The organism is Legionella rubrilucens, assembly GCF_001468125.1.
GTDB lineage: Bacteria > Pseudomonadota > Gammaproteobacteria > Legionellales > Legionellaceae > Legionella_C > Legionella_C rubrilucens.
On the sequence record NZ_LNYT01000020.1, the window covers coordinates 803171 to 859478 of the forward strand.

Here is a 56308-nt window from a genome sequence, read left to right on the forward strand (position 1 = left end):
CAAGAAGGCGCTGTTCTATTCATCGATGAAATTCATACCATCATTGGTGCTGGTGCTGCCTCAGGCGGCGTAATGGATGCCTCAAACCTCATTAAACCCCTGCTGGCCAATGGCGAGCTGAAATGCATCGGTTCAACCACGTACCAGGAATACCGCGGTATTTTTGAAAAAGATCGCGCCCTGGCTCGGCGTTTCCAAAAAATTGACATCACAGAACCGTCTGTGGAAGAAACCTTTGAAATTCTTAAGGGCTTAAAAGGACGTCTTGAAGAGCATCATGGGGTTAAATTCTCCATTCCAGCCTTGAAAGCGGCGGCTGAACTGTCGGCAAAATACATCAATGATCGTTTCTTACCGGATAAGGCCATTGATGTGGTGGATGAGGCCGGCGCGTATCAAAACCTGTTGACGGCCAATAAACGCCGTAAAATCATCAGCGTGACAGAGATTGAAAGCGTGGTAGCTAAAATAGCCCGCATCCCGGTTAAAAAAGTGTCTGCGCGGGATAAAGACACCCTGCGTAACCTGGAGCGTGACCTTAAACTACTGGTTTATGGTCAAGACATTGCCATCACTGCCTTAGCCTCCGCCATTAAACTGGCCCGCTCCGGTCTGCGTGAACCGCAAAAACCGGTCGGATGCTTCCTGTTTGCCGGCCCCACCGGGGTAGGTAAAACGGAAGTCACACGCCAGTTAGCGAATGTCCTGGGTATTGAATTGCTGCGTTTTGATATGTCGGAGTACATGGAGAAGCACACCGTATCCCGTTTGATCGGGGCCCCTCCAGGGTATGTGGGTTATGATCAGGGCGGTTTGCTGACCGAAGCGGTCACCAAAAACCCCCATTCCGTTCTACTGCTTGATGAAATTGAAAAAGCGCATCCGGACGTCTTTAACCTGCTTCTGCAAATCATGGACCACGGTACTTTAACCGATACCAATGGCCGTCAGGCGGATTTCCGTCATGTTATTTTGGTCATGACCAGCAATGCCGGCGCCAGTGAAATCAGCCGAAATTCGATTGGCTTCTCACTCCAGGACAACAGCAATGACGGCTTGGAAGTGATTAAGCGTCAATTCAGTCCCGAATTTAGAAACAGACTGGATGCCATCATCAATTTCGCACCGCTGGACAACGTGACGATTGGCCTGGTTGTTGATAAGTTCATCATGGAACTTGATGAGCAATTGAGCAATAAAGGGGTCACGTTTAAAGTGGATAAAGCCGCGCGGGAATGGCTGATTGAACATGGCTACGATAAAGCCATGGGGGCAAGACCAATGGCTCGCCTCATTCAGGAAAACATTAAAAAACCCCTGGCCGATGAGTTGCTGTTTGGAAAATTATCCAATGGTGGCCACGTCACCTTGAAAGTGAAGGACGGTAAACTGCATTTTGACAGCCATGATTACCGTGAGGGTGTGTGCTAAAGTCATTCCTACTGGAAGCCAGTTATCAAAATATCCACAGTCATGTGGATATTTTTTTATATTAAACGGTTACCGAAACCAACAGTTGAATCGGAGTAATTGGATTTTATGTTAAGTGTGATTATTATTGCTAAAAATGAGGCAGCCAATATCCAGCGATGCCTGGAGTCGGTTAAGTGGGCTGATGAAATCATTGTTCTGGATTCAGGAAGTACAGATCAGACGGTGGAAATTGCCAAAAAGTACACCGATAACATTTATCTGACCGATTGGCAGGGTTATGGTATACAAAAGCAACGTGCTTTGTCGGTGGCGACAGGTGATTGGGTCCTTAACCTCGATGCGGACGAGTCAGTCAGTGAGGGCTTAAAATTTGCCATTCAGCAAGTCATGGATTTAAACGAAGCTGATGCCTACCGTATTCCCATTTACATGAATTTTTATGGCAAGCCCATGCGTTATTCTTCAAGCCCCAAACGCCACATTCGCTTGTTCAAGCGGGAAGGGGCGCGTTACAGCGATGACATTGTTCATGAAAAAGTGTTGTTGCCGTCTGAAGCGAAAGTCGAAAAATTAAAACAAAGCATACTGCATCATTCCTACCAGGATTTAAGTCATGCCATTGCCAAAATGAACCGGTATTCTTCTTACACGGCCAGAACCCGCCGCAAAGAAGGCAAGCCGCCTTCCTTTATCAGCATCCTGTTTTCGGCTGGCTGGATGTTTTTCCGCTGCCTGATTTTACAGCGCGGATTTCTAGACGGAAAAGAGGGTTATATTCTGGCTGTCCTTAACGCCGAAGGCTCGTTTTATCGAGGTGTCAAACAACTCTATCCCGATCGCCGCATTAGCGATTTGCCGGATGTCAAAGAGAGTAAAAAAGAAGAGAATGACTAAGTCTTTCTCTTCCGTTCAGTGGGAAAGGCAGGAGAGCACAACTAAAAAGCCAGCTTCAATTGTTCCCAATAGCTGTTGTAAAGTGCCAGCGTTTCCTCCCCGACATCCCGCTGAAAATGGGCTCGTTTCATTGTTTCCGCATCCGGGTATACCAGGCGGTTATCACGAATGGCAGCGGGTAATTTAAGCCAGGCTTCCCTGTTGGTAATGGCATGACCTTCCTTCAGGGCAATTTGCTCGCTCACCCCAGGTTGCAGCAGATAATCAATAAAGGCATACGCCTCCGTGGGATGCGGCGGATTGACAGGAATGGCCAGGCAATCAACCCAAACCACAAACCCATCGAGAGGGTAGGAAAAACCAATCGCTTTGTTCTCCGCCTGGGCTTTAAAGGCATCGCCATTCCACGCGGAACCTAGAGAAGCGTCTTCATCAATCATAATGGCTTGAATGCTGTCGCTGGCAAACAGTTTAATGTTGGGAACCAATTGCAGTAAATGCTGGTAAGCCGCTTCAATGTGTTTGGGATCACGATCGTTTGGATCAAAACCAAGGCTCATGAGGGCAATGGCAAAAACTTCACGGGAATCATCCAGCAGCATTAACTGATTGCGCCATTGCGGCTGCCACAGTTCACGCCAGTAGACTGGCGGATGAATCACCCGCTGTTGATTAAAGAATATTCCCGTTGCTCCCCAAACCAGGGGAACGCTGAAATGATTACCCTTATCGTAATCATTATGCGAAAATTTTTCATCCACGTGGTTTAAATTGGGTAAGCGTTCAGGATCAAGCCGAGTCAGCATGTTAAGTTTGCGCATGCGTTCGACATAATAGGCTGAAGGCAGAATGACATCGTAAATGCTGCTGTTGCTGGCTTTTAATTTGGCAAAGAGCGTCTCATTGCTGTCATAAGTTGAAAAATTAACTTTAATGCCGGTGTCATGTTCAAATTGCTGAACGACCTTCTTCGGGATTTCACCGCCCCAGACATACACATTGACGACTTGCTCCCCAAACACTGCGGAGGTAAAAAAAACACTCAGAAATAGCAAAACACGTTTCATATTTTTTTACTCGCCAGTCGATGAGCCACAATGACTAACATCATGGACAGTGCAAAGGTAAAGGAGCATAAGGCATTTAACTCCGGGGTGACGCCGGCTCGTACCAGAGAATAAATCGTCAGAGGCAGGATATTGAAATCAGGACCAGCGACAAAATAACTGATAATGACATCGTCGAACGATAAGGTAAAACACAAAAGAAAGCCGCTTAATATCCCTGGCCATAACAGGGGAAGCAGAATTTTAGTCAAGGCTACGTACCGGCTGGCTCCCAAATCAAGGGCACTGAAATAAATGTTGGGATTCAATGTGCTGATGCGGGTATTAATGGTAATCATGACAAAGGGAATACAGAAGGTAATGTGAGCAATCAACAGGCTGGTGAAACCTAAAGGAATCTGCGACACATTAAAGAAAATCAGCAAGGCGACGCCTAAAACCAAATCAGGGATAATAATGAGCAGCAACAACAGGGTATAAAGAAACGTGTGATGACGGGTTTTAAAAAGGAACAATTGCACGCAGGCGAGAAGGCTTATGACGGTGGCGGCTGCGGCAGCGCACAAACCTAAAATCACGGAGTTGCTGAATGCAGCCCACAAGCCGCGATCATGAAACAGTTCGGTATACCATCGCAGAGAAAAACCATGCCATTGCAGTGAGAATTTGGCGTTGTTGAATGAATAAATCACCAACACCAGAATCGGAATGTAGAGCATGGCATAGACGCAAAATAAAAAAGCTTGACGGGCAAGTGACTTCAATGGGTAACCTCCTTATTCAGGCCTCGATAGAAAACCAGGAGTAAAACCAGAAGCAAAGTCAGCACAACGCTGGTGGCCGAGCCCTGCGGCCAGTTCTCTACCACCAGAAATTGGTTCTGGATTAAATTGCCAAGCAGGATGGAACGCGCGCCGCCTAAGACATTGGGTATATAAAAGAGTGTCATTGCCGGTAAAAACACCAACAGGCTGCCTGACACAATGCCGCTTGCTGTATTGGGTAAAAATACCCGCGAAAATATAGCCCATCGGTTGGCGCCTAAATCTTTTGCAGCTTCAATCAGACGGAAATCAAAGCGCTCCATGTTGGTAAATAGTGGAAGCACCATAAAAGGAAAGAGGTTATACACCAGGCCGGATATCACTGCAAAGTTGGAGTAAAGCAGCGACAGAGGTGTATCAATCAGGTGCAGTTTAAGCAGGATAGCGTTTAATACGCCCTTGAATTTAAGTATGGCAATCAAGGAATAGGTACGGACCAGCGAGCTGGTCCAGAATGGGATGATAATAAGAAGCAACAGCAGGGATTGATGCCTGGATTTAATCATTAAGTAACTGAATGGGTAGGCAATCAGCAGGCAGAGTACAGTTGTAATCAAAGCAATACCGACGGAGCGCAGGAAAATTTTAGCAAACACCGGATCGATTAAGGCCGTGTAGTTATCCAGAGTAAAAGGCAAGGTGACCAGATGAACACTGTCCCTGGATAAAAAACTCGCGATCACCACCAGCGAAAGTGGAAGAAAACTAAACAGTAACAGCCAGCCATAAAAAAGCGTCAATGACAGGGATTTAGTTTTCATAAGGCAACAGGACCTCCCAACCTGGCAGCCATTCCACCCAGACCGTTTCATGAAGGGCATATTCCAGCTTGTCATCATCTTCATCAAAAAATTCCGAGGCATTGATCACGGCACCTGACGGGAGGGCAACTTTCAAATCCACCGTGGAACCTTTGTAGATAATGTCTAAAATTTTACCAGGCAGCATGCCGCGTGACTCCGTGACCTCAGACAGACTCCAGACCCGAATGTCTTCCGGCCGCACAATCACATGCACCTTATCCCCAACCCGATAATGACCGGTGTTTTTGCATTGAATGCGAATGTCTTCGATGGTGGTGGTTAATTCGTCAGTATCCGCTGCGATGACTTCGGCATTAAAAATATTGGCCTCACCGATAAAGCTCGCCACGTGCAGGTTGGCCGGGGTTTCATACACCTCACGCGGGGTGCCGACCTGTTCGATGTGGCCCAGATTAAACACCACGATGCGATCCGACATGGACAGGGCTTCTTCCTGATCATGGGTCACAAAAATAAAGGTCATGTTCAACGTTTTCTGGATTTGCTTTAATTCGTACTGCATGGCTTTTCGCAGGCGGTAGTCGAGCGAACTTAAGGGTTCATCGAGCAACAGCACCTGCGGGCGGTTAATGATCGCCCGGGCAATGGCCACTCGCTGCTGCTGGCCGCCGCTTAACTGCCTGATATTGCGATTGGAAAAAGACTCAAGCTGCACCAGACGCAGGGCCTCAAGAACACGGGTCCTTATTTCGTCTTCGGCAATGCGTTTGCATCGCAGTGCAAAAGCGACATTTTCAAACACGGATAAATGCGGAAACAGCGCATAGCTTTGAAAAACGGTATGCACATCGCGTTTTTGCGGGGGCAGGGCATTGACGCATTGCCCATTGATGTAAATTTCACCTTCGCTGGGTTGCTCAAAGCCGGAAATTAAACGCAGCAGCGTGGTTTTACCACACCCTGAGGGGCCAAGCAGGGTAAGAAATTCCCCGTTATAAACCGTGAGATTTAAGCGATCAAGAATGAGGGTATTGCCATACGATTTACTCACATCCTTGATTTCTATCAGCGAGGTGGTCATGAATAATGTCAAATAAAATCCGCAATTATGAGGTTTCCTGCCGCGATTGTCCAGGGTTTTAGACCGCGCGGCAGGGTTAGCATTTTACCAAGGCGTCACTGAAACAGTGGGGGTTGTGTTGGGTTGTAATGAACAGAGTTCGGAAATACTGCCGTCGTTACAAAGCACCACGCCCAGTTCATTGACGGTAAACACGCCGCCTTGCCAGAGGCAGCAGCCGGGAAGCAATTGCAGATCCATCACCGCATGACGGGTACAATAGCAAGACGAATAATAACCATTGTTGCAAACGTAGCGGCCAGCCGAGGAGTCGCAGTAACTGATGCCTCCCATTTGTGCACAGCAGACATCAACGTTGCAATTACGCGGGCACTGATCCTGACACACTGCCTGGGCATTGGGTGCGCATGAGCCGGCGAAAACAGGTGAAAAGCTCGCAGTGAGCAGGCAAAAAAAGAATATCGAACTGAATAAGCGCATTGCGTTTCCCCAGGTTATCATCTGTTGAGCATATCATAAGTTTCTGATGAAAAAGAAGTTATTCGCAGGCGTTTATTCGTCGGTAAAATCATCCTGCCGACAGCATCATCCAGCGATTGGTACCGAGATGAATGACTAGGACTCCATCTCTTCCAGGGTCTGCGGCAGGACCCGTGCGTCTGAATCCAGATCAACCGCCTCAATTTTTTGAAAACGCTGGGCGATTTTACGCGCAGACGTCGTGACTTCGCCAACGTCATGGTGGGCGAGATCAATGTGCTTGGACAGTTTATCCATGCGCTTTTCGAAACGTTGAAAATCATCGGCCAGTGCATGTAAATGGTTTTGAATAATATGAACCTGAGTTCGTGTGGCATCGTCTTTTAACACGGCGCGCGCCGTGGTTAATACGGCCATCAGGGTGCTCGGCGAGACGAGCCAGACTTTCAGGCGTTGCGAAAGGGCGATCACCTCGGGGTAATTCGCATGTATTTCGGCAAAAATGGCCTCAGCCGGAATGAACATCATGGCGCTGTCCGTGGTTTCTCCGCGAATAATGTATTTCTCGGCGATGTCTTTAATGTGTTTTTGCAAATCCTGGCGAAACTGTTGTTGCAAGGGTTTGCGCTCAGTCAACGGCAAGGCATTGTTCATCAGTTTCTGATAGGTTTCGAGCGGAAATTTGGCATCAATGACAATGTGTCCGGTAGGCTCTGGCAAAAACAGGATGCAATCGGCCCGCCTTTGATTGGACAAGGTGTGCTGCATGCGGTAATGGTTAGCAGGAATCATGTTGTCTATCAGCGCGGCCAGTTGCACTTCGCCAAAAGCACCGCGTGCGCGTTTGTCCACCAGAACATCCTGCAGGCTGACAACATGGGAAGACAGTTCGGTTATTTTTTTCTGCGCTTCGTCAATGATGGTTAAGCGCCGAACCACATCGGTAAACGTGGTGGAGGTTTTTTCAAATCCTTCCGTCAGTTTATGATTGACCTGCTGGGTGAGCGAGTGCAGGTGGTTGCGTATTTCCTCCGTCAGCGATTGCAGATGCGAGGTCAGTGAGCCGGCATGCTGTTTAAAACTATGGCCAATCTGCTCACGGACATCGGTCATGTGGCGTTGGACTGTTTCACTGATAAGACGCTGACTGTTTAATTGGCCCTGAGTGATGCGCTCAACAAGCGGTGTCTGGCTGGCGTGCAATTGCTCATTGAGAGACAGGTGAAGTTTGTGTAATTCATCAACCAGCAGCAGCTGGGTTTTTTCCTGGCTCTGATGGCATTGATGACGCAACTGCGCCAGTTTTCTAAACAGCCAGAGGATTAAAAAAAAGTGCAGGGCTGCGGCGATGGCCACACCCTGCAAGACAGTGAACTGTTGAAAAAAACTCATTCCTGTCCTATCTGTTGAAGCGGGATTAACTGGCTGTACTCATAGACCGCTTTTAACTGACCGTAATCCGTCAATTGCAGGGCTCCCAGATAATAGGGGGCTTTGTAGGTCGTGCTTTCTTCGGGGTGAAAACTGAAATTCAATTCATTAAAGCCCGTAGCGAACCAGGCGGCGGATTGAACCGTATCAACAGGAATCACTTTACCCTGGTCGTCGGTCGCAAACAAAACAGCCTGCAGCGCATAACGGCTGCCGGTAGCGACTTCGACCTGGGCTTTGAATTGAAACGGTTCAGCCGGATTATCCCGCTTGATGCTTCGTACTGCCGCTGAAGGAATGGTATAGGAAAAGGCGGTGTGAGCCTGGCGCTTGACATTGCGGCCGCCGACATCGGTATCCACCTGCGCTTCAATGTACCAGTTTTCACCGTGAAACCCTTTTTCAGAACGCAGCATCACCTTGGCCTGGTAAACATCCCAGGAGACTTTTTCAAGCGTCAGCGCCCGTTGATTGCCGTCTGGAGTGACCAGACTGGCGGTAATGACATCGATGGGGTAACCCACGGCGTCGTCCCGCAAACTGAAGGTTGCAATCAACTCATCCCCATAATGATAACGCGCCTTATCGGTGGCCACTGTCAGGTAAGCATTGGAACCCTGATCAAAAACATGAATCACATAGGCATCCTGCTCATGACCTTTCACCGGATCACTTTTCAGGATGAACCGGCCAGAACCAAGCTCGGGTTTCAATTGCATGGCCATGAGGCTTTCACCGCCAAAGGCGGATTCTTTCAGTCCCTCCTCGTCGGCGAACAGGGAAGACGCTTCTTTCAGAGGAAGCACCTGATGTTTCTCTGTCTCCAGAATAAAATTCAGCTTAAGGCGGGAATTCGCTGCCGCGGGGCTGATACGGATGATTGCACCCGGGGCAAGCGTCTGCAGTGCGACCCCCTGACTTAATTGTTGAAGGGTGGTTCGCAGGCTGTATTTGTTGCTTTTCTGGGCATGCATGGTTTCATGGCCAAGCGGCAGATGATTCGTCGGCCAATCGCTGCTTAAATTGTCATGTGACAACGATTCGCAATGATCGCACTCATAGGGATGCACGGCTTCCTCGGGCAAAGTGAATGCCAGGCTTTGGCCTGCCCATAAGACAGATACCATCAGTAAATAAGTTGCTCTCACTTTCTAACTCCTTGTAACAAGAGATCATCGCGTAATATGTGTTCCAGACCAAAGCAGGAATGGCGGCTTTGATTATGGCTTAAAGGGATGCTGTCCTGAGTTCTGTTGATGTCAATAAACCAGAGATCACCGGCCAGTTGTTGAGACACGCAATTTAAAAAGCCGTCTGAACACTTGTCCAGATAAATTTTGGTGATTTTTAACCCGGCATTGAGGAAGTAACCATTGCAATAGCTGGCGGAAGAGAAGGGGGAGGCGGTGACGTCAGTGCCAATCACGATGCGGAAAGAAACCGGCAGAGACAACCGTCCCGGCGTACCGAGCAGCAATTCATCGTTGAACAGAGCCATGTCGCCTACGCGTTGTTGACGGACTGAGTCATTGCGATAGCCAAGCAGCCAACCCAGGGAGGATTCAAAAATATTGCCGTCCATCACCTCGTCCGCTAATGGTGTACCGCCGCTGGAGGGGGCAATGGCAATCACCTCCGAAATTCGGCGGCTTAATTTGTAATACCGCTTATCGTAAGTGGGATTGGACAGAATCCAGCGCAGCACATTGGCGCCGTTGGAGTGAGTGTAGACAACCAGTTTGCCTATTTTTTTAGCCTTGATGAACGCGAGCAGTTGATCGGCAGTGCATCCGGCGGCGTCTTCGTGCCACATGTACTGACTGTAATCGCAGGCCACAACCCAATAATTGTCAGGGTTTGGCAAAGACTCCGCCATGTAGGCAATGAAGTCTTTTTTCCAGTACCCGCCATCGGCATCGGCACGATGATCATTGGTACCGTGAATGAAAGCAATACCCAGGTTATTGGAAGACGAGGCGGAAAAGCTGACGCTGGAAAAAACAAAGAACAACAAACAGAAAAAAAATCGTGGTAAGTCCATTTCTTAAAAGCCCTGTTTAAAAGCCAAGCGGTATCTATACCATAATCCAGAGTTTGACGGCAAGAAAAAGAGGAATAAATCGCTCCTTGCCGCGCCTTAGAATTGGGTAAGTAAAAAAAGCTTAAGCGGCAGGTGCTTTACTGTGTCTTGCCTATAATTATGCTAGACTTTGTTTTTTATTTTCGATGACTAACCTCCATGACAGAGACGGTAAAAACTCAGGACGAGATTGTTCAAACCCTGGATGCGCTTCGCGAGAAAATCAGACAATATGATTATCATTATTACGTGCTTGATAATCCCCTGGTGCCGGACAGTGAATACGACCGTTGCTTTAAAAATTTACAACAATTGGAAAAACAGTACCCTCAACTGGTCACGTCGGATTCACCAACCCAACGCATAGGCGGTCATGCCGCTATTGCCTTTGAACCGGTTGCCCATCGTGTCCCGATGTTATCCTTGGGCAACGTGTTTACCGACGACGAATTGCGTGCCTTTTTCAAACGGGTAGCCGATCGTCTTGAGTGTGATCCGGCGAGTCTGGTTTTTACCTGTGAATTGAAGCTCGACGGTCTGGCGGTCAATCTGACCTATGAGCACGGCCTGTTGATGTCCGCCGCAACACGCGGCGACGGCGCCGTGGGTGAAAACATCACCAATAACATTAAAACCATTGCCGCAGTCCCCCTGAAACTGCACAGCCCCAATCCGCCTGCGTTCGTGGAAATTCGCGGGGAAGTGTACATGCCCAAAGCCGGCTTTGAAGCGATGAATGACAAGGCGAGGCAGGCGGGAGAAAAAACCTTCGCCAACCCGCGCAATGCGGCGGCAGGGAGTCTGCGCCAGCTTAACCCGGCCATTACCGCAAGCCGTCCACTGGAGATTTATTGCTACGGCATCGGCGAATGCGAGGGCGCTTCATTACCAGATACCCATTTTGAGCAGTTGCAATGGCTTAAAAGCATGGGTTTTCGCGTGTCGCCAGAGAGCCAGCGAGTTATTGGCATTGACGGTTGCCTTGACTATTACCATGCCATGGCCAGACGACGGGATGCCTTGCCTTATGAAATCGATGGTGTGGTTTATAAGCTTGACAGTATCCCCTTACAGAAAAAACTCGGCTTTGTGGCGCGTGCGCCGCGCTTTGCCTGCGCTCACAAGTACCCGGCGCAGGAGGAGATGACCCAGCTCATCGCCGTGGATTTTCAGGTCGGCCGCACCGGCGCCCTGACGCCGGTGGCGCGCTTGAAACCCGTGACCGTTTCGGGCGTGACCGTCAGCAATGCCACCCTGCATAACATGGATGAAATCACGCGCAAGGACATCCATCTTGGCGATACGGTGATCATTCGCCGCGCCGGTGATGTGATTCCGGAAGTGGTTTCCGTAGTGATGGAAAAACGCCCTGACGACATCAAACCCATTGAACTGCCGGCCCATTGCCCGGTTTGCGGGGCCGATGTGGTCCGGGAAGAGGGTGAGGCTGTGGCACGCTGCACGGGAGGATTGTTCTGCGGGGCACAGTTAAAACGAATGATTTGGCATTTCGCGTCGCGGCGTGCCATGGGCATTGATGGGCTTGGGCGCGTGATCATTGATCAATTGGTGGAAGAGAAATTAATCCTGGATGTGGGTGATCTCTACACGCTCGATTTGAAGCAGGTTGCCGCTTTGCCGCGCATGGGGCTTAAATCCGCAGAGAATTTATTGCAATCCCTGGAAAAAAGCAAAACCACGACGTTTCGTCGTTTTCTGTATGCGCTGGGGATTCGTGAAATTGGTGAAGTCAGCGCCCAGGTTCTGGCGGATGAGTTTCAAACGATTGACAACCTCAAAGCCGCCACCATGGACCAATTGCTCGCGCTCAGGGACATTGGACCGGTGGTGGCTTACCATGTGGTGCAGTTTTTTGCCCAGCCCCATAATGTTTTGGTGATTGACAAATTATTAGCTGCAGGCATTCACTGGCCGATTGTCAGTGCGAAAACCGTGGACAATAGGCATCCTTTCTTTGGTAAAACAGTTGTCTTGACCGGCACGCTAAGCAGCATGAGTCGTGAGGATGCCAAAGCCAGGCTTCATGCTGTGGGTGCCAAAGTGACAGGCAGCGTGTCGGCGAAAACCGATTACGTCATTGCCGGCGTTGAGGCAGGCTCCAAACTCGATAAAGCCATGGATCTTGGGGTTACCGTACTTAATGAGCAGGAATTTCTTAACCGGCTGTCTTGACTAAAGCAGCCGGTGCTCCCATCATAGTATCGGATAATCAGGCATTTAAGGAAAGGATTCATCATTTGAACATACTACGCAAAAGCAGCTTACTTTTGTCATGTATCTTCCTGTTGTTGACGCCATCTGCCTGGTGCTTAGTCCTTAATGACCCTTACCCTGAAAGTGAATCTCAGGAAAAAATTTATTACTCTTCGTTTGCAGAGCAGCCGAAAACCCTTGATCCCGCACGCTCCTACTCCAGTAATGAATACCAATTCATTGGGCAGATTTATGAGCCGCCGCTTAAATACGATTACCTGAAACGCCCCTATGAATTAATACCGCGTAGTGCGGCGGGTATGCCTGTTGTCCGTTACCTCGATAAAAACCATAATCCTTTGCCGGAGGCAGACAGCAGGACCGCCTACAGTGTGTATACCATTCAGATTAAGCGCGGAATTTTCTATCAACCGCATCCTGCCCTGGCCAAAGACAAGAGCGGGCAGCCCTTGTATCTTGAGCTGCCGGCAGACTACCTTGAAGACAACGACATCAGCAAATTGTCGGATTTCCCACAGACCGGAACGCGTGAACTGGTGGCCGATGATTTTATTTATGAAATTAAACGGCTGGCCTCGCCCGCCGTGAGTTCGTCCATTTACGGGTTGATGAGTGAACACATCGTCGGCTTTAAAGCGTTTGCTGCCTCGCTGCCGCCAGCCAGGCGCGGGGTGTTTCTTGATTTGCGAAAGTACCCGCTTGAAGGCGTTAAAAAAATCGATGATTACACCTTTGAAATGACGCTAAAAGGGCAATACCCGCAATTTGTATTCTGGTTGGCCATGCCCTTTTTTTCACCCATCCCCTGGGAGGCGGATCAATTCTACAGTCAACCCGACATGGATGATAAAAATCTGACGTTTGACTGGTATCCCATTGGTACCGGTCCATTCATGCTGATCGAAAACAATCCCAACCGGCAGATGGTCCTGCAGAAAAATCCCCACTATGCCCAGGAGATTTTTAGCGGTGAGGGCAATGAGGAGGACAGGAAAGCGGGCTACCTTAAGCATGTGGGTCAACCGCTGCCCCTGATTGACAAGGCCATTTACACCCTGGAAAAGGAAACCATCCCGCGTTGGAATAAATTCCTGCAGGGCTATTATGATTTATCCGGTATTTCCGCTGACAGTTTTGATCAGGCCATTCAGATTGGTGATTCCGGCGAACCGTCGTTGACTGAAAGCATGAAAGACAAACGGATTCGTCTCACCCAAACCATCGATCCCACCATTTATTATCTGGGCTTTAACATGCTGGATCCCGTGGTCGGCGGGTCTGGCGAAAGGGCCAGGAAATTGCGGTTGGCCATTTCCATTGCGGTTAATTTTGATGAAAACATTGCCATCTTCTTTAATGGCCGCGGCCAGGCGGCACAAGGACCGATCCCACCTGGAATATTCGGTTACCGTCAGGGCAAGGAAGGCATCAACCCCTATGTTTACACCTGGGATGGCAAGGCTCCGCAACGCCGTACTATAGAAGAAGCCCGCGCGTTGATGCGTCAGGCAGGCTACCCAGACGGGATTAATCCTGAAACCGGACGGCATTTAATTCTTCATTATGATGTGCCGGTCGCCGGAGGACCTGACGACAAGGCGGTGCTCGACTGGATGATTAAGCAATTCGCTAAAATTGGCATTGATTTAAACATTCGAGGGACACAATACAATCGTTTTCAGGAAAAAATGCGTGATGGGAATGCTCAGATTTTCAGTTGGGGATGGAATGCCGATTACCCCGATCCGGAGAATTTTTTATTCATGCTTTATGGTCGTAACGGCAAGGTGAAGTATGGTGGAGAAAATGCGGCGAATTATGAGAATAAAGAGTATGATCGTTTGTTTGATGAGATGAAAAACAGACCCAGTGATGACGCGCGCATGAAACTCATTGATCGCATGGTGGACATCGTCCGGCATGACGCGCCCTGGGCTTTCGGCATTAACAGCGAAACCATGACCTTGTCGCATCAGTGGATTTCGCCAACCAAGCCTGGTGCCTTTAATGTGGATGTGCTGAAGTATTTGTCCGTGAATGTGGCTGAGCGTAATCAATACCGGCAGGAATGGAATCAACCGATATTCTGGCCTCTGGGTGTAGCGTTCATTGTTCTATTGCTGGTGTTTTTGCCCCTGCTTGCGGCTTACCGCAGAAAAGAGCAGCAAATGGCTAAGAGGATGCGGGGATGATTGCCTACTTATTCAGACGCCTTGTTTACACAATTCCTATTTTACTGGGGATTAATCTGATTACCTTCGCGCTTTTTTTCATGGTCAATTCACCCGATGACATGGCCCGAATGCACCTTGGCCAGAAACACATCAAGAAGGAGGCTATTCAGCAATGGAAAGTCCAGCACGGTTACGATTTGCCTCTCTTTTACAATGACCAAAAGGATGGCATTAAGCAGTTGACCGACACGCTTTTTTTTGAAAAATCGTTACGGCTTTTTTCATTTGATTTTGGCGTTTCCGATGAGGGCAGGGATATCAGTTACGACATATCGCATCGCATGTGGCCAAGCCTTGCCATTGCCTTGCCGGTTCTGTTGATTGGCATGCTGGTTGACATTGTGTTTGCCATGGCCATGGCCTTTTTCCGCTCCACCTACCTCGATATCAGCGGCGTGGTGCTTTGCATTATTCTCATGTCCATTTCGAGCCTTTTTTACATCATTGGCGGGCAGTATCTTTTTGGCAAACTGTTAAAATGGGTGCCGATTTCAGGTTATGACGGCGGCGTTGAAAGCATCAAATTCATCGCCTTGCCTGTGATTGTCGCGGTGATTGGGGGCCTGGGTGCTGGAGCGCGCTGGTATCGGACTTTGTTTTTGGAAGAAATGAATCGCGACTATGTCAAGACGGCGCGGGCTAAAGGCCTGTCGGAAATTCGGGTCCTGTTTCGCCATGTATTAAAAAATGCGATGCTGCCGATTCTCACTGGCGTGGTGGTGATTATCCCTTCGCTGTTTATGGGAAGCCTGGTGCTTGAATCGTTTTTTGGTGTGCCGGGGTTGGGCAGTTACATCATTGATGCAATCCAGCAGCAGGATTTTGCCATCGTCAGGGCCATGGTATTCTTAGGATCGATTTTGTACATTGTTGGTCTCATTTTGACCGATATTTCCTACACTCTGGTCGATCCGCGTGTGAGGTTAGGCTGATGATAACATTCTTATGGACTGATCAATGCTTTCTTGGCGTACTGATGATGGGTTTGCTGCTCACGGTATACAGCCTGCGCCGGGAACACAACCGCCGTGCATTTAAACAATTATTCAGGAAACCTCTCTCAGTCAGCGCCGGTATCGTTTTAGGTTTTTTCCTGGTGATTGGCATCCTTGATTCCATTCACTTGAAAGACAAAACAGACAAGGTGTCAAGCGACAACGCCAAGGCCAGTACGCTTTTAGAGCGGCTATTGGCCCCCCTTGGGCAAACGTATGAAAAAACCTATTCTGCACCGCTCGCTTTGAATTTATACAGCACGGAAACCGTGTTGGTCGATGACAAAGCCCGGCAGATTTATCCGCGGCTTCAGTACCCGGCCGCAACAATCCATAATCAGCAGGAAAAAGAACAGTTCTTAACAAGCGTTCTGCTTAAAGCCGCAGGCACAGCCATGCTGATAACCGCGTTGGTCTGGGCTGCTTTTCTCGGTCTTCCGTTTAAGTCAGCCGCGCGGCCATGGTTGCCTCAGAGTCGGCATGCCTTACCGCTGCTGGTACTCTTTTTATGCCTGTTCGTGGCATTGGCCAGTTACTGGATTTCACGGCATCTGCATTTGTTTGGCACCGGCAAAATTGGTCAGGATATTTTTTATTACACCATTAAAAGCATACGCACCGGTTTGGTCATCGGGATACTGACGACCTTGTTTATGCTGCCTTTGGCGCTGCTTTTAGGTATTGCCGCCGGCTATTTTGGCGGGGTTATCGATGATGTGATTCAGTACATTTATACCACCTTAAGCTCAATTCCAGGTGTCTTGCTGATTACGGCCTCTGTGCTGTCGATGCAAACCTACATTGCCAATCATCCCGAGCAATTTGCCACCCTGCATGAAAGTGCGGATGCCCGTTTATTTGCTCTGTGCCTCATCCTTGGGGTAACCAGCTGGACAAGCCTTTGCCGACTGTTACGGGCTGAGGCCCTGAAACTGCGTGAAATTGATTATATCATGGCCGCCCGCGCCTTAGGCAGCAGCTCTTTCCGTATTCTTCGTAAACACCTGCTGCCCAATGTCATGCACATCGTGGTCATTACCCTGGTGCTTGATTTCAGTTTTCTGGTGCTGGCAGAAGCCGTTTTGTCCTATGTGGGTGTTGGGGTGTCGCCGATGACCATCAGTTGGGGAAATATGATCAATGGCGCGCGTCTTGAACTGGCACGAGAACCGGTGGTGTGGTGGCCGATGCTCGCCGCTTTTGTCTTTATGTTCACCCTGGTTTTAGCGAGCAATCTCTTTGCTGATGCGGTCAGGGATGCCTTTGATCCGCATCAGGCTCATTCCTGACAACCCTGTACGAGGAAGCCGAATACCGTGTATAATGGCGCGTTTTTATTTTTTGTGAAAGGGACATTATGCTGCGTTTTTTCACGCCAAAGCCTGAAACGGCCATGACGCTGGTCAATTTAGGTCTGCAAAGCCTGGTTCTGGGTTATTTTGCCAGCCACTCGGTCAACAAGACCAAAGAGCCGGTACGCGACAACACCCCCGCTCAGGAGGAATGTTTGCCCCAGCATGGTCAACCTCGCTGAGCAGCAGTAGCCTTCCCTGGCCTGCCTGGTTTGCTTCGCTACGCTTATTTGGGTTTTGAGGGCGTTGGCGACTCGTTGCCCGTTTCTTCGATTGCGGGTGCGATGGCCTTGGGTTCGTTTTTAATCGCTGGTGTAAAAAATGAACCCTGTTGACTGACGCTGGATGTAGGCTGACGCGGGAAGAGGTGGCTATTCATGAATTCAGCTACCCCATTGATCACTCCAAAGGCGACCATATTATACAATCCCCCCATGCCGGCGCCGCGAACCAGCCGTCGCACGCCGCCTTGCTGCCACAAATGCACAAACATCTCAGTTATTGGCGGCGTTTTTAAAGTACTCTTATTGACCTGCCGAATTTTTTCCTGATAAACATTGTCCAATACACTGGCGAATGGCGAGATGGCAAATCCGGAAATGACGGAGGTGGCTGCGGTATGGGCGAAAACTTGATCTTTAGGAATCAAAGGATTAATGAATTCGCTGACGGTGGTTGTCGCCCCAATGCAGGCTAAGGTGGTGACAAAATTGCGTCCGCCGCGAGTCAGCATGCCTTCTTTCGCAAACTGAAATTTTTGACCTAAAGAGAGTTCGATTTTGTCCCCTAAGGCATCAAGAATCCGTTTATTGGCAAAATATTGGGTAAAAATGGTATCGATTCCCCCGACAATGACCGTGGTGACCAGCATCTCGCTGTATTTTTTAAACGCCTTATTCTCCTGTTCACCGATCATTTCCCCAACGTGATCATTCACCTTTTCCTTGTTGGCAATAACCATGTTTTTAAGCGCAGCCTGTTTTTGCGTCGTTAAAAACCCGGTAAACAATTTCGAAAAGAACTGGTGATTGGCCATCATGGGCGCATAGCCTTGTGAGCGAAAACGGGTCATCAACACATCCATGGGATGCAGAATAGTGGCGACAGCGACGCTGGTGCCAAAAACCCGAATGACACCCTCCACATAAGGGTTACGTAACAGGTCGTATTGAGTGAGCGGAAGAAATTGAAACGAGGATTTTTGCTTCGTTGCGCCGTCTTTTTTTATCTGGTTACCCACGTCGTTTTGATTGGTACTCATAATAAGCCCTCCAGGTTATACGGCAATCCTTTGGCCTATTTGTAGTAATTATGTATTTCCAGTAAGCACCATGGTAGTCTTAAAGTCTTAATTCATCCTTAAGCTGAAAATCAAAATTGTGTAAATATTCTTACGATTTATTACAAAAATTGTAAAAAGAGGGCTTTTTCTTTCTCAAAGGCAGATGTGCTAGAATGGCGTGCTTCCATTACACAAGGTTTTGCAATGAATAAATGGTTTACTGTACTACTGGCGGTGACGCTCTCATTTGGCGTGGCCATCAATGACGCTGCGGCGAAACGCTTTGGCGGACGCTTCATGGGCATGGGCCGTTCTAAAACTTCCTTTTCTTCCCTGTTTACAAAAAAAAGTCCCCAGAATTTAAAAAGCAAGGCAATCGGCACGAAGCAACGCGGTTTTTTACGCGGTTTGCTCATTGGCGGCGTGTTAGCCAGCCTGTTCATGGGGCATGGCTTACCCATTGCTCTGTTATCCTGGATGATGATAGCCGGTTTGATTCTTGTGATGATGAATCGTTATCGACGCAAACAGCCAATCCACCGCAGGTAGGTTAAATCGCCTCTCCCAACATCCCGGCGGGAGAGGTGTGCTGCGCGGCCAATCGTTTCGTGCCGCTCGAACATGGATGGTTTTTATTAACACTTAACCGTTTAAGACTTGCCCTGCCTGAATGAGTTCGGTAGAGTTTCCTGATTCCATTTAAAAAGAAAAACAAGCATGCAATCGCGATTCGTCCATCTGCGCGTCCATACCGAATTTTCCATGATTGATGGCCTGGTGCGTATCAAGCCTTTAATGAAAGCCGTGGTTGAGCGCGGTATGAACGCCGTGGCTGTGACTGACTACTGCAATTTATTTGCTGCCGTGAAAGTTTTTACTACGGCCATCAGCCAGGGGATTAAACCCATTATCGGCAGCGATTTGCCCTGCCATGATCCAGAAAATCCCGAGCAATTGTTCTCGTTACTTCTGCTGTGTCAGAATGAAACAGGCTATCGTAACCTTACCTGCCTGGTGTCTAAGGCTTATCAGGAAGGACAATACCAGGGGCAGCCGCGGGTACAGATTAAGTGGCTTAATGAGTTTGCTGAGGGCTTAATTGCCTTGTCGGGCGGACGTGCCGGTGCCATTGGTAAAGCCTTGTTGCTGGGTGATGAAGAAGCAGCCGTTTCGCTGGCGAAAGCGTATGCCGAATGCTTCCCCAATCGCTTTTACCTTGAAATCCAGCGCACGGGCAGGCCGGATGAAGCCTTGTACAATGAACGCCTCGTCAAATTGGCTGAAACACTGAACCTGCCCCTGGTCGCCACCAATGATGTTCGTTTTTTAAATAAGGATGACTTCGAAGCCCACGAAGCGCGGGTGTGCATCCATGACGGGTTTACCTTAGCGGATCCAAGACGCCGCCAGGAATACCACGCCGATCAATACCTGCGTTCAGCCGATGAAATGGCAGACCTTTTTAAAGACTTGCCCCAGGCCATTGAAAACACCGTGCTTATCAGTCAGCGTTGTACGGTGAAGCTTGAGCTTGGGCATAATTACCTCCCTTCTTTTCCAATTCCCGCCGGCATGACCATTGAGGATTACCTGTCGCAATTATCGCGTCAGGGATTGGAGGAGCGTTTATTGCAGATTTTCAGGGGGCAACCACCGGAGGTTCTGGCCGCCTCTCGCCTGCCATATGATCAACGCCTGGAAGTGGAACTGGATGTAATTAACCGCATGGGATTTCCCGGCTATTTTCTGATTGTGGCTGATTTTATTCAGTGGGCCAAGCAGAATGGCGTACCTGTGGGGCCCGGCCGTGGCTCGGGTGCCGGATCGCTGGTGGCTTATGCATTGAAAATTACCGACCTGGATCCCTTGCTGTATGAACTGCTGTTTGAGCGGTTTTTGAATCCTGAGCGGGTATCGATGCCGGATTTTGACATTGACTTCTGCATGGAAGGCCGTGATCGGGTCATTGAGTATGTCGCCCAGAAATACGGCCGGCAAAGTGTTTCGCAGATTATTACCTTTGGCACCATGGCTGCCAAAGCCGTGGTCAGGGATGTGGGCCGGGTTTTGGGTCATCCCTATGGTTTTGTTGATAAAATAGCCAAATTAATCCCCTTTGAAATCGGCATCACCTTAAGCAAGGCGCTTGAGGATGAGGAGGAACTCCGCCGCCGTTATGAAGACGAAGAAGACGTCAGGGAATTGATTGATCTGGCCTTAAAGCTTGAGGGCATTACCCGTAATGCCGGGAAGCATGCCGGTGGGGTAGTTATCGCCCCCTCGAAATTGACGGATTTTACCGCCATTTACTGCGAACAGGGGTCAACGCAGATTGTCAGTCAGTTTGACAAGGATGATGTGGAGGCGGTGGGCCTGGTCAAGTTTGACTTCCTCGGCCTTCGCACCCTCACCATCATTGACTGGGCTCTGGCCACTGTCAATCATCAATACCAGCGCGAGGGCAAGACCGCGGTGGACATTGCCTTAATCCCCACAGACGATGCCAAAACCTTTGATTTATTAAAAGCCTGTCAGACAACGGCCGTATTCCAGTTGGAATCCCGCGGTATGAAAGAATTAATTCATCGATTGCAGCCAGACTGTTTTGAAGACATCATCGCACTCGTGGCGTTGTTTCGCCCAGGTCCCCTGCAATCGGGAATGGTGGATGATTTTATCGATCGCAAACACGGACGTGCCAAAGTCGAATACCCGCATCCTGATCTGGAATCCATCCTGAAACCGACCTATGGGGTGATTCTCTACCAGGAACAGGTGATGCAAATTGCCCAGGTACTGGCCAATTATACCCTGGGCGGCGCGGATCTCCTGCGTCGGGCCATGGGTAAGAAAAAACCGGAAGAAATGGCGAAGCAGCGCGCTATTTTTATTGAAGGCGCAACCGGTCGCGGCGTGAACGAAGACACGGCCGCTCATATTTTTGATTTGATGGAAAAATTTGCCGGCTATGGTTTTAACAAATCGCACTCGGCTGCCTATGCCCTGGTTGCTTATCAAACTGCCTGGCTTAAGACGCATTACCCTGCCGCTTTTATGGCGGCTGTCATGTCCTCGGACATGGATAACACCGACAAAGTGGTCACTTTTATTGATGAGTGCGCCCAGATGCATCTTAAGGTTTTGCCGCCTTCGATTAATCAGTCCAGTTATCCATTTACAGTGACCGATGATCGATGCATTCTTTTTGGTTTGGGGGCGATAAAAGGGGTAGGGGAATCGGCCATTACCGTCATTGTGGAAGAACGAAAGCAGGGCGGGGCTTACACCGGTTTATTTAATTTCTGCCAACGCCTCGATTTGCGCAAGGTGAACCGCCGCGTGCTTGAAGCCCTGATTAAAAGCGGCGCACTCGATGACTTTGGTGTGGAGCGTGCAGTTTTGTTTGCCTCGCTTGAAAAAGCGTTAAAAGTCGCTGAAAAAAAACAGCACAATCAAAACAGCGGGCAGACGGATTTGTTTTCATTGATGGATAATGACGAGGTTGAAGAGGATTACGTTCATTTCAAACCCTGGGCTGAATTGACTCGGCTTGAAGGAGAAAAAGAAACCCTCGGTTTTTATCTGACTGGCCATCCGGTTGATCAATACGCCGGCGAGTTCAAAGGCGTGGTCACGCCCATTGTGCAATTGAATCCATCCACCAGTAAAAAAGCCTGGATCTGTGGATTAGTCACCGGAATACGCCGCATATTGACCAGGCGCGGCAAAAAATTGACTATTCTAGCCCTTGAGGATGCCTTAAAGAAACTGGATGTCGTCGTTTTTTCTGAGGTGTACGAGGCCTTGTCCAGCGAAGTACAGAGCGGGCAAATGGTGGTGATTGAGGGAGAAATCAGTCATGATGATTACAGCGGTGGCGTAAAAATGACTGCCAATCAGGTGTTGTCAATTGACGAAGCGCGTACCCGCTTCGCCCGCAGCCTGATGCTATCGATAACAGCAGACGATAAACCGCTTGTTCCCACGCTGCAATCCCTGCTCAAAGCCAACCAGGGCCACTGCTCCGTTCAAATCCAGTACAGAAATAGCAAGGCTATGGCCACGTTAAGTCTGGCGGCCGAGTGGCAAATCAGTCCCGGCGATGCCTTGCTGAAATCATTAGGCGAGTTGCTGGGTGAAAACAGGGTATGGATGAATTATTAAAGCCCAGGCGCAGGCTAGTGATTAAAAAAATTCCCCAGTCGTTTGGCCGCTGCGCGTTGTTCAAGCCGTTCCGGCGAGGGGTTCTTTCCTGGCTTAACCGGCCTGAAGAAGGGCTCTGCTCTGGCCAATACGGTACCCAGTTCTTCTTCCAGTTTTAACTGCGGTTGAATTGTTTTATAAAACTGCGCTGAGCAATCAAGGCCATTGAGCAATGCCTGATGGAATTGAGAGATGGGGCCGCGTAATGCGGCTAAATGATCCAGCACAGGACCTATTGCGGCCCTTTTAACTAAATTTTTAAGGGTTTGCTCAAATGAATCAAGCGACATCAACATCGCTTTTTGCAGTTCACAGGCTTGTTGCAATCCCAGGTAAAATCGTTTGTAAGGGTTTTTTCCAGGTGCATGGGCATCACGATAATTTTTCTCCTGATGCTGGTAACGGCTGGCGATACGCAACAGGGAGTGCAGCAGTTCTCCCAGTAGATAAAGCAACTGGCTTAAATCATCATGGCCTAAGGCAAACGCCAGGCGCTCTAAATTGATGGTTTGCGAATAATGAGGCCCTACACCCAATAACTGCAATAAAATGGGCTCCAAGCCTAAAAGTCTGGACAGGGCATTTTGCATATCGAGGCGGTATTGCAGTGTCAATTCGAGAAGACGGCCTCGATGTTCGAGGGACTCTTGAGACAACAACGCAATCTCTTTTTCCTGCAACAACTCGTGCAGAATGCCTTGCGATGCACGGAGATTTTCATCTGCTCCCGCGAGCAGTGTGCCAAGTTCAATGGATTGCTGATGGGCCATGCTGTTTACCTTCTCTTCTCTTGCTCAGTGTATCATAAAGCACTGCCCGTGGCGGTGAGTGGAAATTTTTCTTTTTTTGCAGAGAGGCATAGGCTAACATGATCCTATCTTGTTAAGGGATTGGGATTATGATCAATTTTTGCCGAAAAATGGTTCTTTTTGCGCTTTTGCTATCGTTTGCCGGCGCGTTGTCGGCCAATGGGAACGACCAATTGTATTATCGTAATTTCTGGCATCCGGATTACCGCGGTGCACGCCTTGATTATTGCACCATGGATGGCAGCCAATGCGGTATGGCGGTAGCGAACCGTTATTGCAAAACCATGGGGTATCTTCGTGCGAATCAGGCAATAAAAGCCAATAACCTCGGTGTAACCAAATACATTGACAGCCGCGGGCGTTGTCAGGGCTGGCTGTGCAATGGTTTTAAAACCATACGCTGTGTAGGCAGCGTCTCGAAAAAACCACCCAAATTTTATCATTACAGCATGAGGCGTTTCGTCTATCCCCGTTATGATAATTTCCGCATTGACTGGTGCTACGACGGCGAAAAAGGCTGTGGACGCCGGGTAGCTCAATCGTTTTGCCGCCGTATGGGATTTTTACAGGCTAAAAAATTTACCATCGAGCGCTGCGTGCCGGCGACCAAAGCCCTTGGAAATCAAAAATTATGCTTCGGCCCTCAATGCAATGGCTTTAGCGAAATTACGTGTTCCCGTTAACGCAGAAGGTATTTTGTTTAATTTATGACACAATGAGAAATATATGTCATTTATTTGACAGGCTGCGGCATACTAACCGATACTCAACTAATAACGGTTTAGACTTAAGGATAAGTGTATGAGTGAAAATGAGACTGTCCTGGTCATTGATGATCACCCGGAGCGACGCAATAAACTGAGTGTTATTGTTGAATTTGTTGGTAAAAACGTCGCGGTGGCGGGGTATGAGGATGCCAAAACATTGGCATTGGACCATGTGCTGGCTGTCATTATTGCCGCGAGCCATACCCCGGATGCCTGCCTCGCCATCATCCATCATCTGACCAAGTCTTTCCCTCATCTTCCTTTGATCCTCATTGATTATCCGCAGGAAACCGGTGAATCCCTGCCAAGAACCATTACCGCAATGCTTGATTTCCCCTTTACTTATGCGCAGATGCTTGAAGCGTTGCACAAGTGTCAGATTATTCGCGATCGCGCCTTAGAGGATTCCACGACTAAACAGACGCATTCGCCTTTATTTCGCAGCCTCGTCGGCAACAGCGAGTCAATCCGCCAGGTCCGCAAACTCATCGAGCAGGTTGCGGGTACCGAAGCCAGCGTGCTTGTCCTGGGTGAGTCAGGAACCGGAAAAGAGGTGGTCGCGCGGAATATTCATGCCTTGTCGTCCAGAGCAGGAAAGCCCTTCATTCCTATTAATTGCGGTGCTATTCCAAGCGAGCTGTTGGAAAGCGAATTGTTTGGTCACGAAAAAGGCGCTTTTACCGGTGCCATTACCTCACGGCAAGGCCGTTTTGAGTTGGCCAATGGCGGAACCCTGTTTCTTGATGAAATCGGGGACATGCCTCTTGCCATGCAGGTGAAATTATTAAGGGTTTTGCAGGAGCGATGCTTTGAACGGGTCGGCAGTAACCGCAGCATCGATGTCAATGTCAGAATCATTGCTGCGACCCACCGCAACCTGGATGCCGCTATCCAGGAAGGCAAATTCCGTGAAGATCTTTATTATCGTCTGAACGTCTTTCCCATTGATATGCCGCCTCTGCGTGCTCGAAAAGAAGACATTCCCCTGTTGCTCAATGAGTTAATTTCTCGCGTTGAAGGCGAAAACCGTCCTGGGGTAAGGCTTTTACCTGCGGCGCTCGATACCTTAAGCCATTACCAATGGCCAGGTAATGTACGTGAACTTGCCAACCTGGTTGAGCGGTTGACCATTCTTTACCCCAACGGTATCGTTGATCGTGACGACTTGCCACGGCGCTTCAGGATGGATGAGCAGACCGAACACGGTATTCTTGGCACGGAGCGTGAAACCCTGCTCGGAATGGTTACGCAGGAGCAATCAGGCAATGACGGCATTGATTTAAAAGAACATCTGGTTAAAACGGAACTGGCCATTATCAGCCAGGCTCTGGATGAGTCGGATTGGGTTGTGGCACACGCCGCCAGTTACCTGAACATGCGCCGCACCACTCTGGTTGAAAAAATGCGTAAATACGGGTTAATCCGCCCAGAACGAGCTTCCTCATCCTGATTAAATAAGGCATCAATTCAGGCCATAAACCCGGTTATTCTCCTTTAGGCGGTTCTACAGGGTCAGCGCCTTGTGCCGGGGGCTTCGTCTTTTTAGGCGTGGGGGCAGGCGGGACGGGTTCTCCAGTAGCCGCGGGTTCAGCCGTTTTTGCCTTGCCCACCACGACCTCGTTGTCGGCAGCCGGCTTGGCCTGCTGTTCTTGAGCTGCTTCGTCTTCCTCACGCTTTTTTTTGTAATCGTCAATGATTTCGCTGACGCTTTGTTTCACGTCTTTAAATAATTTGGAAGCAATTGACGTAATTTCTTTAAAATCAGGTAACTTTGATTTGAAATCGCTCATAATCTGCTCCGTGCATGCCATTGTTATTAGTTAATTATATACCCATTTGAAAAGACAGGGTTGTTTCTCATGCAAAGGGGTGAAAAAGTTGAGCGGCAGGCCGTAAAACCCGCTCGACCAATGACGGTTTGTGGTGCGAGGCTATTTTAAAGACCTTATACTCTTCCATTTTACTCATCAGGTACTCGTCACTGGTTTTAAGGCTGTCTACCAGACGCAGATCAAATGCGTCTTTCGCCAGCCAATGCTCTCCTGTGGCTACTTTGTCAATGTCCAGTTGCTGGCGGTTTTGCAATACATAATGACGGAAGGCTTGATGAATTTCTTCCAAATCCTCCTGGAACTTCTGCCGGCCTTTTTCCGTGTTTTCACCAAACATGGTCAATGTGCGTTTGTATTCGCCGGCGGTTATCATTTCAAAATCGATGTTATGTTTTTTCAACCAGCGGTTAAAATTCGGTAATTGACCGACCACCCCTATTGAACCGATGATCGCAAAGGGGGCGGCAATGATTCGGTTGGCGACGCAGGCCATTAAATACCCGCCGCTGGCTGCGATTTTATCGATGGCTACGGTCAGTTTGATGTTATTATCGCGGATCCGCTGCAATTGCGACGCTGCAAGCCCATAGCCATTAACAACCCCGCCTGGGCTTTCCAGACGAACGAGCACTTCATCGTCTTCACCGGCAACAGTTAATACTGCATTGATGGCTTCCCGCAATGACTCGGTTTGGGATGCTTTGATATCACCATGAAAATCAAGAACAAAAAGGGTGGGCTTGTCTTTGTTGCTGAGTTTGTCTTTCTTCTTTTTCCGGGGTTTTTTCTCTTTAATGTCCCTGATTTCGTGATTCATGTGCCGCTTAAGCGCATTGAATTCTTTGTTCAGGGAGACAATCTCCAACTTGGGCCGTTTACTGCGTCCAAGGGCTAATACTCCTGCCGTAACTAATAAAATGGCAATCACCAGGGTGATGCTTTTGAGAAGAAATAAACCGTAATTGGATAGAAATTCCATCACTTACCCTTTTAATAGGATGAAAAAACTGAATTATTACTGGGGAAATGCTTCGGTGCAAGTTTGTTATAGGAATACTTGCGGCAAGACGCAATTCCCGCTAGTCTGCCGTTTTAGGTATTAAGGCTTCTTTATGCTTGACGTGATTAATCTGGCCTATGATTACGATTATCACCCTGTATTCAACGGCGTGCAATGGACGCTCGCTCAGGGGGAGTTATTGCATCTTCGCGGCGGCAATGGCGCAGGTAAAACGACACTGTTACGTCTGTTAGCAGGCCTTACCCAGCCGATAAGCGGAGAAATCCGTTTTAAAGGGTGCCCTGTCGAAGAAAATAAAGCCGCCTATCAGCAGGCCCTCTGCTACGTGGGTCACAAACCGGGTTTGAGTGCCGCGTTAACTGTCAGCGAAAATTGCCTGTTTGATCCCCATTGGCCCCGTTCCCGTGTGCCTCTTGAGGCGTTACTCGCAGAACATGGTTTGCATCATTTAGCGGATCAACCGTGCTCGCATCTGTCCGCTGGCCAGCGGCGCCGTGTCAGTCTGTTACGTCTGGCCATGACCGATGCACCGTTGTGGCTGCTTGATGAACCCCTGGTGGCCCTGGATGATGACGCCATTGAGTTGCTGGTTAATTTAATGAACACCCATTTGCAACAGGACGGAATGATTGTTCTGACCTCTCATCAGGAGTTGCCGTCTTTTCTGAAAAAGACCCGGGAGTACTGTCTGTGACAACTGGCATGCGACTTTTTAAAAAGCAATTTCACCGGGAATTGCTGGTGCATCTGCGCCAGCCGCGCACCTTGTTGCATGCCACCCTTTTCTTTCTGATGATTACCGTTTTTTTTCCCTTGACGGTGACGCCTGAACCCCTGCTTTTGCAGCAATTGGCGCCGGGGTTGATTTGGACTGCCATGTTATTGTCCTTCCTGCTCGCGTCAGAGAAATTCTTTCAGCAGGATTATGAGGATGGTGTTATCGAGCAGTGGCTAATTTCTTCTCAGGATTTACCTGTTATCGTGACCGCCAAAGTAAGTGTCCATTGGCTTCTCAATTTAATTCCCATGCTGATTTTATGCCCGTTACTGGCGATGTTGTTTTCTCTTAATCCCTCCGAAGCAGGGGTTCTTGCCTTAAGCCTGATTGCCGGTACGCCCGCGATTATTTTTCTCTGTGCGTTAGCTGCAGCGTTCAGTACGGGACTTAAGCAGAAGGGGGTATTGATTGCCCTTATTCTGTTACCATTCGCTCTTCCAGTCATGATTTTTGGCAGCGCGTCCCTGCAGGCGGCTATCCATGGCATGAACGTCAGCGGTTACCTGGCTTTACTACTGGCCTTCTCGCTTCTGGCCATTCTTTTTCTGCCCTTTGCCATCAGCGCCATTCTTCGCATTACGCTAAGCGATTAGAGCCTCGGCGTTGAAATCCACGCCTTAATACAGCCTTAAGTTTATTTTGATATAGTTCATTGACTAAAAAAATAACACCTTGATCTTATTGAGTTGGACTAGATATGTTATTGCAGCGTGTTTTGGAACGAATCAGTGAATTAGAAAAAATCAGGCAGGTCCTTAAGGAAGAGAAAAAAATACTTGACGCCCACCGTGCTCATTTATGCACGGGTAAAAATACCGTGGTATCGTTAACGGCGTTCGAAGCTCATCGTCAACAGCAAATCACTTTTCTCAAGAAAGAGTCAGCCGTCGAGCAGGAATATGCTTCCCTCTGCATTATGGGTGAGGTGTTAAATCCCACAGCCCCTGCCTTTGAGCGTGTAATCATCGGTGCGGGTGTTGCAGGAACACTGCTTTTTCAAGAATTTTCGCCTGCTTTTCGTTCCAAAAATGTCGCTCACCCTCATGTACCCAATATTCTGGTTCTTAATGATCCCGATAATCAGAATACCTGGCCCAAAGAAGGCTCGAGGGTTATGGGGCAGCCAGCCAGGGTGCAAACGCCTACCGGCTTTTCCTATCACTCGACTGATTTTGATTTAAAAAACGGGGAAGACCCGACAAATCCTTATAATTATGTGTTGGCTAATGATTTTAATCGTGCGCTGGTTGCTACCCAGGTTGAACTCGAAATGCCGATTTTGCAGGCTGAGGCCAAGGCCATTGAAAAACGGGAAGAGCATACTGCCGGATGGCTATGGAGCGATTATGAATACCGGTTGAGGGTGCTTTGTAAATTGGGAGATAAAACCCAGGAAGTGTATTTGTACACGCATTACGTTGACATTTGTGCTGGATTGGGACCCTCCCGCAAACTGACCGACTCTCAAATTTCCCCGGTGCTTTCAGAAAAACTCGTTAAGAAGCAAACCCTGATTTATGCTCAGGATGGTGATGTGAATCTGGAAGGTGAGGTGCTTTTATACGGCGGCTCAGCCATCAACGCAGCCTGGGCTACTGAAATCCTTGAGCGTTCGGAAGAAAAAGAGACAGTAAAAATCAAAAAGCTTGTTTCACGCAACCGCAAGGGTCTCAATGACATCAGCACCTTAAGCCGTTTCATCAGTGAAGCCTGCGAAAAACGCCTTGAACTTGCGGTTGGCGAATTGGCCAATGTGCGGGAATTGGATGACGGGCGTCTGGCTGTTTCATTTAACGCCAGAGAATCGGGTCCTTACAAGGGGTTAAATGAGGGTGAGGAAATTATCTGTGATAAGCTGGTCGTGGCTATTGGCCAGATCAATCCTAATATTACTGACGGTTTGAGCCAGTTTAAGCAGTGCATTTATAAATCCCATTTAGACACGCCTCCGATTCCGCTAGGAACCTATTCGCAGGATCATCGCATTTTTGTCTGGGGAGCTGCAGGAACGTTAGGTATTGGTTTGACGAATATGGAAAGGGAACGGTTTGTCAAACAGATACAGGATCATGCCAACAGTTTTCCATACGAGTCTATGGCGTTGGGCGGAATTTTTCGGGTTTCCTGGGTTATCCCCCAGATGTGCAGGCACCTTGCAAAACTCGGTTTGTTTCCCATCACGGCAGGCTATGATTCAAGACAATTCCTGTGCCCTGACATTAACCAGGCCACCCTTGACGACCTAGAAGCATTAATCGCCAGCGAGGATGTCCACATTCGCCGCAAGAGTGCCGAAGAGATCATTAAATTGCGTTGTGCGGTCATGCCAAACCACTATAAAGACGATCCCGGTATCCAAAGCATGGCGCAATTGGAAAGCATTCTTCCGTCTGCGCTGCTGGTCCATATCCGTCACGTTTACTTTCCTTTTGCCCCTGAGACTCGATTTCCAAAGCCAACGACAGGCAAAATGAAGCTGTCTGGTAATCGTCACGGCTTGTTTATCCAGCCTAAACCGCTGGTGGATGAATTCGATGAGGCTATTGCCCGATTGAATGCTGTGATGGATGAGTCAGATATTCAATTGCCAGGCATTGATTCGCTGCATAATCCGGACGGGGAGAAAGAGAAAGAAACGCTGGCCATTTTTCTGGATCAAGGCTATACGTTATTCAGTTAATCAGGAAAATGGTCGAATTGATTCCAATTAGTGAATGGATTGGGTAAATTACGTGACTCAACGTCTGCAGGAGAAGTTTTTGGATTTCACAACGCTGTCTTACGAAGACAGAACGGCTATTGCGGGATTGCAACTATTCATTAGCGAACTGGAAAGCCATACCTGTGCGGGCAGACTCATTTACACACTGAATGAGCCACAGCAAAACCGTTTACTCACGTTGATTAAAGCAATCAGTCTTGCCACGTTAATTAAGCTGGCAATCGAAGACAACAGTGTCGATACGTTGTGCAGACACCCTGCTTTGGAACGCCACTGGAACGAGCGATGGCGGTTAAGCGGCCGTAATCCGCGTGAAATGGCGATAAAAAATTATCAACCTGTTCATGAATACCTGCCACAACCCACCATTCCGACCTTCCAGCTGCTGCAGGGCATTTTTTTATACAGCCAATACAAAACCACAAGTGATGCGGCCATGCTTCATTTGTATCAGGCTGCAGAGGTTGGTTATTTTCCCGCATTGAATGTGTTGACCAATTATTGCCTGACGCAAACGGATTTACATCATAAAGCGCTGGTCTATGCCGCCTTGGCTGCTGATTATTACTGGACGCCAGGCTACCTGCTTTTAGCCGTGACGGAACTTAAACTGGAACAGTATGACAAAGCGCTGTTTCATTTGATTATTGCTGAGAAGCTGCTGCCTTATTCAGACGCCATGATTAACAATGCCTACCAGGGGCAGTCTCTGGCGGTCATTGCCCAGCCACTGATGCCGTCTCTGGATGCCCATAACTGGATGGAAGCAAAAATAAAACTTGCCGAGCTGAGTCATCTTCCCCTGAACATGGTGACCAGCCGCCTGTATGCGCAGGCGGATCGTGTGGTTGAGGAGATCAAGGCAAGCTTCAATCCAGTGCCGGAGGAGCCAGATGAAACGAAAACGGCTAGTTTCTGCAGTCCCGGTTTGAGTTAAGCGAAGGCATTGGTTGTCCCTTCTTGCCATTGCATGATAAAATCGGCCTTTTTTGAGCCCTGCTTAATCCCTTATGTGGAAATTTCTCTACCAACTGGCGTCGCCCAGAAATTTTTACCAGTTGACGCAACGCTGGCTTCCTGTATTGGGGGGGAGTGTGTTGCTGACCTTGCTGCCGGGTCTTGTCTGGGGGCTGTTTTTTGCACCGCCTGATTACCAGCAGGGGGATGCATTCCGAATCATTTATGTTCATGTTCCAGCGGCTTTCTTATCGATGTCCCTGTACGCCTGGATGGCTTTTCTCGCCGTGCTGCTTCTTGTCTGGCGGATTAAGCTTGCCGGTTTAATGCTTTCGGTGGCGGCGCAACTCGGTGCGGTGATGGCTTTTTTAGCCTTAGCCACTGGCAGCATCTGGGGAAAGCCTATGTGGGGCGCGTGGTGGGTTTGGGATGCACGATTGACTTCCGAACTTATTCTGCTGCTGCTTTATATTGCTATTCTGGCCATTCGTTCGGCTTTCAGTGATTCCGAGCGCGGTGATCGGGTGATTGCCATTCTGACGCTGGTGGGGCTTGTGGATCTGCCGATTATTCACTATTCGGTTTACTGGTGGAATACCCTGCATCAGGGATCGACCCTGTCCGTGTTTGCAAAGCCTAAAATTGCAGCGCCGATGTTATACCCCTTGCTGCTTTCGCTGCTTGGTTTTACCCTGTATGCGCTATGGATTATTCTGCATAAAGCCCGCAATGAACTGTTGCTGCGTGAACGGCGCCAGCAATGGGTTAGAGAGTTGGTGGAGGAAAGGCAATGAACTGGTTGGCAATGGGAAAGTACGCCATCTATATCTGGCCGGCTTATGGTTTGGTCTGCGGGGTTTTAGCACTGCTGCTGCTGGATATCAAACGACAGCAGAAACGAACACGCAGCAAACTGAATCAATGGTTCAGGCGGCAATGACCATGCATCCTGTCCGTCAACGAAAATTGGTTTTAATTTTAAGTCTGCTTGCTGGATTGACTCTGATAACGGCACTCATCATGTATGCCTTGCGCCAGAATATCAGCTTGTTTTATACGCCCTCACAAATGGCTGAGGGTAAAGTAACTCAGGGGCAAAGGGTACGAATTGGCGGCATGGTGGTCAAAGGCAGTATTGTGCGCGGCAGCCAGGATTTGTCAGTCCGCTTTAAACTCACTGATTTTAACAAAGAAATCGAAGTCAGCTACCGGGGTATATTGCCTGATCTGTTTCGCGAAGGGCAGGGAATCGTGGCGTTGGGGCAGGTGCTTGATGAGGGTCATTTTAATGCCGCGGAGGTACTCGCTAAACACGATGCCAATTACATGCCGCCAGAAGTCAAGGCCGCGTTGGCTGCTCAGGGGAAAAAATGACAGCAGAACTGGGTTTATTTTCGTTAGTGCTTGCTTTGTTGTTTGCTGTGTTGCTGGCAGTCATTCCAACCGTTGGCCTGCTGCGTGCCAGGAAAGACTGGATTGCGGCGGCACCTGCATTGGCAGCGGGGCAATTTATTTTTATCAGCCTGGCCTATCTTGCCTTGACCGTCTGCTTTTTGCGCGATGATTTTACGGTAATCTATGTCTTGGGCAATTCCAGTGTGAATTTACCCTGGTTCTACAAACTCTGTGCCGTTTGGGGCGGGCATGAGGGTTCCATGCTGCTTTGGGTTGCCATCCTCAGCCTGTGGATGATGGGCGTCAGTTTTTTCAGCAAGAACCTGGATGAAGCCATCCGCACCCGTGTGCTGGTTGTCCTGGGGCTCATCAGTATTGGTTTTATTTTGTTCCTGTTAAGTACGTCCAATCCGTTTGCACGCCAATTCCAGGTACTCCAGACGCAGGGACGGGATTTAAATCCCTTACTCCAGGATCCTGGCTTTCTGTTTCATCCACCCATGCTGTACATGGGTTACGTTGGCTTTTCCGTGGCGTTTGCTTTTGCCATTGCAGCCCTATGGCTTGGCCGGGTTGAATCCTCCTGGGCAAAATGGACAAGGCCCTGGACCCTGGCGGCCTGGTGTTGTTTAACCACGGGCATTACCCTCGGAAGCTGGTGGGCTTATCGCGAGTTAGGCTGGGGTGGCTGGTGGTTCTGGGATCCGGTAGAAAACGCCTCCTTCATGCCCTGGCTGGTGGGTACCGCGCTGATTCATTCCCTGGCTGTCAGTGAAAAGCGGCAGCAGTTCATGGCCTGGACGTTATTATTGTCCATCACTGCTTTTTCGCTGAGTCTCGTGGGAACATTTCTCGTTCGATCGGGTGTGTTAACATCTGTCCATGCTTTTGCCGTTGATCCACAGCGGGGCCTCTTTATTCTGTGCTTTCTGCTGACGGTTATTGGCGGATCGCTGCTGTTGTTCGCGCTTCGTGCGCCAGGACTTACGCGGCGGAATAATCCCGCCCTGGTTTCAAAAGAAAGCGCCTTGCTTTTAAACAATGTTTTTCTTGCCGTTATCATGTTGACCGTATTGATGGGAACCATTTACCCATTGCTAATTGATGGCCTTGGGCTCGGCAAGTTATCGGTGGGCGCACCGTATTTCAATACGGTATTCGTTCCTCTGATGATTCCTTTGCTGCTGCTGATGGGATTGGGCATTCATTTACGATGGCAAAAAGACAGCCTTCAAGCGATTCTAAACCGTTTGAAGAGTCTCCTTGGCCTCAGTGTCCTTATTCCTGTTGCGATCCTCCTGTTCATTAATCAGCCGATGAATGCCTACAGCCTGCTTGGTCTTATGCTGGCTATGTGGATTGTGCTGAGCACCGGCAAACTGGTTTACCTCCGGGGGCGGGAGCGAGGTTTTAAAACCTTACCCCAGGCATTTTGGGGCATGGTGCTCGCTCACGTCGGTGTGGCTGCCGCGGTTATTGGTGTCGCCATTTCCAGCGGTTATGGCATTCAGGATGATGTCAAACTGGCGCCCGGTAACGAGGCGATGCTTGCCGGCTACCGCATTCGTTTCGTCAGTGAGCAGCCTTTGCAAGGGCCTAATTATCAAGGCACTCGCGCCCGCTTTGAAATCAGCCGGGGATCGCAGGTGCATGTGATTTATCCCGAAAAACGCGTTTATACCATCGGCCAAATGGCCATGACGGAATCAGCCATCGACGTCAACCCATTCCGCGACATTTACGTGGCGCTGGGGGAGCCTGTCGGCGAAACGGCCTGGTCTGTGCGCCTGTATTTTAAACCCTTTATCCGTTGGATCTGGGGTGGGGGCTTCCTGATTTTAGCCGGTGGTTTGCTCGCTTTAGCCGATCGGCGTTATTACCGGCAGCGAAAAACCGTCCCAGCCCAGTTAGGAGTGAGTCAGTCATGACACGACTAATCAACTGGCGTCTCTTGCCCTTTTTCATTTTTGTGGTGTTGGTTTTGTTTTTCTGGCGGGGGCTCTCCCTTGATCCTCAAAAACTCCCTTCCAGCCAGCTTGGTCACCCGCTGCCTGTTTTTAAACTGCCTGTGCTGGGTCATGAAAAAAAGACCATGACATCCAATCGTTTAAAGGGGCAGATGAGCTTATTGAATGTCTGGGCCAGTTGGTGTTCTGCTTGTGTTGAAGAACAGGTTTTTTTGCTGCAGTTGGCTAAAGAGGGGATCCCGCTGTATGGCCTTAATTACAAGGACAATACCGACAATGCGTTAAAATGGCTGGCTGAATGGGGAAATCCCTATCGTCTGATAGCCGAAGACGCCAAGGGCAAAGTGGCCATCGATTTAGGAGTTTATGGCGCACCGGAAACGTTTCTTATCGATAACGAGGGTATCATCCGGTATCGCCATGCCGGCATTCTGGATGAAGCGATTTGGAAAAAAGAATTTCTGCCCCGCATTAACCAATTGAAAAGACACTCATGAAGAAATGGCTGACACACATTCTGATAATCATGTTCTGTTCTTTGGGTGTGGCCCAGGCGAGCAGCTTTTATCCTTTGGATTCTCCGCAAAAGGAAGCGCAATTTAATCACCTGTTGAAAGAGTTGCGTTGCCTTGTCTGCCAAAATCAGGATTTGGCCGATTCCAATGCTGATCTGGCCAAGGATTTACGAGAGCAGGTGTATGATCTTGTAAGGGAAGGGAAGAGCGACAGTGAAATCATTCAATACCTGACTGACCGTTATGGCGATTTTATCCTGTTTAATCCCCCGGTCAAGGCGGTCACCGTACTGTTGTGGTTTGGTCCCATTCTGTTTCTGGCATTGGGGTTACTGGTTTTTTGGCGCACAGGTTTAAAGCAGGTTGCACATGAATGAGAAATGGCTTTTATTGGCTTTTGGTGCGTTGATCCTTTCAGCCCTGCTGCTGCTTTTCTTTAGTCTGCGGCAGACAAAAGGCACGCTGATTGTCCTTGTTCCCCTTTTTATTGCAAGTGCCTGCGGCGGTTACTGGTATTGGGGAAGCTGGCAGGCTTTGAATGATTATTCACGGCAGCAGGCTCGTATGCAGGACGTGAAAAAAGTGCTCGCGACAATTAAGGATCCCCAGGATTTAATTGTCCGCTTGCGGCAGCGCTTGGATGATACGCCAGCGAGTTCGCGCGGATGGTACTTATTGGGCAGGCTTTACCTCAGTCAAAATGAATTGCAGCAGGCTAAGGTGGCCTTTAAAAAAGCCATTACCCTTGACTCTGACAATGACACGGCGAGAATCAGTTACATTCAGGTTCTGTTATTGCTCAATCATCAGCAGTTTAATGAGGAGATGACGGCGCAGTTGCATCAGTTGTTGAAAAAAAATCCGCAACAACCGGATGCCCTGGCCATGCTTGCCGCCAAAGCGTATCAGGAGAAGGCGTTCAATGAGGCGATTGTGTACTGGCAACAACTGCTGAAAATGGTTCCAGGGAATTCGGAGACAGCACAGAACCTGCGAAAAGCCATTGCCAAAGCACAACAACAGTTATAGAGTGATAGATCGCATTTTTTATTTGCGATTCGTAGTCTAGTATGTAGGGGTAATGGTTTAAGGTTTTCAAGGAGGAAACATGACAAACCGTGTTTATCAAATTGTTGAATTAGTGGGTACCTCGGAAGAAGGCATTGAGGAAGCAATCAATAATGCCATCGCTCAGGCGGCAAAAGTGCATGGCAAACTGGATTGGTACGAAGTACTTCAAACCCGCGGTTTTATCGAGGGCAGTGAAAGTAAATATTACCAGGTTCATCTGAAAATAGGCTGCCACGCGCATTAATTGACTACTCGGCAGTTGCCTCTTGAACCTCGTTCTGAGCTTACGATACTTAAACCCATGGATTCCCGCCTGCGCGGGGACAACCTTTAGACCGGCTTACGATTCCTGCTCCCTCGTAACCCGAGTATGGGGAGTGTGACCATGGATTCCTGATTTCCCCTTCATCCCCGCGCTGGCGGGGATCCGTCTGCTCAGGTGGCATGAGACCATGGAGTATTCCGCGGAAGGACGGTTTCCATGCTTATTGTCACTGCCTGTTAACGGGTGAACGAACCTCCATTTCATCCTGTTTCTCTTTTTTAATTGCCGATGAATTGATTTTAAATAAACACAGCTTGGCCAGGCGGGGTACTTTCTCTTGACTATCCAGTAATTCACGACGATAAAATTCAGTTGCCTCAATGGCTTTTTTAGCACCCTCAGGATTGCTGCCGGGGCCTGTCAAATTAAAGCGTTGAGGTGTATGGGCGCCATCCAGTAAGGTATGTCGAAAGCCTGAATCATAAGCCTTTATGTCAGGCAAAATGCCGATTTTCTTAGCCAGCGAATTTAAAAATTCGATCTCATCGCGTTTAGTCGGCGTCTCTTTGATTTCTTTAAATAGCGTTTCTTCACTGGGTAGCGGACACCTGCCGCTGAATACCCCGCACGCCAGGCGTGCCTGTAAGTCCACAATCGGAAAGACTGCACCACGCGCGCCTTCATACATCCCGATGACCGCGAGATTAGGGGATAACAGGGTGTCTTCGTAGGGATTGGGAAGGTGCCTTAAGTGTTCGGGCAGGAAGGGTAATTGACGCTGATACCCTGTGCAAAAAATCACATGATCGAATTCATGAAACGGGCCATGGGTGAGTTTTACGCCTTTCTCAGTAAAATGATCAATCTCGCCTTTGGCAAAAATGATTTTTTCTTCGCGGCATCGCTTAAAGTAGTCTTCAACAATAGTAAATTTCATCGGCGACGCATTCGTCATTTGCCACTCAGCAAAGTCCTGTTGTTCCTGACAATGTTTCTGTAAGAACTTCACTTCTTCTTCAGGCGATTTCGGCGTTTGGCTGTTGGTATAAGTTTTTAATAAGTCCCGGGGTAACCAGGGCCCTTGCTGATTGAGATCAGCAGAACGGTAACGTTTAACACACCAGTGTTCCTGGCGAAAATGATGGATTGTCAATGCGGCCACGGGCGCCAGCTCTTCGGCTATGGCTGTACCGCTGAAAGAATTGCCGACCACCAGCACTTTTTTTCCGACAAAGGGTTTGGAGTCCTGATAATCGGCACTGTGGCTCATCTTGTGTCGAACGGTCTCCAGTCCTTTAAATTGGGGGATAAACGGGTGGGCGAATTTACTGCTGGCTACGATGACGGCATCAAATACTTTTTCCTGGCATGCAAGAGAGCCTTTCTGTTGCCAGCGAACCAGCCATTGATTGTCCTTCGGTTTGATTTCGATGACCTTTGATTCAAACTGGATACAGGGTAGGAGCTTAAATTCTTTCGCATACGCTGATAAATAAGCATAATGTTGCTCAGTGGTAGGAAAATCCGGGGTAGTGGAGGGCCATGGAAAATCAGAGAACGCGCCTGTATGGCGAGAAATGTTACTCTTCATGCCAGGCCAGGCCGTGCCCTGTTGATGGGCGGCGTGTTGTGCCTCGCCCCAGACACCGCCAATCCCTCCGGACATTTCAAAGGCAGTAGGATGCAATCCTTCTGCCAGTGCTGCCTTGATGGAGGTCAGGCCGGAGGGGCCTGCGCCAATAATTGCTATTTCCTTGCCCATGTGTCCTCGAACGACCAAGAAGGAGTAGATACTTTATAAGGTTCTATTGGTTCCACCTGCGGTATTAATACCGCTGAGTCAGTGTCGGCCTCTTTTTTCGGTTTATAAAACAGGCCCTGTCTGGCATCCGACAGAGGCGACGGTGACGTAGCCTCAGCCTTGCCATTTTGGGCAGCGTGGGTTAATTGTTGCAGTCTCTCTGTTAACTGTTTAATGCGGGCAGACGATTCCACCAATTCTTTGCACACCACGGAGAAAGGGTAATAAGCATAACGGCATTTTTTACCCTCGTAGGGTGTGGGCGAGGGAATGGAGTCCCGGGTGGTGGGGATGATGGGATTTTGATTTAACCAGGTTTTAAGGGAATTGTAATCCGTTATTTTGGTTGATCCTGGAACGACCCGCCACTGATTATTGTCAAGGTATTCTTTTACCAGTAGAACAGGGCGTTCGATTTCCATCTTTTCAAATAGCTCGTCTTCAATAGGCAGGGACTCTTTGTTGTCGAGCGCCTTTTTAACATCCGATAAATTTTTAGCCAACTGGTAATGGCGTTCGAGTTCTTTCTTCAGTTTTTCTGCCTGTTCATGGAAACGCATCAGGTGCTCGGCCTGCTTCAATTGGTCTGGATCAATACCCTTAGCCGTCTCTTGAAGTAATGTGGTTGTCTTGCTGATATCCAAAGGCTCCAGTTTCAGATCGCCCTGTTCCTGTTGCAGCACATCCACATCGATGGATTGCGGGTTGTTATCGGCCGCGGGAGCACGGTTATGATGAAGGTTAAGCAACGCGAGCAGGAAGGTGCTGGTTGAGGCAAAGTAAACAATCGGCTGGGAAAAGTTGTTGCTCACGCCCTGCCACCCCTCCAGGAATGCCGAGGCAAGACCTTCAAAGAATACCTTGATCGCGTCGCCGATGGCTCTGGCCAGACCCCAAACGGCGAAGACAGGGAGCAGGCAGGCACTGAGCAACCAGACGGCAGGCGCGAGCAGAACACCAAAAATCATGGCCAATGTGGAATTTAAACCCCACGCATTCAATACGGCGCTTGCAAGAACAGGCGACAGCACAACGAAAGCGAGGGCCGCAACAACAAAACCCAAGGCGACAAAAAGTTGTACCAGGACGAACTTGAGTAATAAAACCAAGGGCCCAAGGAGTGTGGCCGTCGTGTAGTTTAGAAATTCTAAAATCTTTTCCATGATATGAACCCTTAGCCAGAATGTTACAGCAGGCCTATCCTAACCCTGAGCGGTTGGTTAAGCAAGGGCATTGCTTTCTTTCAGTACGTCCAGGAATTGAAGCCCATAGTGTTCGAGTTTGTATTGACCGACACCGGTAATATTGCGTAACTGCATTAGGGTAGATGGTTTTTTGTCCACCATTTCCTGAAGCGTCATGTCGCTGAAAATCATAAAGGGTGGTTTGTCTTCTTCCTGAGCGATGTCACGCCGCAATTGGCGTAATTTTTCAAACAGAGGATCGTTAAACGCAGGGGCTGTCGTTGCCTTTTTACCGGGTTTCGGTGCGGGTAAATCCTTAGCCGGCAAGGTCAGGGAAACCTGCTCTTCGCCTCGCAATACCGGAATGGCTTTTTGTGTAAGGCGCAGCACATTGAACTGGCTGATGTCCTGATAGCAATAGCCTTTGTGAATCAACTGCCAGGCGAGATGTTTCCAGTAATGCGCGGAACGGTCGCGGCCGATGCCATAGGTGGTCAGTTGGTCATGACGGGCTTCTTTGATTTTGTCCGATGTGCCTCCCCGCAGGACCTCAATAGTATGGCTCATACCATAACTCTGACGCAGGCGGTAAATACAGGATAACAGCTTTTGCGCTTCTTCAGTGGCGTCTTCCACGCGCGGAGGACTATCACAGACATCACAGTAATTGCAGGCCGCCGGGGTATTTTCGTCAAAGTAATTTAAAAGAATCTGCCGGCGGCAATGGGCTGCCTCGGCAAAGGCAAGCATGTGATTGAGCTTGGCTGTTTCGACGCGCTGTTGATCGTCGTTGTCTGAGGCCGCAATCCAGGCACGAAGCCGTGCGCTGTCCGCCGGATCAAACAGCAGTAAGGCTTGAGCGGGCAGGCCGTCCCGGCCGGCACGGCCGGTTTCCTGGTAATAACTTTCAATGCTTTTGGGCAGATCATAATGGATGACAAAGCGCACATTGGGTTTATCAATACCCATGCCAAAGGCGATGGTGGCTACCACGATATCTATCTCATCATGCCTGAACAGCGATTGCACCTGACGGCGTTCGTCATGACTTAAGCCCGCGTGGTAGGCACGCGCCCGCAACCCTTCGTCTTTCAGCTTTTCAGCCAGGCGTTCGACGCCATTGCGGGTACTGCAGTAAATGATACCGGCCTTTTCCGGTTGGGTATCGAGAAATTGCAGTAATTGCCGGCCGGGGTTATTCTTTAAGAGAACGCGATAATGAATGTTGGGGCGATTAAAAGAGGCCACGTAACCGGTGGGGTGGTAATTAAGTCTGGCAATGATGTCATGACGGGTCTGCTGATCGGCCGTAGCGGTCAGGGCAATAACGGGCACCTGGGGAAAATGGGTTTTCAGTAAGCCAAGCGCACGGTATTCGGGACGAAAATCATGCCCCCACTGCGAAATACAATGGGCTTCATCAATGGCAAACAGGGCGAGCTCGCACTGTTGCAGGCGCTCAAGGAAGGACGGGTGTACCAGTCGTTCCGGCGCAATGTAAAGTAAATCGAGCGCTTCGTGATGCAATTGCGACAGAACCTGTCTGGCTTCTTCCGTGGACAGGGATGAATTGTAATATGCTGCACGCACACCCTGCGCTTTAAGTGCGGCGACCTGATCCTCCATCAAGGCAATGAGGGGAGATACGACGATGGCGACACCGCGGCGAACCAGCGCGGGTATTTGATAGCATAAGGATTTGCCGCCGCCTGTCGGCATCAGTACCAGTAAATCCTTGCCCTGAATGAGGTCATCGATGATGGTTTTCTGCAAGCCTCTGAAGCTGTCGAAGCCAAAATATTTTTTTAAAGCCAGCGCAGCGTCGTCAGCCTGTGGAGCGAACTTGGGACTCGTTTCCATGTGATTTTTTTTCTTTTTTTATTTCATGAACGCTAAAAATTGGCAATAATATCATTTTTTAGAAAGGCCTCCACCATAAAAACGACGCAATGATGGCGGTTTAGGAAAGACTAAGGACGGGTTATGGATTTTCAATTGACAGACGAACATGTGGCTTTTCGTAACATGGCGGCTGAGTTTGCCCGCAACAGGTTAGCGCCCAATGCCGCCGCCTGGGATGAGCAGGACTATTTTCCGGTTGCAATCCTGCGTGAAGCGGCTGCACTGGGTATGGCCGGGATGGTTGCTGCCGAAGACATTGGCGGGGCAGGTTTAAACCGCCTGGATGCCGCCCTGATTTTTGAGCAGCTTGCCATGGGCTGTGTCACCACCAGTGCTTTTCTCTCCATCCATAACATGGTCACTACCGCCATAGACCGGTATGCGGCCGAACCGTTACGAAGCACCTGGGGTAAACGCCTGGCCGCCATGGACGTGGTGGCCAGTTACTGCCTGACGGAACCTGAATCGGGTTCCGATGCGGCGTCTTTAAAAACCCGTGCGGTTAAAGACGGCGATCATTACATTCTCAATGGCGCCAAGGCCTTTATTTCAGGCGGCAGCGTCAGCGACATTTACCTGTGCATGGTCAGAACCGGCGACTCAAGTCATCATGGTATTTCCTGCTTTTTGGTTGAAAAAGACACGCCTGGTTTAAGTTTTGGTAAGCTCGAAAAGAAAATGGGATGGCGAAGCCAGCCTACCTGCATGGTTTATTTTGAAAATTGCCGTGTTCCTGCCAGTCATCTCGTGGGTGAGGAAGGCATGGGATTTAAAATTGCGCTTAATGCCCTAAACGGCGGCCGGGTCAACATTGCCGCCTGCTCGCTGGGCGGGGCGGCTGCCTGTCTGCGGCAGACACGCAATTACATGAATGAGCGCCGGCAATTCGATAAAAAGCTGACGCAATTTCAGGCGCTGCGTTTTTATTTTGCCGACATGCTGACTGACTTTGAAGCGGCAAGGTTAATGGTGTATCGCGCCGCAGATGCACTGGATAAAAAAGAGGAACACGCACCCATGTACTGTGCCATGGCAAAACGCATGGCGACGGACGCGGCCTTCCATATCAGCGACAAGGCCATGCAGATTCATGGCGGTTATGGTTATCTGCACGACTACCAGATTGAACGCATCTTTAGGGATTTACGTGTTCACCAAATCCTCGAAGGCACCAATGAAATCATGCGGGAAATCATCGCCAAGTCCACTCTGGACGAGGACTATTCAATCGAATAACAGGAGTTATCATGAATGTAATTGAACAATCATTAGACAGCGACGGTATTCTTACCCTGACGCTTAACCGCCCGGAAAAGCTCAACGCGCTGAGCCAGGACGTGTTATTCCTGTTGTCTGACTTAGTGGCTCATGCCAAAAACAATCCGAACGTAAAAGCACTGCTGATTACCGGCAACGGCAAGGCTTTCTGTGCGGGGGCTGACATTTCGCGACTGGCTGAATGCCAGGCTGAAAGCGGTTATCAATTCGCCTGTGATGGTCAAGCTGTATTCAGGCAATTGGAAACCCTGGGCAAACCCTCGCTTGCTGCTGTCAATGGCTTTGCCTTTGGCGGCGGGTGTGAACTCGCCATTTCAGCCACTCTGCGCATTGCGTCGCCAGCGGCCAGGTTCGGCCAGCCGGAAGTGAAGCTGGGTGTTATCCCTGGTTATGGCGGTACTCAGCGGCTGGCTCGCTTAATCGGGAAGGGTCGTGCCCTCGATTTATGTCTGACCGGCCGTTTTATCGATGCCGAGACGGCGTTGCAATGGGGGCTTGTCAGTGCGGTCACAGAGCCTCACCAGTTGTTGGAAGAAGGCCGGCAAATCCTGAAGGGGATACTCGGCATGGCCCCTCTGGCCATCCGCAGCGTCATGGAGGTGATTGATCACGGCTACGATTTACCGCTCAGCGAAGCGCTGCATCTTGAGGCGGTGCATTTTTCTAAAGTGTGTGCCAGCGAGGATAAAAATGAAGGGGTTAATGCCTTTTTGAACAAACGCCAACCCGAATTCAAAGGGGAATAACATGACAGTGGATATCCTGTTTTCAAGGCAGCGTCACTTAGGGCTTATTACCTTAAACCGTCCGGAAGCGTTGAATGCCCTGACCTTGGCCATGATTAAAGCCATGCAGCACCAGTTGCTGCAATGGCAGAAGGATACATCCATTCATGCCATTGTCATTCAGGCAGCGCCTGGAAAAGCCTTTTGTGCCGGCGGCGATGTGCGTTGGCTGTATGAAGCAGGTAAAAGAAAAGATCCGGAGCAAATGCAGTTTTTCTGGCATGAGTACCGCTTAAATCATTTCATTCATCATCTGAACAAACCCTGCATTGCCCTGATGGACGGCATAACCATGGGTGGGGGAGTCGGGGTGTCCCTGCATGGCTCCCACCCGGTAGCCAGTGAACGGTTTGTCTTTGCCATGCCTGAAACCGGCATTGGCTTTTTTCCTGATATCGGAGCCAGTTATCTGCTTGCGCGCTGCCCTGGCCAATTGGGTATTTACCTTGGATTAACCGGCAACCGCCTGAATGCGGAGGAGGCATTGACCATGCAGCTGGTTAAACAGCAGGTGACCAGCGAGCAGTTTCCGGCTTTATTAAATGCCCTGGTGGAAGCGGATTTGTCAAAGGATGCTTACCGGGGCGTTGACGATTGCCTCAGCCGGTTTGCCGCGCGCAGGAGCAATGCCGAGATTGAAAACCATTTGGCGGAAATTGATCACTGTTTTCGTTACCCTCATGTTGAGGCCATCCTGGATTCGTTGCGTGAAGTCGACAGTGAGTGGACAAAAAACCTCGCGTCCAGGTTACTTGAGAAGGCGCCTTTAAGTTTAAAAATTACCTTGGAGCAAATCCACAAGGCAAAAAGCCTGTCGATGGCGGAGTGCATTAAAATGGATTATTGCCTGGTCAGTCACTTCATGAAAGATCATGATTTTTACGAAGGGGTGCGGGCGTTATTGGTGGATAAGGACAAAGCGCCCAAGTGGCAGCCGGATTGCCTCGAGCGTGTGACTTCGGCCAGAGTGGCTGATTATTTTGAATGCGAGAACGCCCTCGAACTGATTAATGAATAAGGTCAGGTAGGGCCTGATTCAGGCAATTCCGGATTCACCGGCTCATCCAGGGAGTTTAGCTTCGTTTCCTCCTGTTCAAGATTGGATGACATTCCTCTGGCAAAAAAAGCCCCGTGGGTTTCAGCCAGACTTGGGGAAAGCAACGATTTTAACCAGCGAAGCATACGGCTGAAGGGATCGTTATCACGGTGGGTGGCCAGCATGCCCTGTGCCGTCTTGACCTCTTGACAGAGCTGATTAAGTGTAGCAGCCGGTGCCTGGGGCGTAAGGAGTATGTTTATCATCCTGTTCACCACCTTGCTTTTCTGGACATACAACCCATCGAGAGGAGCCATGTTTTCTTCCTGGCCGATTTCGTCTGGTCTGTTTTCCAGTTCAAGGTGTTGTTTATAATCACAGAGGATTTGAATCGCCTTCATCAGCTTTTCTGTTTGCTGAATAATGGACGCCTGTTGTTTTTCAGAAGTGACCTTTTGAAGGGCGTCTCTCGCCTGGTACAGGACAACCAACATCAACATTTTTTCCTGCAGCGAAAACGGATTGCCCAAACAGGATTGTTCCAGGTCATCCAGTTTGGATAAATACATGAGGAACTGCTTGTGGGCTGCCAAATCCTTGTAGTGCAGGGGGATGGGGTGTGCCGGGAAAGAAAACCAGGGTCGCTCAGGGAATAAGTGCATCTGCATGGCTGACACATTCTGCTGCTCCGTATTGCCCTTCAGCTCGTTATTCAAAAAACCAAGCTTCTCGGCATGCTCGTAGAGTTTTTTCTGCAGTAAACCCTCAGGCGACAGATAGAGTTGATGAATTTCAAATAAATAGCGTTGGTTTTCATCCGTTTCGGTAAACTCATCGATTAAAATGTGTGCGGCAAGCTCAGGGGCAGCAAAGGCTAAGGCACAGCCAACGTAATGCCTGACTTTGTCAAAGTTGGAGGGTTTGTCAAGGGTTACAGCCTGACTGCCAATGATGGCATGATCACGTGATTCGCCCTCGGCCACGGATTCGAAAAAAGGGGCTTCTTCAATGACAACGGTTTGAGACGTTGTCTGCTCGCGCGCGGTATCCGGACGATTATAACAGACCAAATCCAGCATGCCGCCTTTGGCGTAATGGGGGCGCTTTTTATCCGCCACATTCAACACGTTATCGGTATGGGTTTTATAAGTCGATTCGCGAGACTCTCGATGATTGCCCAGGGGGGCCATGACCAGGCTTTGCATGGCCGGAAGGCGTCGGCCTTCCTGCCAACTGTTCGTTGAAGTGTTATTGTCCTGCAATTGATTGCGGGTATTGGCATCAAAACCGGAGATCACCGTATCAGGCAGTTTTCGATACAGTTCCTCGTAGCTTGCCGCCTGCACGCGTTGTGCCTGATGAATGTTGGCCCAATCCAGCGCCCGCGTTTCTTCTTTGGCTGAATCAAGATGGGCACTGGTTAAATCCAGGATGAATTGTTCATCATTTTTTTCCACAATCAAATGAGAGAAAACACCGCCCTTATTGTAGGCCGAGCCTGAAATCCGTGCGCCTCGGCGAATACGAACCTGATCATCCGCATTCTTTTTAATGGCAACGTCTCGTGCGTGGATGGCGAGAATCATGATGCCTGTGCGTTTATGAAGCTGGGTTTTCCCTTTGGTGTGCGTAGGCATCTTATGAATGGGGGTGATGGTTAGGTTGTCTGGCAGATTCGCCTGAAGTTCCTGCAGTGTCTTTTGAAAGTGGGCTTCCTGGCAAAAAAGGAAAGTAATGTCTGTATTTTGAGCGGCAGCCTGAATGTTTTGTGCGGCGGCTTCGCCGGGACTGCCATTGCCGCAATTGGCGGTCAGCGCTTTAAAAGTTAACATGCACTTTCCTTAAGGGATTAAATACGTCACGCCTGGCTATTTTATACTAGATGACTATTAATTGTACATATGCTTAGTATAAATCCAAAAGAAAACTTCGCCAGAGAGGGGATAAAATTGTTTGTTCGTGGAATTTCACTTAAAATTCGCAGCATGAATCCATCGCAGGCGAGATTATGACCGATTTTTATCTGGACTTTCGAAAACGAAGGACCTTTGCCATTATTTCCCACCCCGATGCGGGTAAAACCACAGTCACGGAAAAGTTGCTCCTGTTCGGGGGTGCCATTCAGCTTGCGGGAACGGTAAAAGGCCGCAAAGCTGACCGACATGCCACCTCTGACTGGATGGAAATGGAAAAAGAACGTGGAATTTCCATTACTACCTCCGTGATGCAGTTTGTACACAATGATCATGTGATGAATTTGCTGGATACCCCGGGTCACGAAGACTTCTCAGAAGACACCTACCGCACCTTGACCGCTGTGGATTCGGCGCTGATGGTTATCGATGTGGCCAAAGGGGTGGAAGAAAGAACAGTGAAACTGATGGAGGTGTGCCGTTTGCGCGATACCCCCATCATGACGTTCATTAACAAACTTGACCGTGAAGGCCGCGAACCCATTTCATTGCTGGATGAAGTCGAAACCGTCCTGGGTATTCAATGTGCGCCGGTAACCTGGCCTGTCGGAATGGGTAAGCGTTTTAAAGGCATTTATCATCTTTACCAGGACACCGTGTATATTTATCAACCGGGTAAAAACACCGAGAAGCAGCAGGCCCTGGCTATTAAGGGATTGGATAATCCTCAATTGGATGAGCTTTTGGGTGACAGCGCGCAGGAACTTCGCGATGAAATCGAATTGGTAAAGGGCGCATCGCATGCCTTTAGCCTTGACGATTACCTTTCCGGTAAAATGACGCCGGTTTATTTTGGGTCCGCAATCAATAATTTCGGCATTAAAGAACTGTTGGATGATTTTGCCCAATACGCACCCGGTCCCATGCCGCGGCAGGCCATGGAAAGAATGGTAAAGCCAGAGGAAGACAATTTCAGCGGCTTTGTTTTTAAAATCCAGGCGAATATGGATCCGAAACACCGTGACCGTATTGCCTTTTTGCGCATCTGTTCGGGTACCTTTAAAAGGGGCATGAAGCTTAGCCATCTGCGTCTCGAGAAAGAAGTGCAGATTGCCAATGCCTTGACGTTTATGGCAGGCGATCGCTCGCATGCGGAAATAGCCATGGCGGGGGATATTATCGGTCTGCATAATCATGGCACCATCCGTATTGGCGATACCTTTACGCAGGGTGAAACCCTCAAATTCACCGGTATCCCCAATTTTGCGCCGGAACTCTTTCGTCTGGTGCGATTAAAGGATCCTTTAAAGAGCAAGGCCCTGATTAAGGGGTTGATTGAATTATCAGAGGAAGGGGCAACACAGGTTTTCAGGCCTCTGAACAGCAATCAACTGATTTTGGGGGCCGTAGGGACTCTGCAGTTTGATGTGGTGGCCCATCGCTTGAAACATGAATATAAAGTGGATTGCGTTTATGAATCGGTCAATGTCTCTTGTGCCCGCTGGGTTTATGCCGACGATGAAAAAGCCATGAATGAATTTAAAATCAAGGCCCATGATTATCTGGCATTGGATGGCAGCGATACGCTCATGTACTTAGCCCCAACGCGGGTCAATCTGACGATGGCAGAAGAACGCTATCCAAAAATCGTATTTTCTGCCACGCGCGAACATTGATTGGTTTCCCCCTCATCGAGGGGGAACAACGCTTAGGTGGAGCAGGTTGCCTTCACGGTGTGAGGACCGTAATTGGTTAATTCCACCTGGGCGCCTGAGTCAGCACTGATTTCAATGTGATCGCGGTTGTGGATGGTGATGACGGTTTGTTGCCCTTTGCTGAGGGGCATGCCATTGATTTTACCGGATTTGCTTAATGCCTTGACCAGAATATTATTACTGGGGTCTTCACTGTGCATGACGCAGGTGGCTGTGATAGTCCAGAAAAAATAATTGGAAAACACTTGCGGGCTGTTGGGGGGAAGATCATATTCCACAGTGATTCCGGGGGCAAACTCATGATGAGTTGCGGCCAGTCCGGAACCACTGAAGAGGGCGCAAGCGGCCAATAAAGTACACGCTGTTTTTTTAAGCATTGTTGCTCCTTGGTGTCAATTCAGGGAGCTAAGATAACTTTATTTTTATTGTCTGGCAAATAAAGCGTCATACCGGGTGTTAGACGGGCATCTGTGAGCACTCAGAGAAAGCCCTATGACTCACTTAACGCATGGCGCAGGCCCGCCCTTACCGCAACGTGATTAGGAAAAAGCGACTATTGAAGAGTCCATTTCGTCCTCGGCCAATTCCATCTCCACGCATCGCCTGCGATAGTTGCTAATACTGAGCTGTCGCTGTGCCCGGCCTTCCTCAAAAAAATTCTGCCGCTTTCTTTCCTGACGTTCCGTCTTAAAGTAATCACTGAAGGGAAGACGGGTGGATAAATAGTGCAAATAAAATTTCGAAAATGAAGAGGATTCCTCTCCGGCAGTATTCTCTTCTTGGGCGTGAGGAAGGGTTGATCGAACCTGAGCAACAGGTAACCAACTAGAGCCAACAATAGAAAATAATTGGCCATTTTGAGTGGGTGAAGTCAAACTGCCCTGATAATAATGAATGCGATTTTCCTGAATAGCAGGCAAATTATTCTGAATCAGCTTGGCCATGGCATCATTTTTTTCCTTGCTGCCACAACAATACAGGTGAAGGTCCTGGATTTTATAATGAACAAAAAGAAAATCGCTGCTGAAACGCTTAGCGGCTTCATCCATGGAAATGCTCTCGCTTAAATCGAGATCACTGTGATTATACAGTTCCAGTTCCTCACCGGAGGAGCCATGGGAACAGAGATAGATGGTGGCCTGGGCAGGGATAGCATCATAATCAATCTCGTCCTGATAGTAGATGACCTGAATGGTATTGCCAAAATGGTTGACGTGCGTGTTTACCCACTGATCCATTGCAAAGGTTAAGTCTCCGGCATTGTCTCTGGGAAACGGTACATATAAAATAAGCATACAACACAACCAATAATAAATTTGGTTTTGAATTGTACAGCATGTACCTTAACGAAAGCTTAGCTTAGTGCATTTCCTCCAGTGCTTTGGCAATCGACTCCGTCATGACTTTGGCATCGCCAAACAACATGTAAGTGTTGTCGCGGAAGAACAAATCATTATCAACGCCAGCATAGCCTGCCGATAAGCTGCGTTTGACGAACAGCACGGTCCTTGCTTTTTCGACTTCGAGAATGGGCATGCCATAGATTGGGGAATTCGGATCGGTTTTGGCGGCCGGATTGGTAATGTCATTCGCGCCAATGACAAAGGCCACGTCGCAGGTTGAAAAATCCCGGTTAATTTCACTTTGTTCAAACACACGATCGTAGGGAATGTTGGCTTCAGCGAGCAGGACATTCATATGCCCAGGCATGCGTCCGGCCACCGGGTGAATGGCGAAACGAACACGGATATCGCTTTTCTCAAGGGCATCCACCAATTCTTTTACTGCATGTTGGGCATGGGCTACTGCCATGCCGTACCCGGGGACAATGATCACGTCTTTGGCATTGCTGAGTAAAAACGCCGCATCTTCACCATTGGCCTGACGTACGTTCTGGTTTTCATGCCGGCTCACCGCCAGCGCGCTGTCGCCGCCCTGCAAGCCGCCAAAGATGACGTTGAGAATGGAGCGGTTCATGCCGACGCACATGATGTAACTCAGGATAGCCCCGCTTGCGCCCACCAGTGCTCCAGTGATGACCAGCAAGTGGTTGCTTAAAGTAAATCCAATACCGGCTGCTGCCCAACCTGAGTAGGAGTTCAGCATGGAAATCACCACCGGCATGTCTGCACCGCCGATGGGAATAATCAGTAACACGCCAATTAAAAAAGACAACAGGGCCATGACGGTGAACGCATGGATGGATTGCGTGGCGATAAACACGCCCAGCAAGGCGACAATCACCAGGCCAATGACCGCATTCACAATACCCTGCCCGCCAAATCGAACCGGTTGACCGGACATCAAGCCCTGTAATTTAAGAAAAGCAATGATGGAGCCGGAAAAGGTAATGGCACCGATAATCAGGCCCAGACTCATTTCCACCAGACTGGTTTTTTCAATGGCACCGGGAGAGCCGATGTGAAACGCCGAAGGCGCGAGGTAGGCGCAAAAGGCGACCAGCACGGCCGCAAGACCCACCAGCGAATGGAAACCGGCGACCAGTTGCGGAATGGCTGTCATGTTGATTTTCAAGGCGATTAGAGTGCCGATGAGTCCGCCGGCAATAATCAGGCTGATAAGCAGCAGGTGATGATTAATCGAAGGCATCATCAGCGTTGATCCCACCGCGATGATCATCCCAAAAATACCCAGCATGTTGCCGCGACGTGAACTGGAAGGACTGGCAAGCCCTTTGAGTGCCAGAATGAAGCAAACGGCGGCGACCAGGTAAAAGAATGAAATAAGCGTAGTCATGGCACGGTCCTCTTATTTTTTATACATGCGCAGCATGCGTTGCGTCACGACGAAACCGCCGAAGATATTGATGGCGGTGATAAAAATGGCTAGACCGCCCAGCACGGTAATGGTTCCCGTCATGCGGATGCCTGCGGCAATCAGCGCCCCGAGGATAATGATGCTCGAAATGGCATTGGTGACGGACATCAGAGGCGTATGCAACGCGGGCGTGACTTTCCAGACCACATAATAACCAACAAAACAGGCCAGCACGAAAATGGTTAAAATGGCCACGTAGGCGTTGCTTAACGAACTGACTTCAGGCATTGACGGCCTCCTTGGTCTCTGTGGTTTGAAAGGGTAAATAACGGCCTTCATGGGTTAATGTGGCCTGTTTCACAATCTCGTCTTCGGCATTGAAGGTCAAGGCATCCGGTGAAGTCACCAGCAACTTCAGCAGACTGATCACATTGTTGGCATAGAGCTCACTCGCTGTGGCTGGAATGAACCCGGCCAAGTTACTGTAGCCTACAATGGTGACACCTTGATGATGAATCACTTCATCCCGCTGGCTGAGTTCGCAGTTTCCTCCCCGCGAGGTGGCAATATCGACAATAACGGAGCCCGGTTTCATCTGGTTAACGGTTTCTCGGGTAATCAGCATGGGCGCCGGACGCCCGGGTATCAGGGCAGTCGTGACAACAATGTCAGCTTGTCTGGCGTATTGATGAATCAGCTCCGCCTGTTGTTTTTTATAGTCTTCACTCATTTCCCGGGCATAACCGCCGCTGGTTTCACTGTCTTCATCGGTGCTGACTTCAATGAATTCAGCGCCAAGGCTTTCAACCTGTTCCTTGGCAGCACGACGAACGTCAAAAGCATAGACTACCGCTCCCAGGCGTTTGGCCGTGGCAATGGCCTGCAAACCCGCGACACCGGCACCCAGGATCAGCACCTTCGCCGGGTGAATCATGCCGGCTGCGGTCATCATCATCGGAATGGCACGATTAAAATGGGCCACGCCCTCAAGAACGGCTCGATAACCGGCCAGGTTGGCCTGCGATGACAAACTGTCCATGCTTTGCGCCCGACTGATACGGGGAATGAGGTTCATTGAAAAAGCGGTAATGGATTGCTGCTGGCACCACTGCATTAGGGGGCTTTCGGGTTCATTATCAAGAGGTGCTATCAAAAGGGCATTCTTTTTTAATTGCGGCAGGTCAGCCGGGGTTGGTACGCTGACACAGGCCAGAATATCGGCTTCCTGTAAGAGGAGGGCGCGATCACTGACGATCACGGCGCCAGCTTCCTGATAGGCGCTGTCGGTGAAACAACAAGCGGCGCCGAGGTTCTGCTCACAGTGAACGGTCAATCCCAATTTCTGGTAGTGCTTGAGACTACTGGGAGTAATGGCCGCACGAGTGTCCCTTGAATGTTCGTTTAAAGCGACAATAATCATGGTAATGTCCATTTCACCTGCGATAATTTATCGTATTGCAATCCATTTGATTTTGCTAGTTTTTTAGCGAATAAGTTATTTTAACCGGCCTTGCTTTCGGTTAAAACACGTAATCATTACGCTTGTCGGCTTAACCGGTTTTGCTTAATTTAGCGGGTATGTCGCAAGTCCAGTTTTCGCTCATGGGGATACTTTGCTTTTTTGCAGGCATTGCATTTTTTTATTCGCAATCGCTTTATGCTCTGTCCATTGCTTTTTTGGGTTTACTGTTTAAAGCTGGCTGGGGAATCCTTCTCTGGTTTCTGGCGGCCTGCCTTTGGGCCTGGCTTCATCAGCAGGTCATCGCAGAAAAAAACATGCCGCCAATGCCCGTGATACAGCACGCCCTGATTAAAGGAGTCATTGTATCCATTCCTGCGGTTACTACGGATAAAACCCAGTTTCAATTGGCTTTAACGGCGATTAACGGACAACCGGCCAAGGCATTGATTCTGTTAAATTGCTATCAGCGTTGCCCCGAAGTGCATGCGGGGCAAATCTGGCAATTCCAGGCCAAGCTAAAGCGTCCGACTAATCTTCGTAATCCGGGTGCTTTTGATTACCGTCGTTGGCTTGCGGCGAGACACGTGACGTGGACAGGCTATCTGAAACCTGGCCGTCCCCTGTTGGTCAAGGAAGCGCCAGCTAACAAACTCCTGGTCTGGCGGGAGCAGTTGGCGGCCAGCCTGATGCGCAGTATTCCTAAAGGCGAAGAACTGGGCATTGTTCAGGCTTTGACTCTGGGCGTCACTCATCAGATGGGTTCTGAGTTATGGGACTTGTTTCGCCGTACCGGGACCACCCATTTAATGGTTATTTCGGGTGCACACATTGGCCTGGTGGCTGGATTCTGCATGGGGCTTACGCAATGGCTATGGCGGCGTTGGGGACGGTTATGCCTTTTTTGTCCAGCGCAGCAGGCCGGCAGTCTCGCTGGCATGATTGCGGCACTGAGTTATGCCTTGCTGGCAGGCTTTGGGGTGCCCGCACAGCGCTCGCTGGTGGGGACGGTGCTGTTGTTGTCACGCTATTGGCTAAGCCGACAGTTTACCGTGTGGCAGGCTTGGCGGTACGGGTTGTTGCTGGTGCTTTTGTATGAACCCCATGCCGTGCTGTTGCCCGGTTTCTACCTGTCATTCATGGCGGTGGCTGTGTTAATTATTACGCATCGCCGCTATGGATTAAGCGGTATAAAACAAACCCTGGCACTGCAACTGGCCTGCCTGGCCGGATTGATGCCCGTGACCCTGTATTGTTTTGGTTATGGGGCGATTAATGGGTTGCTGGCTAACCTGTTGGCCATTCCCTTAGTCAGCTTTGTTCTGGTCCCTTTATCACTGATTAGTCTGATTTTAAGCAGCGTTGTTTCCTCCTCCTGGATGATGGCTCCAGTTATTGGCACCACGAAACTGTTATTGCTTTACTTGCGCTGGATTGATTCGTTTGCCATGGTCAATTTGCAGGTTGGTATTCAGGAAATAACCACGGTAGTGATCCTGCTGTTAGCACTGGGGCTCTTGCTGGTGCTGCCGTTAAAATTAATCTGGCCCGCCTTATTTTGCATGCTGTTAGCGGTGTCGTTTCCCAAACCCTCCAGACTTGAGCAGGGGGAGGTCCGTCTGGATGTGCTGGATGTGGGGCAGGGATTGGCCATTGTGGTTAGTACCCGCGAGCATTACCTTATTTACGACACCGGCATGAAATTTTTTCATGGCAGCGACATGGGAAAACTGGCCGTTATTCCTTACCTTCAGGCCATGGGCATCCCTCGCATTGACAAAATCATCATCAGTCATCCTGATTTGGATCATCGGGGAGGGCTTGAGTCAATCGAGGAACAGTATCCGGGTGCTGAGCTACTGGTGGATCGGGTTGATTTTTATCATCGGGGACAGACCTGCCATAACTACCCCGATTGGGAATGGGATGGTATTCAATTCCATTTTTTTCCTGTGCTACAGCAGTTTAATGATAAGAACAATTCCTCCTGCATCCTTCAGGTTAGCCGAAAGGGACAGCATGTTTTGCTTACCGGCGACATTGAGAAAAAGGGGGAGGATTATCTGGTACAGAGGTACTCTGGCAGTCTTTTGGCCGCAGTGCTGGTGGTGGCCCATCACGGCAGTAAAACCTCGTCTACGCCTGCGTTCATCAAACAGGTTAAACCCCGCTTTGCGATTATCTCCGCCGGGTTTGATAACCGCTATCATTTTCCCCATGCACAACCATTGGCAACACTGAAGCAGACGGGAAGTCAGGTGTTAAATACCATGGCTTGCGGTATGGTTCGTGTCTTGTTGCAGGAAGGAAAGGAACTTGAACCGGTGTGCTGGGAACCCGAGGCCGGTTAATTATTGTCCATCCGCAGTTCTTATTGACAACAAATTGAACATAAGGTAGTCTATGCGCACTTGTTAAAAGGGGTGTTTTAAATGAATGTCGCTGTTCGTTTGATTGGTAGTGTGCTGTTGCTGGGTGTAAGCCTGACCGTAAGTGCCCAAATTCCTGAGTGTCAAAAAGGCCATTGCCTGGCGGTTGTGGATGCCGGCAGCACCGGATCACGTGTCCACATTTATGCCTACGATTTGGATAATACCAATACCCCGATAAACATCAGCGAAAAGTGGAGCAAAAAAATCAAACCCGGTTTTGCCACACTGGACGCCAATCAAGCCACTATTGATGGCTATTTAACCACGTTGTTTTCCGGCGCGCCGGAGTCGTCACTGCCTGTTTATTTTTATTCCACAGCCGGCATGCGTTTATTGCCGCAACCCAAGCAGCAGCAATTGTATGGGTACCTGCAAAACTGGTTTGGCCAGCAATCGCAATGGCAGTTGCAAAGTGCTAAAACCATTACCGGCAATGAAGAAGGACTTTACGGGTGGTTATCAGTGAATTACCAACTGGGTAATTTCATAAATACCGCTCAAAACACCGTGGGTGTGATGGACATGGGCGGTGCTTCAGTGCAGATTACGTTCCCTGTCCATAGCAAGGGAAATATCGCCCCCATGGATTTACAGGAGTTTACCCTTTATGGCCAGCATTATTCTCTCTTTGTGCACAGCTTTCTTGGATTAGGGCAAACCGAGGTGTCGCACCAGTTTCTGGATTCCGGCAGTTGCTTCATCACCAACTACGAATTGCCGGACGGCATTCTCGCTGAAGGCGATGCCTACGCCTGCGAAGGCGAAGTCGCGCCGTTGTTAAACAGCGTCCACCACGTCAACGAAGTTGTACAGCCTGTTTTGTCCGCTAATCCTGTCAACGAATGGTATGGTCTCGGCGGGGTCGTGGAATTGGCGAAAAGCAAACCGTTTGTCTTTAACAATAATCAATTCAACAATCAGAGCCTGATTGCCCAGGCCAACAGCGATTTCTGCCAGCAGCAGTGGTCAACCATTAATTCCCAATACCCTAACAACGAATACGTTTACGGCTACTGCCTGTTCCCGGCTTATTACTATGCGCTGATGGTGGATGGTTACGGTTTACAACCCGAGCAACCCATTCATTACCTGAGCGCCGACCAAAGCGGCGACTGGACACTGGGCGTGGTCTTACATCAAAAAGCGTAAGCGCATATCCCTCAGGAAGAGGGATAAATCCATCATCGATATTGCACCAATCGCAAGCCAAAGATATACTTTCCCCCACTGCCGTTGTAGCTCAGTCGGTAGAGCAATTGATTCGTAATCAATAGGTCCGCGGTTCGATTCCGCGCAACGGCATAGTAAAATCAATGAGTTACGCAACCTCCCCCCAAATTTCTTTTTTGTGTCGAATATGTGTCGAAGGTTCAATTAAAAACTAGTAAATATTGAAAACATAGGTTTTATTGAGAAGTATGTCATTTTGTGCTATAGATATGAACAAGATGCGCTTATTGGGGTCAACATGAAAGTTGTTATTACGGGTCTTTCCCAATTACGGGGGCACTCAATCAACAGCATAGTACTCTAACTCTGGTTCTATAATTTTCAAAGTTTTTAAAGCCAT

At 49.3% G+C, this 56308-nt stretch carries 50 protein-coding genes and 1 tRNA gene (1 of these 51 only partly in view); 30 read left to right on the forward strand and 21 right to left on the reverse strand.

Annotated features, from left to right (window positions below; translation table 11 throughout):
* A protein-coding gene (clpA, locus tag Lrub_RS11425) for an ATP-dependent Clp protease ATP-binding subunit ClpA (protein WP_058532205.1) crosses the window boundary here: on the forward strand, window positions 1-1431 show its 3' portion. The gene continues 837 nt to the left of window position 1, outside the view; only the last 1431 of its 2268 coding nucleotides appear in the window; the start codon falls outside the window, past its left edge; the stop codon is at window positions 1429-1431.
* 108 nt (window positions 1432-1539) lie between these two features.
* Window positions 1540-2328: a glycosyltransferase family 2 protein gene (locus Lrub_RS11430; protein ID WP_058532206.1), complete on the forward strand. Its 789-nt coding sequence runs from the start codon at window positions 1540-1542 to the stop codon at window positions 2326-2328.
* A gap of 41 nt (window positions 2329-2369) precedes the next feature.
* Here the strand turns inward: Lrub_RS11430 and Lrub_RS11435 are convergent, their stop codons facing one another.
* The 8 genes from Lrub_RS11435 to Lrub_RS11470 form a co-directional block, all read right to left on the reverse strand.
* Entirely contained in the window at window positions 2370-3395 is a 1026-nt protein-coding gene (locus Lrub_RS11435) for an ABC transporter substrate-binding protein (protein WP_058532207.1), read from the reverse strand.
* Window positions 3392-4114, reverse strand: coding sequence for an ABC transporter permease subunit (locus Lrub_RS11440; RefSeq protein WP_420324358.1), 723 nt, complete (start codon window positions 4112-4114; stop codon window positions 3392-3394). The genes Lrub_RS11435 and Lrub_RS11440 overlap by 4 nt, the downstream gene beginning before the upstream one ends.
* 41 nt (window positions 4115-4155) lie before the next feature.
* A complete protein-coding gene (locus Lrub_RS11445; RefSeq protein WP_058532209.1) occupies window positions 4156-4980 on the reverse strand; it encodes an ABC transporter permease in 825 nt (274 codons plus the stop codon).
* On the reverse strand, window positions 4970-6064 hold the full coding sequence (gene potA / locus Lrub_RS11450) for a spermidine/putrescine ABC transporter ATP-binding protein PotA (RefSeq protein ID WP_058532210.1): 1095 nt from the start codon (window positions 6062-6064) through the stop codon (window positions 4970-4972). Before potA ends, Lrub_RS11445 begins: the two co-directional genes overlap by 11 nt.
* Window positions 6065-6148: 84 nt before the next feature.
* Complete coding sequence (locus Lrub_RS11455) at window positions 6149-6544, reverse strand: hypothetical protein (protein ID WP_058532211.1); 396 nt, start codon at window positions 6542-6544, stop codon at window positions 6149-6151.
* Between the two features lie 135 nt (window positions 6545-6679).
* Complete coding sequence (locus Lrub_RS11460; protein ID WP_058532212.1) at window positions 6680-7936, reverse strand: DNA recombination protein RmuC; 1257 nt, start codon at window positions 7934-7936, stop codon at window positions 6680-6682.
* On the reverse strand, window positions 7933-9123 hold the full coding sequence (locus Lrub_RS11465) for a DUF4785 domain-containing protein (RefSeq protein WP_065235752.1): 1191 nt from the start codon (window positions 9121-9123) through the stop codon (window positions 7933-7935). Before Lrub_RS11465 ends, Lrub_RS11460 begins: the two co-directional genes overlap by 4 nt.
* Window positions 9120-10016 (reverse strand): hypothetical protein, encoded by an 897-nt coding sequence (locus Lrub_RS11470; RefSeq protein ID WP_058532214.1) that lies wholly within the window; start codon window positions 10014-10016, stop codon window positions 9120-9122. The genes Lrub_RS11465 and Lrub_RS11470 overlap by 4 nt, the downstream gene beginning before the upstream one ends.
* 198 nt (window positions 10017-10214) lie before the next feature.
* On the opposite strand from Lrub_RS11470, the gene ligA reads away from it, so the two are divergent.
* The 5 genes from ligA (at window position 10215) to Lrub_RS14860 (ending at window position 17053) form a co-directional block, all read left to right on the forward strand.
* Window positions 10215-12248, forward strand: a complete 2034-nt coding sequence (gene ligA, locus Lrub_RS11475; protein WP_058532215.1) for an NAD-dependent DNA ligase LigA — start codon at window positions 10215-10217, stop codon at window positions 12246-12248.
* Window positions 12249-12343: 95 nt separating this feature from the next.
* Window positions 12344-14482: an ABC transporter substrate-binding protein gene (locus Lrub_RS11480; protein ID WP_133134147.1), complete on the forward strand. Its 2139-nt coding sequence runs from the start codon at window positions 12344-12346 to the stop codon at window positions 14480-14482.
* The gene (locus Lrub_RS11485) at window positions 14479-15456 is read left to right on the forward strand and encodes an ABC transporter permease (protein WP_058532216.1); all 978 of its coding nucleotides are present in this window, start codon (window positions 14479-14481) and stop codon (window positions 15454-15456) included. The genes Lrub_RS11480 and Lrub_RS11485 overlap by 4 nt, the downstream gene beginning before the upstream one ends.
* A 2-nt stretch (window positions 15457-15458) precedes the next feature.
* Window positions 15459-16808, forward strand: a complete 1350-nt coding sequence (locus Lrub_RS11490; protein ID WP_420324359.1) for an ABC transporter permease — start codon at window positions 15459-15461, stop codon at window positions 16806-16808.
* Window positions 16809-16876: 68 nt separating this feature from the next.
* Window positions 16877-17053 (forward strand): hypothetical protein, encoded by a 177-nt coding sequence (locus Lrub_RS14860; protein WP_156413045.1) that lies wholly within the window; start codon window positions 16877-16879, stop codon window positions 17051-17053.
* A gap of 44 nt (window positions 17054-17097) precedes the next feature.
* Here the strand turns inward: Lrub_RS14860 and Lrub_RS11495 are convergent, their stop codons facing one another.
* A complete protein-coding gene (locus Lrub_RS11495) occupies window positions 17098-18132 on the reverse strand; it encodes a hypothetical protein (RefSeq protein ID WP_058532218.1) in 1035 nt (344 codons plus the stop codon).
* Window positions 18133-18357: 225 nt separating this feature from the next.
* On the opposite strand from Lrub_RS11495, the gene Lrub_RS11500 reads away from it, so the two are divergent.
* Window positions 18358-18702, forward strand: coding sequence for a hypothetical protein (locus Lrub_RS11500; RefSeq protein WP_058532219.1), 345 nt, complete (start codon window positions 18358-18360; stop codon window positions 18700-18702).
* A 168-nt stretch (window positions 18703-18870) separates the two neighbouring features.
* The gene (dnaE, locus tag Lrub_RS11505; RefSeq protein WP_058532220.1) at window positions 18871-22317 is read left to right on the forward strand and encodes a DNA polymerase III subunit alpha; all 3447 of its coding nucleotides are present in this window, start codon (window positions 18871-18873) and stop codon (window positions 22315-22317) included.
* 14 nt (window positions 22318-22331) lie between these two features.
* Here dnaE and Lrub_RS11510 read toward each other — a convergent pair whose 3' ends face one another.
* Window positions 22332-23126, reverse strand: a complete 795-nt coding sequence (locus tag Lrub_RS11510) for a hypothetical protein (protein ID WP_058532221.1) — start codon at window positions 23124-23126, stop codon at window positions 22332-22334.
* A gap of 128 nt (window positions 23127-23254) precedes the next feature.
* Between Lrub_RS11510 and Lrub_RS11515 the strand changes: the two genes are divergently transcribed.
* Window positions 23255-23848 (forward strand): hypothetical protein, encoded by a 594-nt coding sequence (locus Lrub_RS11515; protein WP_058532222.1) that lies wholly within the window; start codon window positions 23255-23257, stop codon window positions 23846-23848.
* Window positions 23849-23966: 118 nt separating this feature from the next.
* Window positions 23967-25382, forward strand: a complete 1416-nt coding sequence (locus Lrub_RS11520) for a sigma-54 dependent transcriptional regulator (protein WP_058532223.1) — start codon at window positions 23967-23969, stop codon at window positions 25380-25382.
* Window positions 25383-25416: 34 nt separating this feature from the next.
* Here Lrub_RS11520 and Lrub_RS11525 read toward each other — a convergent pair whose 3' ends face one another.
* Together Lrub_RS11525 and sohB are read right to left on the reverse strand one after the other, a co-directional pair.
* Window positions 25417-25722, reverse strand: coding sequence for a hypothetical protein (locus Lrub_RS11525; protein ID WP_065235753.1), 306 nt, complete (start codon window positions 25720-25722; stop codon window positions 25417-25419).
* Window positions 25723-25789: 67 nt separating this feature from the next.
* The gene (gene sohB, locus Lrub_RS11530; protein WP_058532224.1) at window positions 25790-26743 is read right to left on the reverse strand and encodes a protease SohB; all 954 of its coding nucleotides are present in this window, start codon (window positions 26741-26743) and stop codon (window positions 25790-25792) included.
* A 133-nt stretch (window positions 26744-26876) separates the two neighbouring features.
* On the opposite strand from sohB, the gene ccmA reads away from it, so the two are divergent.
* From ccmA to Lrub_RS11590, 12 genes are all read left to right on the forward strand, one after another.
* On the forward strand, window positions 26877-27479 hold the full coding sequence (gene ccmA / locus Lrub_RS11535; RefSeq protein WP_058532225.1) for a cytochrome c biogenesis heme-transporting ATPase CcmA: 603 nt from the start codon (window positions 26877-26879) through the stop codon (window positions 27477-27479).
* Window positions 27476-28156: a heme exporter protein CcmB gene (gene ccmB / locus Lrub_RS11540; protein ID WP_058532226.1), complete on the forward strand. Its 681-nt coding sequence runs from the start codon at window positions 27476-27478 to the stop codon at window positions 28154-28156. Before ccmA ends, ccmB begins: the two co-directional genes overlap by 4 nt.
* A gap of 104 nt (window positions 28157-28260) precedes the next feature.
* Window positions 28261-30243: a hypothetical protein gene (locus Lrub_RS11545; RefSeq protein ID WP_058532227.1), complete on the forward strand. Its 1983-nt coding sequence runs from the start codon at window positions 28261-28263 to the stop codon at window positions 30241-30243.
* Between the two features lie 34 nt (window positions 30244-30277).
* Complete coding sequence (locus Lrub_RS11550; RefSeq protein ID WP_058532228.1) at window positions 30278-31222, forward strand: DUF5630 domain-containing protein; 945 nt, start codon at window positions 30278-30280, stop codon at window positions 31220-31222.
* A 73-nt stretch (window positions 31223-31295) separates the two neighbouring features.
* On the forward strand, window positions 31296-32036 hold the full coding sequence (gene ccmC, locus Lrub_RS11555) for a heme ABC transporter permease CcmC (protein ID WP_058532229.1): 741 nt from the start codon (window positions 31296-31298) through the stop codon (window positions 32034-32036).
* Window positions 32033-32182, forward strand: a complete 150-nt coding sequence (gene ccmD / locus Lrub_RS11560) for a heme exporter protein CcmD (RefSeq protein ID WP_058532230.1) — start codon at window positions 32033-32035, stop codon at window positions 32180-32182. Before ccmC ends, ccmD begins: the two co-directional genes overlap by 4 nt.
* Before the next feature lie 2 nt (window positions 32183-32184).
* Complete coding sequence (ccmE, locus tag Lrub_RS11565; protein ID WP_058532299.1) at window positions 32185-32616, forward strand: cytochrome c maturation protein CcmE; 432 nt, start codon at window positions 32185-32187, stop codon at window positions 32614-32616.
* Window positions 32613-34565: a heme lyase CcmF/NrfE family subunit gene (locus Lrub_RS11570; protein ID WP_058532231.1), complete on the forward strand. Its 1953-nt coding sequence runs from the start codon at window positions 32613-32615 to the stop codon at window positions 34563-34565. The genes ccmE and Lrub_RS11570 overlap by 4 nt, the downstream gene beginning before the upstream one ends.
* On the forward strand, window positions 34562-35101 hold the full coding sequence (locus Lrub_RS11575; RefSeq protein ID WP_058532232.1) for a DsbE family thiol:disulfide interchange protein: 540 nt from the start codon (window positions 34562-34564) through the stop codon (window positions 35099-35101). Before Lrub_RS11570 ends, Lrub_RS11575 begins: the two co-directional genes overlap by 4 nt.
* A complete protein-coding gene (locus Lrub_RS11580; RefSeq protein ID WP_058532233.1) occupies window positions 35098-35496 on the forward strand; it encodes a cytochrome c-type biogenesis protein in 399 nt (132 codons plus the stop codon). The genes Lrub_RS11575 and Lrub_RS11580 overlap by 4 nt, the downstream gene beginning before the upstream one ends.
* Window positions 35489-36148: a tetratricopeptide repeat protein gene (locus Lrub_RS11585; RefSeq protein ID WP_058532234.1), complete on the forward strand. Its 660-nt coding sequence runs from the start codon at window positions 35489-35491 to the stop codon at window positions 36146-36148. Before Lrub_RS11580 ends, Lrub_RS11585 begins: the two co-directional genes overlap by 8 nt.
* Window positions 36149-36227: 79 nt before the next feature.
* Window positions 36228-36434, forward strand: a complete 207-nt coding sequence (locus tag Lrub_RS11590; protein ID WP_058532235.1) for a dodecin — start codon at window positions 36228-36230, stop codon at window positions 36432-36434.
* Window positions 36435-36681: 247 nt separating this feature from the next.
* Here the strand turns inward: Lrub_RS11590 and Lrub_RS11595 are convergent, their stop codons facing one another.
* The 3 genes from Lrub_RS11595 to recQ are packed head-to-tail and all read right to left on the reverse strand — an operon-like array spanning window position 36682 to window position 41300.
* Entirely contained in the window at window positions 36682-38217 is a 1536-nt protein-coding gene (locus Lrub_RS11595) for an NAD(P)-binding domain-containing protein (protein WP_058532236.1), read from the reverse strand.
* A complete protein-coding gene (locus Lrub_RS11600; protein WP_058532237.1) occupies window positions 38202-39419 on the reverse strand; it encodes a hypothetical protein in 1218 nt (405 codons plus the stop codon). The genes Lrub_RS11595 and Lrub_RS11600 overlap by 16 nt, the downstream gene beginning before the upstream one ends.
* 57 nt (window positions 39420-39476) lie before the next feature.
* The gene (recQ, locus tag Lrub_RS11605) at window positions 39477-41300 is read right to left on the reverse strand and encodes a DNA helicase RecQ (protein WP_058532238.1); all 1824 of its coding nucleotides are present in this window, start codon (window positions 41298-41300) and stop codon (window positions 39477-39479) included.
* 123 nt (window positions 41301-41423) lie between these two features.
* Between recQ and Lrub_RS11610 the strand changes: the two genes are divergently transcribed.
* The 3 genes from Lrub_RS11610 to Lrub_RS11620 are packed head-to-tail and all read left to right on the forward strand — an operon-like array spanning window position 41424 to window position 44423.
* Window positions 41424-42578, forward strand: coding sequence for an acyl-CoA dehydrogenase family protein (locus Lrub_RS11610; protein ID WP_058532239.1), 1155 nt, complete (start codon window positions 41424-41426; stop codon window positions 42576-42578).
* 11 nt (window positions 42579-42589) lie between these two features.
* Window positions 42590-43366, forward strand: coding sequence for an enoyl-CoA hydratase/isomerase family protein (locus Lrub_RS11615; protein WP_058532240.1), 777 nt, complete (start codon window positions 42590-42592; stop codon window positions 43364-43366).
* A 1-nt stretch (window position 43367) separates the two neighbouring features.
* The gene (locus Lrub_RS11620) at window positions 43368-44423 is read left to right on the forward strand and encodes an enoyl-CoA hydratase/isomerase family protein (RefSeq protein ID WP_058532241.1); all 1056 of its coding nucleotides are present in this window, start codon (window positions 43368-43370) and stop codon (window positions 44421-44423) included.
* A gap of 2 nt (window positions 44424-44425) precedes the next feature.
* Here the strand turns inward: Lrub_RS11620 and Lrub_RS11625 are convergent, their stop codons facing one another.
* Window positions 44426-46273 (reverse strand): hypothetical protein, encoded by a 1848-nt coding sequence (locus tag Lrub_RS11625; protein WP_058532242.1) that lies wholly within the window; start codon window positions 46271-46273, stop codon window positions 44426-44428.
* A gap of 176 nt (window positions 46274-46449) precedes the next feature.
* On the opposite strand from Lrub_RS11625, the gene Lrub_RS11630 reads away from it, so the two are divergent.
* Complete coding sequence (locus tag Lrub_RS11630) at window positions 46450-48030, forward strand: peptide chain release factor 3 (RefSeq protein ID WP_058532243.1); 1581 nt, start codon at window positions 46450-46452, stop codon at window positions 48028-48030.
* A gap of 32 nt (window positions 48031-48062) precedes the next feature.
* Here Lrub_RS11630 and Lrub_RS11635 read toward each other — a convergent pair whose 3' ends face one another.
* The 5 genes from Lrub_RS11635 to Lrub_RS11655 form a co-directional block, all read right to left on the reverse strand.
* The gene (locus tag Lrub_RS11635; protein ID WP_058532244.1) at window positions 48063-48446 is read right to left on the reverse strand and encodes a hypothetical protein; all 384 of its coding nucleotides are present in this window, start codon (window positions 48444-48446) and stop codon (window positions 48063-48065) included.
* A 162-nt stretch (window positions 48447-48608) separates the two neighbouring features.
* Complete coding sequence (locus tag Lrub_RS11640) at window positions 48609-49364, reverse strand: hypothetical protein (RefSeq protein WP_058532245.1); 756 nt, start codon at window positions 49362-49364, stop codon at window positions 48609-48611.
* Window positions 49365-49428: 64 nt separating this feature from the next.
* Window positions 49429-50826, reverse strand: a complete 1398-nt coding sequence (locus tag Lrub_RS11645) for an NAD(P)(+) transhydrogenase (Re/Si-specific) subunit beta (protein ID WP_058532246.1) — start codon at window positions 50824-50826, stop codon at window positions 49429-49431.
* Window positions 50827-50838: 12 nt separating this feature from the next.
* Window positions 50839-51135, reverse strand: coding sequence for a proton-translocating transhydrogenase family protein (locus tag Lrub_RS11650; protein ID WP_058532247.1), 297 nt, complete (start codon window positions 51133-51135; stop codon window positions 50839-50841).
* Window positions 51128-52267, reverse strand: coding sequence for a Re/Si-specific NAD(P)(+) transhydrogenase subunit alpha (locus Lrub_RS11655; RefSeq protein WP_058532300.1), 1140 nt, complete (start codon window positions 52265-52267; stop codon window positions 51128-51130). Before Lrub_RS11655 ends, Lrub_RS11650 begins: the two co-directional genes overlap by 8 nt.
* 158 nt (window positions 52268-52425) lie before the next feature.
* Here Lrub_RS11655 and Lrub_RS11660 point away from each other — a divergent pair, with 158 nt between their 5' ends.
* From Lrub_RS11660 to Lrub_RS11670, 3 genes are all read left to right on the forward strand, one after another.
* Complete coding sequence (locus Lrub_RS11660) at window positions 52426-54657, forward strand: DNA internalization-related competence protein ComEC/Rec2 (protein WP_058532248.1); 2232 nt, start codon at window positions 52426-52428, stop codon at window positions 54655-54657.
* Between the two features lie 81 nt (window positions 54658-54738).
* On the forward strand, window positions 54739-55887 hold the full coding sequence (locus Lrub_RS11665; protein WP_058532249.1) for an acetate and sugar kinases/Hsc70/actin family protein: 1149 nt from the start codon (window positions 54739-54741) through the stop codon (window positions 55885-55887).
* Window positions 55888-55967: 80 nt separating this feature from the next.
* Window positions 55968-56040: transfer RNA gene (locus tag Lrub_RS11670), tRNA-Thr, on the forward strand.
* Window positions 56041-56308: the final 268 nt, after the last annotated feature.

What these genes read in the sequence shown, in the direction of transcription:
- Lrub_RS11430 (WP_058532206.1), top strand. Translation starts at nt 1,540, where the DNA reads ATGTTAAGTGTGATTATTATTGCTAAAAATGAGGCAGCCAATATCCAG.
- Lrub_RS11435 (WP_058532207.1), bottom strand. Translation starts at nt 3,395, where the DNA reads ATGAAACGTGTTTTGCTATTTCTGAGTGTTTTTTTTACCTCCGCAGTG.
- Lrub_RS11440 (WP_420324358.1), bottom strand. Translation starts at nt 4,114, where the DNA reads ATGCTCTACATTCCGATTCTGGTGTTGGTGATTTATTCATTCAACAAC.
- Lrub_RS11445 (WP_058532209.1), bottom strand. Translation starts at nt 4,980, where the DNA reads ATGAAAACTAAATCCCTGTCATTGACGCTTTTTTATGGCTGGCTGTTA.
- potA (WP_058532210.1), bottom strand. Translation starts at nt 6,064, where the DNA reads ATGACCACCTCGCTGATAGAAATCAAGGATGTGAGTAAATCGTATGGC.
- Lrub_RS11455 (WP_058532211.1), bottom strand. Translation starts at nt 6,544, where the DNA reads ATGCGCTTATTCAGTTCGATATTCTTTTTTTGCCTGCTCACTGCGAGC.
- Lrub_RS11460 (WP_058532212.1), bottom strand. Translation starts at nt 7,936, where the DNA reads ATGAGTTTTTTTCAACAGTTCACTGTCTTGCAGGGTGTGGCCATCGCC.
- Lrub_RS11470 (WP_058532214.1), bottom strand. Translation starts at nt 10,016, where the DNA reads ATGGACTTACCACGATTTTTTTTCTGTTTGTTGTTCTTTGTTTTTTCC.
- ligA (WP_058532215.1), top strand. Translation starts at nt 10,215, where the DNA reads ATGACAGAGACGGTAAAAACTCAGGACGAGATTGTTCAAACCCTGGAT.
- Lrub_RS11485 (WP_058532216.1), top strand. Translation starts at nt 14,479, where the DNA reads ATGATTGCCTACTTATTCAGACGCCTTGTTTACACAATTCCTATTTTA.
- Lrub_RS14860 (WP_156413045.1), top strand. Translation starts at nt 16,877, where the DNA reads ATGCTGCGTTTTTTCACGCCAAAGCCTGAAACGGCCATGACGCTGGTC.
- Lrub_RS11495 (WP_058532218.1), bottom strand. Translation starts at nt 18,132, where the DNA reads ATGAGTACCAATCAAAACGACGTGGGTAACCAGATAAAAAAAGACGGC.
- Lrub_RS11500 (WP_058532219.1), top strand. Translation starts at nt 18,358, where the DNA reads ATGAATAAATGGTTTACTGTACTACTGGCGGTGACGCTCTCATTTGGC.
- dnaE (WP_058532220.1), top strand. Translation starts at nt 18,871, where the DNA reads ATGCAATCGCGATTCGTCCATCTGCGCGTCCATACCGAATTTTCCATG.
- Lrub_RS11510 (WP_058532221.1), bottom strand. Translation starts at nt 23,126, where the DNA reads ATGGCCCATCAGCAATCCATTGAACTTGGCACACTGCTCGCGGGAGCA.
- Lrub_RS11515 (WP_058532222.1), top strand. Translation starts at nt 23,255, where the DNA reads ATGATCAATTTTTGCCGAAAAATGGTTCTTTTTGCGCTTTTGCTATCG.
- Lrub_RS11520 (WP_058532223.1), top strand. Translation starts at nt 23,967, where the DNA reads ATGAGTGAAAATGAGACTGTCCTGGTCATTGATGATCACCCGGAGCGA.
- Lrub_RS11525 (WP_065235753.1), bottom strand. Translation starts at nt 25,722, where the DNA reads ATGAGCGATTTCAAATCAAAGTTACCTGATTTTAAAGAAATTACGTCA.
- sohB (WP_058532224.1), bottom strand. Translation starts at nt 26,743, where the DNA reads ATGGAATTTCTATCCAATTACGGTTTATTTCTTCTCAAAAGCATCACC.
- ccmA (WP_058532225.1), top strand. Translation starts at nt 26,877, where the DNA reads ATGCTTGACGTGATTAATCTGGCCTATGATTACGATTATCACCCTGTA.
- Lrub_RS11545 (WP_058532227.1), top strand. Translation starts at nt 28,261, where the DNA reads ATGTTATTGCAGCGTGTTTTGGAACGAATCAGTGAATTAGAAAAAATC.
- Lrub_RS11550 (WP_058532228.1), top strand. Translation starts at nt 30,278, where the DNA reads ATGGATTGGGTAAATTACGTGACTCAACGTCTGCAGGAGAAGTTTTTG.
- ccmC (WP_058532229.1), top strand. Translation starts at nt 31,296, where the DNA reads ATGTGGAAATTTCTCTACCAACTGGCGTCGCCCAGAAATTTTTACCAG.
- ccmD (WP_058532230.1), top strand. Translation starts at nt 32,033, where the DNA reads ATGAACTGGTTGGCAATGGGAAAGTACGCCATCTATATCTGGCCGGCT.
- ccmE (WP_058532299.1), top strand. Translation starts at nt 32,185, where the DNA reads ATGCATCCTGTCCGTCAACGAAAATTGGTTTTAATTTTAAGTCTGCTT.
- Lrub_RS11570 (WP_058532231.1), top strand. Translation starts at nt 32,613, where the DNA reads ATGACAGCAGAACTGGGTTTATTTTCGTTAGTGCTTGCTTTGTTGTTT.
- Lrub_RS11575 (WP_058532232.1), top strand. Translation starts at nt 34,562, where the DNA reads ATGACACGACTAATCAACTGGCGTCTCTTGCCCTTTTTCATTTTTGTG.
- Lrub_RS11580 (WP_058532233.1), top strand. Translation starts at nt 35,098, where the DNA reads ATGAAGAAATGGCTGACACACATTCTGATAATCATGTTCTGTTCTTTG.
- Lrub_RS11585 (WP_058532234.1), top strand. Translation starts at nt 35,489, where the DNA reads ATGAATGAGAAATGGCTTTTATTGGCTTTTGGTGCGTTGATCCTTTCA.
- Lrub_RS11590 (WP_058532235.1), top strand. Translation starts at nt 36,228, where the DNA reads ATGACAAACCGTGTTTATCAAATTGTTGAATTAGTGGGTACCTCGGAA.
- Lrub_RS11595 (WP_058532236.1), bottom strand. Translation starts at nt 38,217, where the DNA reads ATGGGCAAGGAAATAGCAATTATTGGCGCAGGCCCCTCCGGCCTGACC.
- Lrub_RS11600 (WP_058532237.1), bottom strand. Translation starts at nt 39,419, where the DNA reads ATGGAAAAGATTTTAGAATTTCTAAACTACACGACGGCCACACTCCTT.
- recQ (WP_058532238.1), bottom strand. Translation starts at nt 41,300, where the DNA reads ATGGAAACGAGTCCCAAGTTCGCTCCACAGGCTGACGACGCTGCGCTG.
- Lrub_RS11610 (WP_058532239.1), top strand. Translation starts at nt 41,424, where the DNA reads ATGGATTTTCAATTGACAGACGAACATGTGGCTTTTCGTAACATGGCG.
- Lrub_RS11615 (WP_058532240.1), top strand. Translation starts at nt 42,590, where the DNA reads ATGAATGTAATTGAACAATCATTAGACAGCGACGGTATTCTTACCCTG.
- Lrub_RS11620 (WP_058532241.1), top strand. Translation starts at nt 43,368, where the DNA reads ATGACAGTGGATATCCTGTTTTCAAGGCAGCGTCACTTAGGGCTTATT.
- Lrub_RS11625 (WP_058532242.1), bottom strand. Translation starts at nt 46,273, where the DNA reads ATGTTAACTTTTAAAGCGCTGACCGCCAATTGCGGCAATGGCAGTCCC.
- Lrub_RS11630 (WP_058532243.1), top strand. Translation starts at nt 46,450, where the DNA reads ATGACCGATTTTTATCTGGACTTTCGAAAACGAAGGACCTTTGCCATT.
- Lrub_RS11635 (WP_058532244.1), bottom strand. Translation starts at nt 48,446, where the DNA reads ATGCTTAAAAAAACAGCGTGTACTTTATTGGCCGCTTGCGCCCTCTTC.
- Lrub_RS11640 (WP_058532245.1), bottom strand. Translation starts at nt 49,364, where the DNA reads ATGCTTATTTTATATGTACCGTTTCCCAGAGACAATGCCGGAGACTTA.
- Lrub_RS11645 (WP_058532246.1), bottom strand. Translation starts at nt 50,826, where the DNA reads ATGACTACGCTTATTTCATTCTTTTACCTGGTCGCCGCCGTTTGCTTC.
- Lrub_RS11650 (WP_058532247.1), bottom strand. Translation starts at nt 51,135, where the DNA reads ATGCCTGAAGTCAGTTCGTTAAGCAACGCCTACGTGGCCATTTTAACC.
- Lrub_RS11655 (WP_058532300.1), bottom strand. Translation starts at nt 52,267, where the DNA reads ATGATTATTGTCGCTTTAAACGAACATTCAAGGGACACTCGTGCGGCC.
- Lrub_RS11660 (WP_058532248.1), top strand. Translation starts at nt 52,426, where the DNA reads ATGTCGCAAGTCCAGTTTTCGCTCATGGGGATACTTTGCTTTTTTGCA.
- Lrub_RS11665 (WP_058532249.1), top strand. Translation starts at nt 54,739, where the DNA reads ATGAATGTCGCTGTTCGTTTGATTGGTAGTGTGCTGTTGCTGGGTGTA.